This is a genomic window from bacterium, from assembly GCA_035528375.1.
Lineage (GTDB): Bacteria > RBG-13-66-14 > RBG-13-66-14 > RBG-13-66-14 > RBG-13-66-14 > RBG-13-66-14.
On record DATKYS010000137.1, the window covers coordinates 57,672 to 113,697 of the forward strand.

48 protein-coding genes and 1 tRNA gene (1 of these 49 running past the window's edge) are annotated in these 56,026 nt (G+C 64.5%); 23 read left to right on the forward strand and 26 right to left on the reverse strand.

What is annotated here, in order from left to right:
- The 5 genes from VM054_11340 to VM054_11360 all read left to right on the forward strand — a co-directional run.
- Window positions 1-490, forward strand: partial view of an NlpC/P60 family protein gene (locus tag VM054_11340; protein ID HUT99652.1) — the final stretch only. 818 nt of this gene lie to the left of the window's left edge; only the last 490 of its 1,308 coding nucleotides appear in the window; its start codon lies beyond the left edge, outside the window; the stop codon is at window positions 488-490.
- Entirely contained in the window at window positions 487-2,034 is a 1,548-nt protein-coding gene (locus VM054_11345; protein HUT99653.1) for an O-antigen ligase family protein, read from the forward strand. The genes VM054_11340 and VM054_11345 overlap by 4 nt, the downstream gene beginning before the upstream one ends.
- A gap of 211 nt (window positions 2,035-2,245) precedes the next feature.
- Window positions 2,246-5,074: an isoleucine--tRNA ligase gene (gene ileS / locus VM054_11350; GenBank protein ID HUT99654.1), complete on the forward strand. Its 2,829-nt coding sequence runs from the start codon at window positions 2,246-2,248 to the stop codon at window positions 5,072-5,074.
- Window positions 5,074-5,598 (forward strand): signal peptidase II, encoded by a 525-nt coding sequence (lspA, locus tag VM054_11355; protein HUT99655.1) that lies wholly within the window; start codon window positions 5,074-5,076, stop codon window positions 5,596-5,598. The genes ileS and lspA overlap by 1 nt, the downstream gene beginning before the upstream one ends.
- Before the next feature lie 226 nt (window positions 5,599-5,824).
- On the forward strand, window positions 5,825-6,886 hold the full coding sequence (locus VM054_11360) for a M23 family metallopeptidase (GenBank protein HUT99656.1): 1,062 nt from the start codon (window positions 5,825-5,827) through the stop codon (window positions 6,884-6,886).
- 519 nt (window positions 6,887-7,405) lie between these two features.
- On the opposite strand, the gene VM054_11365 is transcribed toward VM054_11360, so the two are convergent.
- Window positions 7,406-8,185 (reverse strand): GNAT family N-acetyltransferase, encoded by a 780-nt coding sequence (locus VM054_11365; protein ID HUT99657.1) that lies wholly within the window; start codon window positions 8,183-8,185, stop codon window positions 7,406-7,408.
- 138 nt (window positions 8,186-8,323) lie between these two features.
- The gene (gene hypB / locus VM054_11370; protein HUT99658.1) at window positions 8,324-8,989 is read right to left on the reverse strand and encodes a hydrogenase nickel incorporation protein HypB; all 666 of its coding nucleotides are present in this window, start codon (window positions 8,987-8,989) and stop codon (window positions 8,324-8,326) included.
- Between the two features lie 120 nt (window positions 8,990-9,109).
- Between hypB and VM054_11375 the strand changes: the two genes are divergently transcribed.
- A complete protein-coding gene (locus VM054_11375) occupies window positions 9,110-10,570 on the forward strand; it encodes a hypothetical protein (GenBank protein HUT99659.1) in 1,461 nt (486 codons plus the stop codon).
- 60 nt (window positions 10,571-10,630) lie between these two features.
- Here VM054_11375 and VM054_11380 read toward each other — a convergent pair whose 3' ends face one another.
- The 9 genes from VM054_11380 to VM054_11420 form a co-directional block, all read right to left on the reverse strand.
- Complete coding sequence (locus tag VM054_11380) at window positions 10,631-11,341, reverse strand: hypothetical protein (GenBank protein HUT99660.1); 711 nt, start codon at window positions 11,339-11,341, stop codon at window positions 10,631-10,633.
- 83 nt (window positions 11,342-11,424) lie between these two features.
- Window positions 11,425-12,048 carry a hypothetical protein gene (locus VM054_11385; GenBank protein HUT99661.1) on the reverse strand — a complete coding sequence of 208 codons (624 nt, stop codon included), beginning with the start codon at window positions 12,046-12,048 and terminating at the stop codon, window positions 11,425-11,427.
- Between the two features lie 95 nt (window positions 12,049-12,143).
- Window positions 12,144-13,058, reverse strand: a complete 915-nt coding sequence (locus tag VM054_11390) for a YitT family protein (GenBank protein HUT99662.1) — start codon at window positions 13,056-13,058, stop codon at window positions 12,144-12,146.
- Window positions 13,059-13,139: 81 nt separating this feature from the next.
- Window positions 13,140-13,970 (reverse strand): hypothetical protein, encoded by an 831-nt coding sequence (locus VM054_11395; protein ID HUT99663.1) that lies wholly within the window; start codon window positions 13,968-13,970, stop codon window positions 13,140-13,142.
- Complete coding sequence (locus VM054_11400) at window positions 13,967-14,560, reverse strand: Maf family protein (protein HUT99664.1); 594 nt, start codon at window positions 14,558-14,560, stop codon at window positions 13,967-13,969. Before VM054_11400 ends, VM054_11395 begins: the two co-directional genes overlap by 4 nt.
- A gap of 10 nt (window positions 14,561-14,570) precedes the next feature.
- Window positions 14,571-15,791 carry a hemolysin family protein gene (locus tag VM054_11405; GenBank protein ID HUT99665.1) on the reverse strand — a complete coding sequence of 407 codons (1,221 nt, stop codon included), beginning with the start codon at window positions 15,789-15,791 and terminating at the stop codon, window positions 14,571-14,573.
- 223 nt (window positions 15,792-16,014) lie between these two features.
- The gene (locus VM054_11410) at window positions 16,015-18,180 is read right to left on the reverse strand and encodes a DUF2723 domain-containing protein (GenBank protein HUT99666.1); all 2,166 of its coding nucleotides are present in this window, start codon (window positions 18,178-18,180) and stop codon (window positions 16,015-16,017) included.
- On the reverse strand, window positions 18,177-20,039 hold the full coding sequence (locus VM054_11415) for an ABC transporter ATP-binding protein (GenBank protein ID HUT99667.1): 1,863 nt from the start codon (window positions 20,037-20,039) through the stop codon (window positions 18,177-18,179). The genes VM054_11410 and VM054_11415 overlap by 4 nt, the downstream gene beginning before the upstream one ends.
- A gap of 144 nt (window positions 20,040-20,183) precedes the next feature.
- Window positions 20,184-20,375, reverse strand: a complete 192-nt coding sequence (locus VM054_11420; protein HUT99668.1) for a zinc ribbon domain-containing protein — start codon at window positions 20,373-20,375, stop codon at window positions 20,184-20,186.
- 215 nt (window positions 20,376-20,590) lie between these two features.
- On the opposite strand from VM054_11420, the gene VM054_11425 reads away from it, so the two are divergent.
- Window positions 20,591-21,292: a hypothetical protein gene (locus VM054_11425; protein HUT99669.1), complete on the forward strand. Its 702-nt coding sequence runs from the start codon at window positions 20,591-20,593 to the stop codon at window positions 21,290-21,292.
- 62 nt (window positions 21,293-21,354) lie between these two features.
- Here the strand turns inward: VM054_11425 and VM054_11430 are convergent, their stop codons facing one another.
- Entirely contained in the window at window positions 21,355-21,792 is a 438-nt protein-coding gene (locus VM054_11430; protein HUT99670.1) for an Hsp20/alpha crystallin family protein, read from the reverse strand.
- 276 nt (window positions 21,793-22,068) lie between these two features.
- On the opposite strand from VM054_11430, the gene efp reads away from it, so the two are divergent.
- The 6 genes from efp (at window position 22,069) to VM054_11460 (ending at window position 27,043) form a co-directional block, all read left to right on the forward strand.
- A complete protein-coding gene (gene efp, locus VM054_11435) occupies window positions 22,069-22,632 on the forward strand; it encodes an elongation factor P (GenBank protein ID HUT99671.1) in 564 nt (187 codons plus the stop codon).
- A gap of 5 nt (window positions 22,633-22,637) precedes the next feature.
- Window positions 22,638-23,309 carry a hypothetical protein gene (locus VM054_11440; GenBank protein HUT99672.1) on the forward strand — a complete coding sequence of 224 codons (672 nt, stop codon included), beginning with the start codon at window positions 22,638-22,640 and terminating at the stop codon, window positions 23,307-23,309.
- A gap of 97 nt (window positions 23,310-23,406) precedes the next feature.
- Window positions 23,407-23,871 (forward strand): acetyl-CoA carboxylase biotin carboxyl carrier protein, encoded by a 465-nt coding sequence (gene accB / locus VM054_11445; GenBank protein ID HUT99673.1) that lies wholly within the window; start codon window positions 23,407-23,409, stop codon window positions 23,869-23,871.
- An 86-nt stretch (window positions 23,872-23,957) separates the two neighbouring features.
- Window positions 23,958-25,319, forward strand: coding sequence for an MATE family efflux transporter (locus VM054_11450; protein HUT99674.1), 1,362 nt, complete (start codon window positions 23,958-23,960; stop codon window positions 25,317-25,319).
- Window positions 25,320-25,323: 4 nt separating this feature from the next.
- Window positions 25,324-26,067, forward strand: coding sequence for a hypothetical protein (locus VM054_11455; protein HUT99675.1), 744 nt, complete (start codon window positions 25,324-25,326; stop codon window positions 26,065-26,067).
- Entirely contained in the window at window positions 26,030-27,043 is a 1,014-nt protein-coding gene (locus tag VM054_11460; protein HUT99676.1) for an alpha/beta fold hydrolase, read from the forward strand. The genes VM054_11455 and VM054_11460 overlap by 38 nt, the downstream gene beginning before the upstream one ends.
- A gap of 173 nt (window positions 27,044-27,216) precedes the next feature.
- Here VM054_11460 and recN read toward each other — a convergent pair whose 3' ends face one another.
- Both recN and VM054_11470 read right to left on the reverse strand, forming a co-directional pair.
- Complete coding sequence (recN, locus tag VM054_11465) at window positions 27,217-28,884, reverse strand: DNA repair protein RecN (GenBank protein HUT99677.1); 1,668 nt, start codon at window positions 28,882-28,884, stop codon at window positions 27,217-27,219.
- A 1-nt stretch (window position 28,885) separates the two neighbouring features.
- Window positions 28,886-29,836, reverse strand: a complete 951-nt coding sequence (locus VM054_11470; GenBank protein HUT99678.1) for an NAD(+)/NADH kinase — start codon at window positions 29,834-29,836, stop codon at window positions 28,886-28,888.
- Between the two features lie 233 nt (window positions 29,837-30,069).
- Here VM054_11470 and pta point away from each other — a divergent pair, with 233 nt between their 5' ends.
- Window positions 30,070-31,065: a phosphate acetyltransferase gene (gene pta / locus VM054_11475; GenBank protein HUT99679.1), complete on the forward strand. Its 996-nt coding sequence runs from the start codon at window positions 30,070-30,072 to the stop codon at window positions 31,063-31,065.
- Window positions 31,066-31,125: 60 nt separating this feature from the next.
- On the opposite strand, the gene lepB is transcribed toward pta, so the two are convergent.
- The 3 genes from lepB to mgtE form a co-directional block, all read right to left on the reverse strand.
- The gene (lepB, locus tag VM054_11480; protein ID HUT99680.1) at window positions 31,126-31,782 is read right to left on the reverse strand and encodes a signal peptidase I; all 657 of its coding nucleotides are present in this window, start codon (window positions 31,780-31,782) and stop codon (window positions 31,126-31,128) included.
- A gap of 7 nt (window positions 31,783-31,789) precedes the next feature.
- Window positions 31,790-32,341, reverse strand: coding sequence for a hypothetical protein (locus tag VM054_11485; GenBank protein ID HUT99681.1), 552 nt, complete (start codon window positions 32,339-32,341; stop codon window positions 31,790-31,792).
- Window positions 32,342-32,404: 63 nt separating this feature from the next.
- A complete protein-coding gene (gene mgtE, locus VM054_11490) occupies window positions 32,405-33,739 on the reverse strand; it encodes a magnesium transporter (GenBank protein HUT99682.1) in 1,335 nt (444 codons plus the stop codon).
- 361 nt (window positions 33,740-34,100) lie between these two features.
- On the opposite strand from mgtE, the gene VM054_11495 reads away from it, so the two are divergent.
- The 5 genes from VM054_11495 (at window position 34,101) to VM054_11515 (ending at window position 40,486) form a co-directional block, all read left to right on the forward strand.
- Window positions 34,101-37,001: a UPF0182 family protein gene (locus VM054_11495; GenBank protein HUT99683.1), complete on the forward strand. Its 2,901-nt coding sequence runs from the start codon at window positions 34,101-34,103 to the stop codon at window positions 36,999-37,001.
- The gene (locus VM054_11500; protein ID HUT99684.1) at window positions 37,002-37,898 is read left to right on the forward strand and encodes a hypothetical protein; all 897 of its coding nucleotides are present in this window, start codon (window positions 37,002-37,004) and stop codon (window positions 37,896-37,898) included. It begins immediately after the preceding gene.
- Window positions 37,899-37,922: 24 nt separating this feature from the next.
- Entirely contained in the window at window positions 37,923-39,008 is a 1,086-nt protein-coding gene (locus VM054_11505; protein HUT99685.1) for a sugar phosphate nucleotidyltransferase, read from the forward strand.
- 66 nt (window positions 39,009-39,074) lie between these two features.
- Window positions 39,075-39,722: a carbohydrate binding domain-containing protein gene (locus VM054_11510; protein HUT99686.1), complete on the forward strand. Its 648-nt coding sequence runs from the start codon at window positions 39,075-39,077 to the stop codon at window positions 39,720-39,722.
- Between the two features lie 11 nt (window positions 39,723-39,733).
- On the forward strand, window positions 39,734-40,486 hold the full coding sequence (locus VM054_11515) for a tetratricopeptide repeat protein (protein ID HUT99687.1): 753 nt from the start codon (window positions 39,734-39,736) through the stop codon (window positions 40,484-40,486).
- A 268-nt stretch (window positions 40,487-40,754) separates the two neighbouring features.
- On the opposite strand, the gene VM054_11520 is transcribed toward VM054_11515, so the two are convergent.
- The 8 genes from VM054_11520 to VM054_11555 form a co-directional block, all read right to left on the reverse strand.
- Window positions 40,755-41,060, reverse strand: a complete 306-nt coding sequence (locus tag VM054_11520) for a hypothetical protein (GenBank protein ID HUT99688.1) — start codon at window positions 41,058-41,060, stop codon at window positions 40,755-40,757.
- A 115-nt stretch (window positions 41,061-41,175) separates the two neighbouring features.
- The gene (locus VM054_11525) at window positions 41,176-44,532 is read right to left on the reverse strand and encodes an efflux RND transporter permease subunit (GenBank protein HUT99689.1); all 3,357 of its coding nucleotides are present in this window, start codon (window positions 44,530-44,532) and stop codon (window positions 41,176-41,178) included.
- The gene (locus VM054_11530; protein ID HUT99690.1) at window positions 44,529-45,701 is read right to left on the reverse strand and encodes an efflux RND transporter periplasmic adaptor subunit; all 1,173 of its coding nucleotides are present in this window, start codon (window positions 45,699-45,701) and stop codon (window positions 44,529-44,531) included. Before VM054_11530 ends, VM054_11525 begins: the two co-directional genes overlap by 4 nt.
- An 88-nt stretch (window positions 45,702-45,789) precedes the next feature.
- On the reverse strand, window positions 45,790-47,166 hold the full coding sequence (locus VM054_11535; protein HUT99691.1) for a TolC family protein: 1,377 nt from the start codon (window positions 47,164-47,166) through the stop codon (window positions 45,790-45,792).
- A gap of 1 nt (window position 47,167) precedes the next feature.
- Window positions 47,168-47,776, reverse strand: a complete 609-nt coding sequence (locus VM054_11540; protein HUT99692.1) for a helix-turn-helix transcriptional regulator — start codon at window positions 47,774-47,776, stop codon at window positions 47,168-47,170.
- A gap of 678 nt (window positions 47,777-48,454) precedes the next feature.
- A tRNA-Pro gene (locus VM054_11545) sits at window positions 48,455-48,531 on the reverse strand.
- Between the two features lie 100 nt (window positions 48,532-48,631).
- Window positions 48,632-49,102, reverse strand: a complete 471-nt coding sequence (locus tag VM054_11550) for a small multi-drug export protein (protein ID HUT99693.1) — start codon at window positions 49,100-49,102, stop codon at window positions 48,632-48,634.
- 13 nt (window positions 49,103-49,115) lie between these two features.
- Window positions 49,116-49,829 carry a lysophospholipid acyltransferase family protein gene (locus tag VM054_11555; protein ID HUT99694.1) on the reverse strand — a complete coding sequence of 238 codons (714 nt, stop codon included), beginning with the start codon at window positions 49,827-49,829 and terminating at the stop codon, window positions 49,116-49,118.
- 121 nt (window positions 49,830-49,950) lie between these two features.
- Here VM054_11555 and VM054_11560 point away from each other — a divergent pair, with 121 nt between their 5' ends.
- Both VM054_11560 and VM054_11565 read left to right on the forward strand, forming a co-directional pair.
- Entirely contained in the window at window positions 49,951-50,457 is a 507-nt protein-coding gene (locus VM054_11560; protein ID HUT99695.1) for a cyclic nucleotide-binding domain-containing protein, read from the forward strand.
- Between the two features lie 55 nt (window positions 50,458-50,512).
- Window positions 50,513-51,367, forward strand: coding sequence for a 3-hydroxybutyryl-CoA dehydrogenase (locus tag VM054_11565; protein HUT99696.1), 855 nt, complete (start codon window positions 50,513-50,515; stop codon window positions 51,365-51,367).
- A gap of 86 nt (window positions 51,368-51,453) precedes the next feature.
- Here the strand turns inward: VM054_11565 and VM054_11570 are convergent, their stop codons facing one another.
- Window positions 51,454-51,849, reverse strand: coding sequence for a hypothetical protein (locus VM054_11570; GenBank protein ID HUT99697.1), 396 nt, complete (start codon window positions 51,847-51,849; stop codon window positions 51,454-51,456).
- Window positions 51,850-52,047: 198 nt separating this feature from the next.
- Here VM054_11570 and VM054_11575 point away from each other — a divergent pair, with 198 nt between their 5' ends.
- Together VM054_11575 and VM054_11580 are read left to right on the forward strand one after the other, a co-directional pair.
- Window positions 52,048-54,204: a T9SS type A sorting domain-containing protein gene (locus VM054_11575; GenBank protein ID HUT99698.1), complete on the forward strand. Its 2,157-nt coding sequence runs from the start codon at window positions 52,048-52,050 to the stop codon at window positions 54,202-54,204.
- A gap of 105 nt (window positions 54,205-54,309) precedes the next feature.
- Window positions 54,310-56,026 (forward strand): VCBS repeat-containing protein (locus VM054_11580; protein HUT99699.1); only part of this gene is annotated, 1,717 nt, incomplete at its 3' end.

Genomic DNA, 56,026 nt, shown 5'->3' on the forward strand with positions numbered 1-56,026 from the left:
CGACACATCTTTCCGGGCGTACCGCCGCCGGGAGGGCTGGTATTTCGTTCAGCTCGAGGACGGCCGCGCCGGGTGGGTCGCCGCGCGGTACGTCGAGCTCGAGACCGCCGGTCCCGGCGAGGCCTGGCGCCAGGCCGTCGTGGCCACCGCAGAGAGTTACCTGGGCTCGCCCTACGTCTGGGGCGGCACCTCGAGCTCGGGCTTCGACTGCTCCGGCCTCGTGTGGCGCGTCTACAAGCAGAACGGTATCGAGGTCCCCCGCACCGCCGGCCCCCAGTACCGCGAGGGGCGGCGCGTCACCCGCGACGTACTCCTGCCCGGAGACCTGGTCTTCTTCTCCACCTACAGCGCCGGACCCAGCCACGTAGGCATCTACGCCGGGGACGACCGCTTCATTCAGGCCGACTCCTCCGACGGCGTCCGCTACTCCGACCTGGACGGCGTGTACTGGAATGACCACATCTACGGCTACTCCCGCTGGACGCCGTGAGCGAGCTCGAACTAAAGGAACGTCATCCGATCTACCGCTTCGCCGGCTGGGCCGGCCTGGCCCTTTTGTGCATCCTGGTCGCCTTCACCTTCACCTACTTCGCCTACACCCGCCGGTTCATGATCGGGCTCTTGGCCACGGCGGCCCTGATAGCGCCCGCGGCGCTTTTTCTCGTCTTCGCCCACGAGAAGGCGAGGCTGTGGTGGGCGAGGATTCTGGTCGCCCTCATGCCCCTCGGCCTCCTTTTCCGGTTCGGCAGCGACGAGTTCTACTTCACGCCCGCGCTCTTCATGTTCCTCATCAACCTCTTCGTGATCGTCCTCGACAAGCTGCAGGGATACGAGGGGGAGAAGCCTAAACCCACGCCGCTCTCCAAGCCGCTGGGTATATGGCTGGTCACGATCATCTTCTCCACCCTCGTCAGCCGGTTCGCCGTCCACGGGGTGCTCGAGCTCATCCCCCTCCTCCTGGCCTCCACGGTCTACGTTTACGTCCGCCTCTACATCCGCGACGAGCGGGAGCTCGAGAGCCTGATCAAAGCCTTCACCGTGGGGGCCTGTTACTCCCTCGGCTCGGGGTACTTCGAGCTCATCAAGGGCGTGACCTACACGGCGGACCTCTCCCACGAGAGCCAGTCCATATCGATGTACGCGGACGTGTTCCGGGTTGACGGGAGCTTCTACTCACCCAACTCCTTCGTCTACTTCAGCGCGTCCTGCGCCCTTTTGTACAGCGTCATGTTCTTCTACTGGCGGAACTGGCGCTGGAAAGTATTCTCACTCGTCCTGGCCCTTTCCGGGGCGGTCCTCTCCATCTTCACCTACTCCCGCGGAGGCGTCTTCGGTCTGGCCGCCGGCATCCTGTTTCTCACCCTGGCGCTGCCGCCTCCCAAAAAGCGCCTGAAGCTCTACCTGGTGGTTGTCCCCCTCGCGCTGGCAGTGGCCCTCTGCGTCACGATACCGGTCCTGGGGTCCAGGGGGGCGGGGCTCGTTGACCCCCAGGAGCTTCAGCAGGTCGTGGTTAGCACCGAGTCGGCGGGGCAGGTGGCGGACATCACCTCATCGCTCGCCAGGCCGATAATGTGGTACCGGTCCTTCGAGTTCTGGATGAATAGTCCGGTATGGGGAATCGGCCACTCGAACTTCGAGGGGTATTTCAACCCGGTCATGCCGTATATGTTCCGCATGTTCGGGTTTTACCCCAGGCACCCGCACAACATCTTCATCTACGCTCTTCTTTCGACGGGGCTCATCGGGCTCGGGTGCCTCATCACCATCGTCGTCAAGCTGAGCAGGTACACGTTGGGCGGCATACGGCACCGCGGGACGTTCATCGGCTACCTTTCCATCGCCCTCGGCAGCATCTGGCTTCTCACCTTCATCCAGGGGATGGTGGACGCGATTTTCGTTCTTCCCCTGACCATACCCATAGCCGGTTCCTTCTTCTTATTCCTCGCTTCGAGCACCTTCGTGATGGACGCGGTGAAGGAGCGTCTCGCGCTGGAAAAAACTACTTCCCGGGAAACGCCCGCAATCGGACCGTAGTGAATGGATTCCCCGGAGGCCCCCTGGATATATGGTCCCCCCGGGACAACCGCTTGACAACCCAACCCGTCCCCTGCTAGCCTGTCCCCTACTTTTTGCCGGGGGCATAGCTCGCTCTGCTCGGTTTACGGCTTCGCCGTCGCAGTTACGCCGAGGGCGTTGCTTCGTTTCGCGTGGGGTATATTCGTTCTGCGATTAAAAGGGTGCGACGATGGGAGAGAAGACCTATAAGGACTCGCTCAACCTGCCGGTTAGCGATTTCCCCATGCGGGCCGGTCTGCCCACGAGGGAGCCGGAAAGACTGGCCCACTGGGAGGAAATCGGCATCTACGCGTTGTTGCGGGAGAAAGCAAAGGGGAAGCCCTCCTACATCCTCCACGACGGGCCGCCGTACGCCAACGGCGAGGTTCACGCCGGAACCGCGCTGAACAAAGTCCTCAAGGACGTCATCGTCAAGTACAAGTCCATGCGCGGTTTCGACACCCCCTACGTGCCTGGCTGGGACTGCCACGGCATGCCCATCGAGCACAAGGTGGCCCGGGAGCTGGGTGATAAATTCCGCGAGATGTCCATCGGCGACGTGCGCCGGGAGTGCAGAAAATTCGCGCTCGGTTTCGTGGACACCATGCGCGGCCAGTTCAAGCGCCTGGGCGTCTTCGGCCTCTGGGAGAGGCCCTACCTGACCCTGGACCGCGATTACGAGGCCACGGTGCTCGATGCCTTCCGGGGGCTGGTGGAGAAGGGTTACGTCTACAAGGGGCTCCGCCCTGTGTTCTGGTGCGCCAGTTGCGAGACGGCGCTGGCCGACGCCGAGGTGGAGTATAAAGACCACTCCAGCCACTCCATCTACGTCCGCTTCCCGGTCGTCCGCGATCCGGACGGTGTTTTCTCGGGGGGCCACGACGGCGCGTACGCCCTCATCTGGACCACCACCCCCTGGACCCTGCCGGCCAACGTGGCGGTGGCGGTTCACCCCCGGCTGCGCTACCTGGTGGTGGAGCACTCGGGGGAGCGCTACCTCATCGCCGAGGGGCTTTTTGGCCAGGTCTGTCGTGACCTGGGGTGGAGCGGGGTGAAAGAGGTTCATGCGCTCATGGGTGAGGAGCTTTTACGACTGGTGTGCCGCCACCCCTTCCTGGAGCGTGATTCCGTCTTCGTGCCCGCAGACTACGTCACCCTGGAGCAGGGTACGGGGCTGGTCCACACCGCCCCGGGGCACGGGGCCGAGGACTTCCACACCGGGCGGGAGCACGATCTGCCGGTGCTGGTGCCGGTGGACCACGCCGGGCGCTTCACCGACGAGGTTGGGCTCTGGGCCGGCATGAACGTCTTCGAGGCCAACGGGCCCATCCTCGAGCACATGCGCGGCAACGGCTCGCTCCTTTACGCCGGGGAGCTCGTCCACTCCTACCCCCACTGCTGGCGCTGCAAGGAGCCGGTGATATTCCGCGCCACCGAACAGTGGTTCCTGGACGTGGACCACGACGACCTGCGGAAGCGGTGCCTGGAGGTGGTGGATCGGGTTGACTGGGTCCCGGTCTGGGGGCGGGAGCGCATGGCCAGCATGCTCGAGCTGCGCCCGGACTGGTGCCTCTCCCGCCAGCGGAGATGGGGGGTGCCGATTCCCGGACTCTACTGCACCGTGTGCGGCGAGCTGGTGCTGGACGCGCGGGTGGCCGCCCTGGCCCGGGACCTCGCGGCCGAGAAGGGCTCGGACGCCTGGTTCACCGAGCCCATCGAGAGCCTCGTCCCACCGGGGCTGGTCTGTCCGAAGTGCGGCGCCGGGGGCTTCAGGCGCGAGACCGACATCCTCGACGTCTGGTTCGAGAGCGGTGTGAGCCACCTCGCCGTCCTCAAGCGCGCCCAGGACGGCCTCGTCTGGCCCTCGGACATGTACCTGGAGGGGAGCGACCAGTACCGCGGCTGGTTCCAGGTCTCGCTCCTGACCGGCATGGCCCTGAAGGGCGAGCCGCCCTACGGCCGGGTGCTGACGCACGGGTGGGTGCTGGACGCCCTAGGCCGGGCGATGCACAAGAGCCTCGGCAACGCCATCCTGCCCGAGACCATCATCGGTGAATACGGCGCCGACATCCTGCGCCTGTGGGCCACGTCGGCCGATTACAAGAGCGACATCAGCCTGGGGGATGAGGTACTCAGGCGGAACACCGACGCCTATCGCCGCATCCGCAACACCTGGCGCTTCCTCCTGGGCAACCTCCACGATTTCGACCCGACCGCGGATGCGGTGGCCGAGTCAGAACTTTTCGAGATAGACCGCTGGGCGCTGCACCGGCTGGCCGAGGTGGCGGACAGGGTGACGAAGGCTTACGAGAACCTGGAATTTTACCGGGTGTACCACCTCGTCTACAACTTCTGCACGGTGGACCTGTCGGCAGTGTACCTGGACGTGCTGAAGGACCGGCTGTACTGTTCGGCCGCGGATTCACCCGAGCGCCGGGCGGCCCAGACCGCGCTCTTCGTCATCGCCGACGCGCTGGCCCGGCTGACGGCGCCGATTCTCGTCTTCACCGCCGAGGAGCTCTGGGAGCAGTTGCCCGGCGAGCGTGAGGCGTCGGTCCACCTGGCCGACTGGCCGGACTTGTCCGAGTGGATAAACGAAAAGATAGCCAAGCGGTGGGAGCACCTATTACTGACGAGGGATGGAACTCCGGGATTCAACACCTGGATGGAGGAGTTCAGGTCTGCCGGGCGCAACTCTCTTGAGGCCGCGGTGGAGCTGATCCCTCAGGAGCGAGGAACCTATGAGAGGTTGAAAGAATGTGGTGAGAAAAACTTGATGGACCTGTTCATCGTCTCCTCACTGGCAATCCATGAGCCGGCCGATGAAACCGGTGAGGAGATAAACTCACCGTGGATTCAGTACACTCTCGATGGCGTGAACTACGTTATCGGTTTGAAAATAACCGAGGCCGAAGGCGACAAGTGCCCGCGCTGCTGGCACGTCGAGACGCTGGTGCCGGGCCTGCCCGGGGAGCCTGAGGTCTGCCGCCGCTGCGCCCGCGAGCTGGGGGTGGGCTGATGCCCTGGCCGGGGTGGAAATCCTTCGGGGAAACGCTGAAGGGACGGAGCCTGGCGCTCTGGCTCGCTCTGGTGGCGCTCGTCATTGATCAGGCGTCCAAGATCGCCATCACGCTGACCATTCCTCAGCGTCACGGTGTGATAGTCATTCCCGGTTTCTTCAACCTGGTGCACGGTCAGAACTCCGGCGTGGTTTGGGGATTCATGCGGGGCGTGCCGGGCATGGCCTACGTCTTCATGGCGATCCAGGCCCTGGTCTCCCTGGCTATGGTCGCCTGGCTCGGCCTGGGCCGGGATATCAGCAAGCTGCAGCTCTGGGGCTTCGGTTTCATCCTGGGCGGGGCGCTCGGCAACCTCGTGGACCGCATCCGCCTGGGCGGCGTGGTGGATTTTCTGGACTTCAAGTTCGGCAGCTTCACCTGGCCGACCTTCAACGCGGCCGACACCTGCGTGGTGGTGGGGGTCGGGCTCGTCATCCTCAGCCTCATCATCGCCGAGGTTCGCTCGCACAAAAAAAAGACGTAGGGGGGATTGCGCCGGGACGGGCTTCGGGATGCCTTTTCATCGTTCATGACTTTCGGGGGGGCTTGCCAAGGTCCCCCTTTTGGTCTATATATTAAGTGGGTGTTAATCCGGTTAAGAATTTCCTCCGGTCCTATTGTCCTTGCCACGGCGCTGTGTTAGACTTGACGGTAATCTAGGGATTGGGCACTCGGCCTGGGAGCGGGATAGATCCAACTGGGATGCGACGTTGAAGCTCCGGGGATTCACGATTCTGGTGGAGAACCACCGCGGACGGGATATCCGCCGTTCCCGGCTTTCCGCCACGCTCCTCACCTTCGTGGGGGTCCTGGTTCTGGCCGCAATAACCGGCGTCGTCATCTTCGCCTTCCTCTACTTCGTCCGCCTCTCCGAGCACGGGGAGCTCCTCCGCCTGACATACCGCGACATCCGCCAACGGCAGAGCCTCAACCGAGGCAAGGATCAGCTCCGGTACATGGTGGATGAGGCGACGGAACTGGAAGGGATCAACGACGCCGTGCGGCTGGTGCGCGGTTTTTCCCCCGGCCTGCCTGACGAGACCGGCATCGGCGGTCCCGAGCTCGGTCAGGCACTGACCGAGGGCAACCAACTGAAGGTCGAGGTTCTGCAGGCGCGGGCCATTCTCGACCGCCAGGTGAACCAGTTCGATGAACTGGTCCGGCTGACCCGTGGGCAGGAGGACATGCTGGTCCACTTCCCCTCGATCAACCCCGTACCCAACGGCCGCAACGTGTCCGGTTTCGGATACCGGCGCGATCCGATCAACTTCGGGATCGAGTTCCATAACGGCGTGGACCTGGTCGCGCCCCACGGATCGCCGATCGTGGCCGCCGCGGACGGCGTCGTCGTGGTGGCAAGGTTCGCCGGAGCCTATGGTCTCCTGGTGCGCGTGGATCACGGGTACGGTTTCCAGACCCGCTACGCCCACTGCTCCAGCGCCTTCGTCAAGCCCGGAGACGTGGTCCGCCGCGGCGAGGTCATCGCCGCCATAGGCGCAACCGGCCGCGCCACCGGCAACCACTGCCATTACGAGGTTCTGCGCGACGGGGTGAACGTGGACCCGGCGCTCTTCATCATGGGGGATCAGGACCCGATCAGACGCCGCCTCCTCCCCGTATTCCCGGCCGCCGCCGAGGTCACGGAAGATACACAGATTCCGCTGGCCCCCCACGACCTGATCGAGTGCGACCGGCTGCTCAACCCCGAGCTGGAAGACCCCATCAGCTTCGAACCGCTCCTCCCCAAGCCGGAACCGCTCTCCTCGAAGTAGCGCCGGGGGCCGGCCCTGGGGACTGGTTTTTTTAGTAGGCGGGCAGTGCTTGAAGGGTCAGGCGATGTTGCGGAGTAAAAATGGGCCGGCCCATAAGGGCCGGTTTTTCGTGGGACAGGTGGTGATGTGGACTCGCGCGACGTCGTGGAGTAATAAAAGAGCCGGCCCGTTGGGGGGGGCCGCCCTACATCGCGCGGCTGCGATGACGTAGGGGCGGGTCTCCTGACCCGCCCGCGGGCCGACCTAAACGGTGCGCCGTCGGTCGGCCCCTACGAGTTGCAATCAAACGGGCGACCGTGGACGGTCGCCCCTACGGGGTGTCGTGCGGTTCGTAATGTAGGGCGGGGATTTTATTCCCCGCCGCTTTACGCTTCCACCCTCGACCCTCACCCCTACCCTCTCCCTAGAAGGGAGAGGGGGCTATGGCGGCCCTCACCCGCGATCCCGCGGGTGAACGCTCCTCCCGCCGGGAGAGGGGGACCTTCGCGCTCCGCCAATCACCCCGCTCCCCGGGCCTCCCTATTCCAGGGATTCCAGCTTGACCCGCAGCAGCTCCAGGACCTCGTCACGGGGCAGCGGACCGAGGAAGAGCTCCTCGCCGTCGGCGAAGACGCCCAGGGATTTCCCCAGGCGCAGGGTGTCCTCGCGCCGGCTGACGTCGTGGACCAGGACCTCGATTCTTTCGGAGTCCAGCTCCCTGGCCGCGGAGACGACCCGGGCGGCGATGAGGGCGGCGTAGGGGCAGTGGTGGTCCACGAAGACCTCGACGACGAGCTTGCCCGGTTTCAAGGCAGGCCGGTAATTCCGGGGCAGCCAGCTTATCCGGGGCGGCTCGTCGGACGGCGCGCCCTCGGGGCGCAGGTACAACAGCTTGATGTTGTCCCGTTCCTCGAGCTCGGTGAAGCCGAGATGGAGGAAGAACTCGGCGGGCATGAAACCGGCGTAGTCGAAGCCGAAGACGGCCAGCGCGCTGGGGTGCGCCGCCCGGCGAACCTCCCCGATGAGCGCCCGGGCCAGCCCGCGACCCTGCCAGTCCGGTTTGACCCAGACGCAGTGGATCACCGCCGTGTCCACGCCGGCGATTTTAAAAGGCGCTATCTCCAGCGGCAGCGCCTCGGCGATGCCCACCGGGTTCCCCTCGACGTAGAGGATGCGCCCGATCAGCCCTTCCGCGAGCTGGCGCGTGACCAGATCCCGCTTCAGCCGGGCCCCCTCCTCGAGCTCCTCGCCGGGAACCCAGCAGGGCTTGACGTAATCGTCGAAGCGCTCCGGGGTGAGAGGCTCGATGCGGTAGTCCAAGGGTGTTCTCCTGCGGGCTTGCGTCGGCGCATTTTAACACGCCGCAAACTTGGGTGGCAAGGAGCGCTTCCGGTATAGAAGGGTCTCCCAGGTGCAAAAAGGGGGCGCTCCGCCCCCTCGATTATAGCCTCCAAACATTTAGCCCCGCTTGGCGGAAACCCTCGCCCGGAGCCAGTCCAGCCAGGCGCTGAGCCCTCGCCCGGTCTTCGCCGAGAGCTCGAAGACGGCGAGCTTCGGGTTGACCTGCTCGATGTTGGCGCGGAGGGCCGCCAGGTCAACGTCCAGATGCGGCGCCAGGTCCAGCTTGTTCACCACGCAGGCGCTGGACTCGCGGAACATCAGCGGGTATTTCAGCGGCTTGTCCTCCCCCTCGGTGATGGAGAAGACGACGACCTTGTCGTCCTCGCCCAGGTCGAACTCGGCGGGGCAGACGAGGTTGCCCACGTTCTCGATGATGATCAGGTCGAGCTCCTCGAGGGGCAGCTCGCCGAGGGCGGTCTTGACGAAATTGGCGCCGACGTGGCAGTCGCCGCCGAAGGGCTCCGTGTTCACCTGGACCACGGGGATGTCGTGCCGGGCGATGCGGTCGGCGTCGCGGGTGGTGGTGATGTCGCCCTCGATTACCCCGGCTCGGAGCTCACCGGCCAGGGAGGCCAGGGTGCGCTCCAGGAGGGTCGTCTTGCCGGCGCCGGGGGAGCTCATGACGTTCACGCTGTAGATGCGCCTTTTGGCGAGGTCGGCGCGGATTTCGCCGGCCAGGGCCTCGTGGGCCTCCAAGACCTTCCGGACGAGCTTTATCTCCATGGGCGGACCTCGACGGGATGGGCTTTTCGATGCCCTCTTTAGATTAGCGACGCGTTGACATTATAGTCGTCGCCCCCGTATACTGCAAGATGAAGTAGAGGCCCCAGGATCGAAATCCCGTTGGACATACCGAACCAGACGAGCGTGGTGGAGGCGGTGAAGGGGCAGTTGTCCCTTTTAGCCGACCCTCGCCGCTGGCGTATCGTTAACGACCGGCGAGCCGGCGCCGACGCCCGGCTGGCCGGCGCCGATGTAGAGACCCTCTGGCACCACCCGCCCCAGACACATTTACTGGTGAAGTTGAGTCCGGCGGCCGGCGACCGGGGGTTCACCTTCTACCTCCCCCTCCTCCTCACCCCGGAAAAGCCCCCCGCGGGCGGGGTGCCTCTGACCGTCGGCGACGGCGACTGGTTCGCCTCCGACCCCTTCCTCTCGCCACCGGAGCTGATGGCGCTCCTGAAGAGCGCCGGTGTCGGCAACGCCGGCCGGTTGCGGCTCGATTCGCCCTCCGTCGGACCATTCGCTATGGCGACCCGCAACCCCCTCTTCAAACCCGCGGGGTGCAAGATCGAACCGCTGCTGGAGCGGGAGGGGGAGCCCAGCACGAATTACCTCTACCGCCTGGACGTGCGCGGCGCTGGCGGAGAGCACGCTCTGGTGGCCAAGCGCTACCTCCCCCGGGAGGAGCCCGGGCGCGGCGACCGGGAGTGGGAGCTCGCCACGGCGCTTTCCAGCGAGCTCGTGCCGCGGCCCGTCGGCCGTCTCGCGGATACACGCTCCGGCAACACCCTGGTCGGTTTCTACGAGTTCGTCCCCGGCGTCGAGGTCGGGCTGGTGCTGTGGAAGCTCTACGGGCTCCTGGGCGTCGTGCCGACGGGGTCGGTGCTGGCGCGCGTCCGGGTGGTCTTCGCTAAGAGCCTGCGCACCCTCGCCTCCTTCCACGACCAGATCGCGCAGCGGATGAAGTACGACGCCGGGCGGGGGCCGGTCAACGAGGGGGTCTTCCACCGAGCCGAGGAGGACTTGCGCGCCCTGCGCGGGTATCGGGTCAACTCGAAGGCCTACCGCGCCATCATCGCCGGCCTGGTGTCGAGCCTGGAGGGGGGTGGTTCCGTATTCCACGGCCCCCGGCCCGTCCACGGGGACCTGATGTGGCGCCAGGTCGTCTGGCGCATGGAGCTGGAAAGGGGGAAGGAGCTCGACCTCCTGACCCTGCCCCTGGAGCCGCCCGAGGAGATGCCCGGCCGGCTGACCGTCATGGACGCCGAGAGCTGGCGGGCGGGGTATCTGGAGGAGGACCTGGCCGGCCTCGCCGCCGCGGACAACTTTATGCTCGCCCTCCAGGAGCGGGACCGATTCGCCCCGGTAATTTTCGCCGCCCTCTGGCACGCCGCCTACCAGGCCAACGACTGGGACGAGGGCGCGGCGCACCGGTCACTGCGTCCACTCCTCTCCCTCATCCGTCTGCGCCACCTCCACGACGCCGCCTACTACGCCGGGGCCAAGGGCGAGAATTCCGTAAAGACCGCCGAGTACGACCACTACGTGCGGGTGAGCCTCCACCTCGCCGGTCTGGTTTAATTGTTTCGTTTCAATAAAGAAGGGCGGGTCGACCGCCCTTTGTTTTACATTGCACAGGGTCTAGTCGAAAGCCGCTTTTATCACTCCCCAGGAGGTTTCCTTCACGTCGGAGTGGGCGGCCAGGTAGCAGGCGGCGTTGGCCATGATGAGAAACCCGTCCCCGGTCCAGCCTTGCGGATTATTACTAGTGTAATCAAGACCGACGACTGTATTGCCGGCATTTACGGCTATGCCGGGGTAGAGGGGGAAATCGGCTATCTCATGGGCCCCGGGACGGAGCTCAAGCAGGATATGGTAATACACATCGCTTAAATGGGATACCCCCTCAAATATCGGGTGCTCGGGCTCGAGGATGTTCAGATCCTGGTAATCGTAGACATAAAATTCACCGGGTATAGGTCCGTAAGGAGCGTACTCATCATCCAGCCAGCGACCGCCGATGCCCCAACCCCCGGGGTCATAAAAGAGCATCTCAGAGATACATACCACACAGCCGCCGCCGTCCACATAGTCGGCCAGGTTATCGCCGAACTCATCCGGTTCCTCTGTATATGTCCCTCCTATGAAGAGCGCATCGAAGTTGCGCATAAACTCAAGAGGCGGCGTGAAATCCATGATATTATAAAAGTAAACAACCTCGAAGCGCGGGTCGTCACGCACGTACTCAACCACTTCCGACCAGTATTGGTAAAAATCCCCCACCAAGAACACGGCGTCCAGGCCGGCGAGAGCGACCAGCGGCAGCACGAGCATCAATATGACGGTTTTCATGACTCCTCCGTTTCACTAAAGCACCCAGCGCGGGATGGTATGGATATCCTCCTCGTAAAGCTCTCCCAATGTGCCCCAGTCGTCTATGAGCATCTCCAGGAGCAGACGGCCTCGTGCAGTTCCTGCGGCCAGAGGCTGCGCTTGAGCCAGTCCCAGTGGCAGTGGTCGGTCGTGTCTCCGGGCCAGTAATCTCCGTTGACCGGCCCTTGGGGGTGGGGGAAGTTGTTGAAGACGTCGGCGTATTCAGGCGGTAAGTGGTCTTGAAATATGATTAAGCCTTGCTCGGTCCTGTCCCACCAGTCCACGGGCCGCCTTATGGCGTTGACCGTCTTAGCCCATGCGATGTGGGGAGTGGGGGGGATAGCGTAGATCGCAAGTTCTTCTTTTGTGATTATCACGTTGTAAACGTACTTGATGAGCGGGTCTTGGTTGGTCAGAAGGATTGGCTCGTGTCCTTTCTTACCCAGCCAGTCGTTCGGGTCCCACTGGTATCTTTCTGGGCGGTAGGTGGTGTGCGTCCCCGGAGGGCCTTCAACTTTACTGAGTGAATAGCGCCAAACCTGCTCGATATCCTCCGAGCCTATCAGCCTCTTGATTACGGTGCATTTGATGAAGGTGGGGGGACCCTGGGGAAAGAGGTCGTTGTTGACCCGGACCTTGGGCCGGATACGGTATTCCGCAGGTCGGAGAATCTCTTCCGGGCTCACAATCCTCCTTTAACCTCTACCTTAAGTTTATCCTTTCTTTATCAGAAAGTCAATTTGAAATCAGGGCGACGTTCCCGTTTTTTTCGTCGTGTGTCCTACGCCGAGCCGCGGCGGCGGAAGCCGTAGCCCATCACCTCGTGCACGTCGGTGATGACCACGAAGGCCTTCGAATCCGCCACCTTCACCAGCCGCTTGAGCCGCTCCACCTCCCGCTTCTCTATCACGCAGTAGATGACGCTCTTGTCCACGTCGGTGTACATGCCCCGGCCCTTCGTGAGGGTGGCCCCCCGGTTGAGCCCCGCCATTATCTGGTAGTACACGATGTCGGGGACGTCGGTGACGATGATGGCCGCCCGGGCGTAGCTGAAGCCGTCCAGCACGACGTCTATCACCTTTATCGAGACGCCCAGGGCCAGGAATCCGTAGAGGATGAGGTCCACCTCGCCGAAAATCGCGCCGGCGAAGGCGATTATGGCCGTGTCGAAGAAGAGGAAGCTGACCCCGGTGGAGAGCCCGGTGTAGCGGGAGAGGATGCGGGCGGGGATGTCGGTGCCGCCGGTGGAGCCTCCGCCCCGGAGGACCAGCCCCAGGCCGGCCCCCAGGAGCACCGCCCCGTACACGAGGGCCATGACGATGTTATCGGTGAGGACGGGGATGCGCAGAATCTCGCCGTACAGGTCGGCGAAAATGGAGTAGAGAACGATGCCGAAGATGGTGCGCAGGCCGAAGCTGCCGCCGAGGAACTTCAGACCGACGAGGAACAACGGGATGTTGAATACGAGCATCGTCACGCCCACCGGGACGTGCCAGAGGAAGTGCAGCACCGTGGCCAGTCCGCCGATGCCCCCCGGGGCGATGCGGTAGGGGACCAGGAACACCACGAGACCGAAGCTCCCCACGGCGGCGCCCACCAGGATCAAGGCGTAGTCCCGGAGCGCCGACTTCCAGTCGGGCAACAGGAGCTTGGGGAACCGCTGTTTGAGCGAGGAGAGGAAGAATCGCTTGCCCATGACGACCTCCGAACAGGGCAAAAAAATAGGGCCCACCCAGTACCTCGGCGGGGCGCAGTCTAGTAAAGGGGGTCGGAGCTGTCAACCCCCATTTTCATCCAGCAGGTCCGCCAGCTCGGCGGGCTCGAACGTCCGGGGCACCGTCAGCCGGTGGGCCGGGACGCGGCGGGACAGCTCCGCGGCGAAGGGGAGGACGAGGTCGGCGAACCAGGGCGGCGGCTCGTAGCTGGTGACCGATGCGACGAGGAGCGCCGTCCCGTCCCGGGCGGTCAGCGGCTCCAGCCCCGCGGTATCCCCCTTTTCCAGGACGCAGATTCCGGTCAACCCGGCCCGGGTCACCGCCGGCATCCGGGGCTCCAGGTCACCCCAAAAGGGTGTGAATTCGATGGTCCAGCCTCCGTCTCTCCGCCGCACGGCGGGCATCTCGTCGGAGAGCACGTGCCATCCCGGCCTCCCGATGAGATTCCCGGCGAGGGTGCTCTTCCCGCTGCCCGACCGGCCGCAGATGAGAAAACCTTTTCTCCGGGGCGTGACGACCCCCGCGGCGTGGAAGAGGAAACCCCCCGGCGGCAGGAGACACATGGCCGCCCACACCCGCAGCACGAAGTCCACATCCTGATAGCCGCTCAGGCGGTACTTGACCCTGGCCCCCGCCTCGGTGGGAATCAGCTCGAACCGGGGTTCGCGAATCAAGCGCCGCCCGCCCGCCTCGGGGTAGATTAACCGGAGACCGAGCTCGATGTTGTAGTCCACCGACGGCTGCACGTCGAAGGTGACGGTGAGCGTTATCGGTCCGTCGGTGAGGAAGGGTCGGTAGATCTCCGCGAGCCCGGTGTACAGCGTCCGCGGCAGCTCGAGGGCCAGCGGTCCGCCGATGAAGTGGATTATCAGCCGTTCGAGGGGATCTTTCATCTTCGGCGGGTGCGTTGATTCCCCGTCCGGTCGAGCGCCTCGAGGAGCTTCAAGGTTTCTTCCACCGGCAGGCCGATGACGTTGGTCACCGAACCCTCGACCCGTTCCACGAGGTTCCACCGCTCATCCTGGACGGCGTAGGCGCCGGCCTTGTCGAGGGACGAGCCGGTGGCGACGTAATCGTCAATCTCATCGGGGGTCAGCCGGCGGATCCGCACCCGGCTGTCCACCCGGACGGTGAGCGGGTTTCCATCGGGCGCCAGCATGGCCGCCACGCCGGTCGTCACGGTGTGCTCCGCGCCGGCCAGGGCGGTGAGCATGGCGCGCGCCTCCGCCTCGTCGCGGGGCTTCCCCAGCACCCTCCCCCGGAGGCGGACGATGGTGTCGGCGGCCAGGACGACCTCGCCGGTCAGACGCGACTTTGCGACCGCCCGCGCCTTGCACACCGCCAGCTCCACGGCCTGGACCGGGTCCGAGTCGGGCCAGAACTCATCCACCGCCGGCACGACGACGGTGAAGGAAACCCCGGCCTCTTCCAGGAGCTTCTTGCGCCGGGGGCTTCCGCTGGCCAGCACCAGGGGGTGGATCATCGGCCTCGCTTCAGTCTTCGTCGGATTCCTCGGTCTTCGGCCTGGGAGCCAGGAGGACGCTTTTTATCCGCCGCGGAGTCGCCTCGATCACCTCCAGCCGGTACACGCCGTTCTCCACGACCTCGCCCGGCTTGGGGATGTGACCCAACTCGGCGATGATGAAGCCGCCCAGGCTCTCGTAATCCTCGTCGGGGAGTTGACAGCCCACCGTCTCGTTGACCTCCTCGATGTCGCACCGGGCGTCCACCAGGAAGGTGCCGTCTCCGAGCTTGTGGATGAGCTCCTCGTCGTCGTCGAACTCGTCCTCTATCTCCCCCACGATTTCCTCGAGGATGTCCTCGATGGTCACGATGCCGGCGGTCCCTCCGTACTCGTCCACCACGACGGCTATCTGATTCTTCGTGGCCTGGAACTCGGCGAGGAGCCGGCCGATGAGCTTGGTTTCCGGGACGAAGATTGGCTCGTGGAGGAGCTCCACGGGGAGGGGCTCCTCGGCTTTTGTCGTGTCGAGGGTCAGGAGCTCCTTGACGAAGAGGATGCCCCGGATGTCGTCTATGGTTTCGGAGTAGACCGGGACGCGGGAATGCCCGCGTTGGGTGACCGCCTCGAGGACCTCGCGCCGCGGCGCCTCGAGGTCCAGGCAGAAGACGTCTATCCGGGGGACCATCACCTCCTTGACCGTTTTTTCCGGGAAGTCGGCGAGCTGGCGGGCCATCTCCCTCGCCTGCTCGACCACCTCGTCCCCCGCGGTCGCGGGTGAGGGGTGGGGCGTCACCCAGCCGAAGGGGTCTTCCCGGTCCGGCCTCCGACCGGACAGGCGGACGAAGGGCCACGAGATGAGGTAGATGACGAACCACACCGGCGCGACCGCCAGGGCCGGCGGCCAGAGCAGGCCGCGCAGGACCCGGTTCGGTTTCGCCCCCCGCCCCAGGGCCCGGGGGAGGAGAATGACGACGACCGAGACGAGGACGGCCGCCGCGGGCCAGGCGACCCAGACGGCCCACGTCTCGGCCGTCAGACCGCTCAGAAAGGACTGACCGGTGATGACCGCGCCCACCCCGACCAGGGTCAAGAGGACCGGGAACAGGCGGAGCGTCCACGGGGATGAGCCGCGCTCTTCATCCTCCCGGTGCGGCCGGGGGCTCAGCTGGGAGAGGGAGTAGCTGACGAGGAAGCCGACCAGGAGAAAAATCCCGCACAGGACGCCTTCCAGCCACACGACGCCGGTCATCGGCCCCCCTCCTCGACCGGAGCGGACCGATCCGTCGGATGCGTGGTGGATGGGGGGGCGGGTTGGGCGGGGTCGTCGCTGGGCTCCCGCCCGTAGGTACTGGGAGGGTACTCCGCTTCCATCGCTGGGAAGCCTCCTCGAGGGGGCGTTTGGAGGGAAACCTGGGGAAGTGAAAGCCGGCGTCCACTTCCCTCATCAACATAGCACAAGAGGCTGGACGGCGTCAATTCGCGAAACTTACGTCCGCCTCCCTTCGGGCGTCGAGCTCACGCCGGAGCGCGTTCAAGAGGGGGGCCAGCGTCTCGGAGGGCGCCCGTATTCCGTCCGCCAGCCGATGCGCCTCCCCAGAATCCCCCAGACCGAACTCGAACAGCGCCAGGAGGAAGTCCGACTCCGGCGTCGTTCCGTACCGGCGGGCCGCCCGCGCCGCCTCGATACCGACCTTGAGATACTCCTCGACGACCCCGGCCCGCGGGTCCTCGGGCAGCCTCTCCCGGAAGGCGATGGCCCCGCCGGTGGGGTTGAACCAGGGGGGGAGGATTACGGGCAGATCGGCGGCCGAAGCCCCCGTCTCCAGGGCGCAGAGCCCCCACACCGCGCCGCGGTATGCCGCCTGGGCCACCCGGGACAGGCTGACCAGGCTCGCCGGCGCCAGGTCGAGCGCCCGCCGCAGGAGCCCGGGTCCCAGGGGCGAGAGCGGGTCAGCGGCCAGCGCGCCCACGGCCCGGAAGGTGAGCCGGTCCGAGGCCAGGCCCCGCAACCGGGCGGTGAACCCCATCCCGTTCTCCAGGTACGTGTCGTCGGTTTCCAACTCAACCAGGCGGTGGAAACCGCCCAGCCGCTGGTAGCGCCACGGCTCGTCGGGGAGGACCGGACGGTTGACCGCGTCCAGCCCGGGCGCGTCGGGGTAGGCCAGCCGAAGGGTCAGCCCGAGAGGCCGCTGGGCCCCGATGCCGAACAGAGGGTGAATGGCGTTGATCGAGAGATGGGTGGCGCCGCCCCCCTCGGCCCAGCGACGGGCGAAGGCATCCCGGGCGTCCCGGCGTACCTGGCCGTAGAGGGTGGGGTAAACGGGCCCCAACGGTCCCCGGTTGAGGTTGCCCAGCTCGTCGAGGACCTGGGCGTCGGGGCGGAGACCCTCCGCGGTGAGTTCCAGGGGTCCGAAGAGGACGTCGTCGCCCTCGCCGAAGTAGAGCGCCCCGGGGGTCAGCTCCCGCAGGGTGTCCTGGGCGCCGGCCCTGGCGATGTCGCCCGAAAGCGGCCGCTCGGCGGTCGCCGCCGAGAAGGCCCACCAGCCGAGGCCCAGAGCCAGAGCGACACCGACCAGCGCCGCCCCGAGTTTCTTTTTCTCGCCGAGACGCCCCTTCAGCCACTCGGCGCCGAAGGCCACCCAGACCGCCGCGAGCATCACCAGGGGGGAGAGGTAGTCCAGGGGGTCCACGATGCGGTAGAAGAAGAGGACCGCCGCGACGAGGACGGGGGTGAGGAGACCGGCGACCGCCAGCCCCTTACTCCTCTTGAAGAGCCCGGCCAGCCCCAGGGGGACCAGCGCCCACAGGGGCCAGGGGATGGAATCGAAGAGCATTCCCCCCGCCGCGGGGAACGCCGCCGCGAATCGGCTTCCCTCCACGTAGCTGTAGGCGTAGCTCTTTCCGGTGAGGTGGGCCCAGAGGTTGGGCAGGTTGCCCGCCATGCCGTAGTCGTAAGCCTGATCGGCCCCCGCCCTCAGCGGCAGGTACAGGTAAGCCGAGAGCGGAATGATAAAGGCCGCGACGGCCAGGCCGATCCAAAGCGCTTTTCGACCGCTCTCCGCCCCACGGAAGGAGCGCCAGAGGCACCAGCCTATGACGGGGAGCAGCACCGCGGCGGAGTAATGATTCGTGAAGAGCAGCCCCGTGACGAGGCAGAGCGCCAATCCGTCCCTCGGGGAAGGTCCGCCGTCCCGTCCTCCGACCGCCCGCGCGGCGAAGAAAAAGGCCGCGCCCAGGAGCAGATGTTGGAGGGCGTGGACCTCGTAGGTGAGCGCCTGCCCGGTGACCAGGGGCCCGCAGACCCAGGCCAGGGTGCCGATGAGGGCGGGGATGCGTGAAAGGCCGAAACTCCGGAGCCCGAGCCAGAGGAGGGCCGCCCCGAGCGCCGCCGCCAGCAGGGCGAGGACGTTCCCGGCCAGGGCGGGGGGAACGCTAAAGACCCGCCCCAATCCGAGGAACAGATGGGACACCAGGGTGAAGGAGGGGTAGCCGGGCGGGTGGGCGACGCCGAGGTTCGCCGCCGCGCCCGCCAGCTCCGTCGAGTCGCCGATGTAGAAATCCCGTGCGGCGAACGACCCCCAGACGACCAGGGAAGCGAGGGCGATGGCCGCGGCCCAGCCGAGGTCCCGCCGGCTCATCGCTCGTCGGCGGATTGGAGCCGGGCCAGTTCCGCGTAGCGGCCGTTTTTCTCCATCAGCTCACCGTGGGTGCCCGCCTCGACCACGCGACCGCCTTCGAGGAAGATTATCCGATCCGCGTCTCGAACCGTGGCGAGCCGGTGCGCGACGATCAGGACGGTGCGCCCCGGGAGGACGCGCGACAGGGCCGCGTTTATCCGGTCCTCGCTCTCCGAGTCCAGGTTGGCCGTGGGCTCGTCCAGGGCCAGGATGCGCGGGTCGCGCAACAGGGCGCGGGCGATGGCCAGCCGCTGCCCCTCGCCGCCGGAAAGCTGGCAGCCCCGCTCGCCGATCTCGCTCTCCAACCCGTCGGGGAGTCGTCGGATCGCGTCGTCCACCTGGGCCAGTTCGAGCTTTTCCCACAGTTCGCCCTCGCCGGCCCCCGGTTTGGCCAGGCGCAGGTTCTCCGCCACGGTGCCCGCGGTCAGGGTAATCTCCTGGGGGACCAGCGCCTGGAGCCGGGCCAGAGCGGCCCGGTCGTAGCCGTCTCGGGGTTTCCCGTCGAGGAGGACACGCCCTTCGGTCGGTTCCAGGAGGCCGAGGGCGAAGTTCAGCAGGGTGGACTTCCCGGCGCCGCTGGGTCCCACGATGGCCGTCACCTTCCCCCGGGGCGCGGTGAAGCCGACACCGTCCAGGATGCGCTCCCCCCCGATTTCGTACGCCACATCCTCGAAGGAGAGCTCCCCCTCGATTTCGACGACCTCCGCCGGCTCGCCGGTTTCCGCCGGTTCGTCGAGGAGCCGGGGGTTCGGCAGCTCCCTGAGCTTCCCCTTCCCCAGTGTCAGCTCCTCTGGTGCGCTTCCCCCGGGCCACGCAAGGACCGCCGTCGTCCGGCCGATTTGAATCCCCGCCGGTACGAGCGCCAGCCGGGCCCGGGAGAGGTTTTTCAGCGGCTCGAAGGCGATGGCCACCAGGCCGAGGAACTCGAAGAGGGAGCCGGTGGTCATCGCCCCGCCCCGCACCAGCCCGGCGCCGTAGATGAGCATTCCCATGAGACCGGCGCCGGCCAGGAGCTGGACCAGTCCACGGAAGGCGCTGGTTATCATCTCACCCTTGAGGCGGTTCTTGAAGTAGCGGCGGGCCAGCTCGGTGAATTTCACCGATTCCCGTCCCGCGGCGCCGAAGGAGGCCACGACCTCGATGGCGGACAACCGCTCCCCGGCGTATCCCAGGATGCGGGCCGAGGTGTCGGCCACCCGTTCGGAATACCGGCGCTGGTGGCGGTTGACGAGGACGACAGCGACGGCCAGAAGCGCGAATATGCCCGCCAGGTACAGCCCGAGCTGCCAGTGGCGGAGTATGACCACCGTCCCCACGATAGCGACGGTCAAAGCGTTTTGGACCGCATCGCGCAGGGTGACCGTAGCCTCGAGGAACCCCTGGGTGTTCTCGTGGATCCGGGAGAGGAGCTCGCCGGTCCTGGAGCGGGTGAAATCTGTGTAGGGGACGGCCAGCACCTTCCTCAGGCAGGCCCGGCGGACGCAGGCCTTCAGGTCCAGCCCGATGCGGGCGGAGGCGTAGATGCCCAGGAAGGAGAAGAACCCGGCGGCGAACATCACCACGGCCATCGCCGTCGGCAGGAGCCAGAGCGCCGTGGAGTGCGGGTCGGCGAATCCCCAGGATTCCAGTGTCCCGAGCACCTCCGGGGCCTTCCCGCCCAGGGTGTCCACCAGCCAGCCCAACAGAATCGGGAAGAAGGTCTCCAGCCCGGCGGCCAGTATCGAGCCGATGACGGTGACCGCCGCCGGCAGCTTGTACCGCCGCAGGTAGCGCCCGAGGGCCCGACCCAGGGGCAGAAGAACTGGCTCGTCTTTATTCACGTTAAAAAAGCGGTGCTCCGCTCAACGTCCGGTCTTGGCGGAGGCAAGGGGTTTAAACCCCTCATCTTCCTTTTCCAGAAGGATACCATCAAACCGGGGTAAAAAAAAGGAGCCCGGCCCCGGGCTCCGTCAGCGTCAGATTCCTCAGCCGCCGCTACTTATGGAGCAGGCCCGGCTCGAGTCATGGGCGACACCGATCGTCCCCAGACCACCCGTGATCACCCTGCGCACCTCTCCGCCGCATTCGGGGCACTCCCGGAGCGGCTCGGCGGTCATCCGCTGGCGGACCTCGAACCGGTGGCCGCAGGCGTCGCATCTGTAGGCGTAGGTGATCACGGCCGCCCCCCGGCGGGTGATTATCAACAAATTCGCATGATAGCACACAAAGGGGCGGTCTTTCAAGTTCATTGATACCGCGGCTTAGTGTGACTGATTGAAAAAAGTGGGCACCTCCCGATTTTTTCCAACACCTATCTTGACAACCGATTAACTGTGTTGTACAGTTAAAGTAGTATTTACCATTTGTTACAACCTTAAAGGAGGTGCTGAAGATGCATAAGGTTCTGTTTTTCATCCTCTTGACGGCCACCCTCGCCGCGGCCACCATTGACGTAGCTTTCATGTTGAGCGAGCCTAGAGCTGATTGGGAGGAAGTCCTGGGCTTCTTTGAAGACGATGGGCGTTTCGGGGAAATAGATTACTACGACTGTTCTAGCGACACGCCGCCCGTCGGGGTTTTTGTCCTGTACGATGTGGTTGTCGTCGGGGGCGTGGCGGAATACGGGGACTACATGGTCTTCGGGGACCGTCTGGCCGATTACGTGGACCAGGGCGGCTGGGTGGTCGTTGAAGGCGGGAAGTTGGCGCACCGGTCTTACGGCGGTATCGGCGGACGCTGGTTCGACGCCGGTTACAGCCCCTACTACTCGATCCTGCGGTACCCGCTCGAAGACCCCGAGGATTTAATCATCGACCAGTCGGATCACTACATCTTCACCGGTGTGGAGAGGCTTTGGGACTGCTGCTGGCGCATAGATACGACTATGCGTGAAGGGGCGACCGAGCTGGCCCATTTCGCAGACGCCGGCGGTGTGGCGGTAAATGCTGCGGAGAGTGTCGTCGGATTGAACTTCTTAAGCTCCGATGAGTGGATCGGTGAAGGCTACCTGATCATGGCCAACGCCGCGTGCTTCCTGGCCGGCTACGCCGACGTGCAGGAAACCTCCTGGGGGCAAATTAAGGCTACATTCTGACCCAACCAGTGCGTTAAAAAAGCCGGCGCGGGCCGGCTTTTTGTTGGGCGGAAGCTCGGGGTCTATTCGACCTCGACCTTGATCTCGCGGGGCTTGGCCTCCTCGGCCTTGGGGATGGTAACGAAGAGGATGCCGTCCTTGTACCGGGCCTTGACCGCGTCGGCCTTGAGCCTGGAGGGGAGGCTGAAGCTGCGCATGAACTTGCCGTAGATGCGCTCGACGCGGTAGAAGTTCTCGCCCTCGGCGCTGTCGTCCTTCGTCTTCTCGCCCTGGATGGTCAGGGTGTTGTTGGTGAGGTCCACGCTGATGGATTCGGGGTTGACGCCGGGCAGCTCGGCCCGGACGAGGATGTCGCCGGAAGTTTCGCTGATGTCCACCCGGGGGGCCCAGATGATGTCGTTGGAGCTTGTGGACGGCCCGACGAAGTCCTCGAAGAGCCGGTTCATCTCTTCCTGGAGGGTCATCCAGTGTCGGTCGGGGGTCCAGCGGACGATGGCCATTTCCTCTCTCCTTGTCTGGTTCGGCGTGGGGGATCGCCGACTGGTTTTTTGTATTCCGCCGGTTAAAAAAGCAAGGGGCGTGCCAGGCCGCCCCAAGCGCATAAAGTATTTAATCTCAATCTGTTGGTGTTTTTCGAATCGTTCATCCGCCCCCACGCATTCGGGCCATTCTGGCACACTTTTCATTTTCTATGTCATTGCGCGGGCGTCTTGCCCCGGCGGTCGGTGTATGGTAACCTCCACACTCGGAAATCGGGTGAGCCCACAGGAGAGGCTTTGATCACCACCGCCAACTTCCGCAACGGGCTGAAGATGCTCTTCGACGGCGTACCCCACATCGTCGTCGAGTTCCAGCACGTGAAGCCCGGCAAGGGGCCGGCCTTCGTCCGGACGAAGCTGAAAAACCTCGTCTCGGGCGCCATCTTCGATCACAAGTTCCGCGGCGGCGAGAAGGTCCAGGACATCACCCTCGACGACAAGGACGTCACCTTCACCTACCGGGAAGGGGAGCTCTACGTCTTCATGGACTCCGAGACCTACGAGGAGCTCCGCCTGGGCGCCGACGCACTCGGCGACGCGACCCGGTGGCTCACCGAGGGGCTGGAGCTCTCCATACAGTTCTACGAAGGCCGGCCGCTGACGGTGGATCTCCCCTCGGCGGTGGACCTCCTGGTCGTCAAGGCCGACCCCGGTCTCAAGGGCGACACCGCCACCGGCGGCACCAAGCCCGCCACCGTGGAGACCGGCGCCATAGTTTCCGTGCCCCTCTTCATCAACGAGGGGGACAGAGTCCGCATTGACACCCGCACCGGCGAATACGTGACCCGGGTGAAGGAGTAGCGGTGATGCGTTTTTTCTTTTCCCTTCTGGCCCTCGTCGCCCTCGCCGCCCACGGTGAGGTGCTCTTCGAGGATGACTTCGATTCCTACCCCGACGGCTTCGATCTGGGTGACGACCCGGCCTGGGAGTACTTCGACGGAGACGGGATCACCGTGACCGCCGGCGAGGCGACCACCGACTCGGGGAACGAGGCGATGATAAAGGCCGTCGGCGCCTTCGAGGGCGAGGACTACTCCGTGGGCTGCGAGTTCACCGGCATCACCGAGGCGGACGGGGGCAAGGTGCAGCTCTGTCTGCGTGCCAGCGTCCACTCCCGGGCCCGCGAGCTCTACTACCTGGACGTCCACCCCAATCCCGGCGGGTACTGCATTAGCCTGATGTACGAGCTGGACGGCGCTTCCGTTGAGCTCAACGGTGCCTGCCTGCAGGCCGACGAGGACGCCTGGCACAGGCTCGACTTCTCCGCCGCCGGCTCCGGACCGGTGGACTTCGAGGTATACTTCGACGGCGACCTGATCTTCCTCCACACCGAGGACACGCACATCGCCCCGGCGGGCCTCCCCGGCTTCGGCCTCGCCTGCGGGGAAGCCGAGACGAGGGTGGACGGTTTCGTCCAGACCGACGGCGGGGCGACGGTGCTCGAAGTCTCGTTCGGTAGAATCAAGACCCTTTTCTGACACACCGCGTCGTGTGGGCGCGTCCCTAGCGCGGTTCCGACGATACGCCCCGTTTTTGTATAATCACCCGCGCGGGGGGATGCGAGAGGGAGAGCCGATGGATCTGGAAAAGCTCAGGAAAATCATCGAACTGTTCAACGAGGGCGGCCTGACCGGGCTCGTAATCAAGGGCGACGAGGACGGCTTCGAAGAGCTCGAGATCAAGAAAGAGCTCCCCATCGCGCCCGCCGCCGCCCCGGCCGCCCCGCTGTCGGCCGCCGCCCAAGAACCTGAGGCCTCCGCGCCGGTCGAGCCAACCCCCGTTCCCGAGAGCGGAGAGGAGCTCGTGTACGTCGTGGCCCCTCTTGTCGGCACCTTCTACTCCGCCCCCAGCCCGGAATCCCCGCCCTACGTCAATGTGGGCGATCGCGTCGGCAAGGGGAGCATCGTCTGCATCGTCGAGGCGATGAAGGTGATGAACGAGATCGAGAGCGATTACGCCGGCACCGTCGTCCAGGCGCTGGTGGAGAACGCCCAGCCGGTGGAGTACGGGCAGAAGATGTTCGCCATCAAGCCGGGTTAGCCTCGGCTTTTCTCGATGGGGGTCGTGGCTCCCGATCGGGGAGGCGACCCCGTTTTTCTAGGGTTCCATAAAGAGCGTCCAAACCGATGGCCAGACGACCGCTGCCGGACCTCCTCAACGGACCGTTGACCTCCACCCTGGTCCGGCTGTCATTTCCCCAGGCCGGGGCGATGCTTTTGAACTCAGGCCTCGGGGTCGTGGACCTCATCTACGTCGGGTTACTGGGTAAGCACGCCCTGGCCGCGGTGGCCCTCTGCTTCCCGCTGCACTTCCTCATCATCACCGCCGGAGCGGGGACGAACACCGCCGTGAGCGCGGTGCTCGCCCGTTACTTCGGCTCCGGTGACGCCGAGCACACCGACCGCATCGTGCTCTACTCCTTCTTCGCCTGGTTCGGTCTGACGGCGCTCATGATGCCGCTGGGGCTGCTCATCGCCCGTCCGCTCCTCGAATCCACCGGTGCGGATCCCGGCGTCGTGGAAATGGCCCACCGGTACGCCAGTACCCTCTACTGGGGGGTGGGCGCCATCCTGGGTCAGATGATTCTGGGCGGTCTCTACCGCGGTGCCGGGGACACCAGGTTCCCCTTCTGGGTCCTGACGCTGACGGTGGGGATCAACGCGGTGCTGGACCCGTTATTAATATTCGGTCTGGGTCCCTTCCCCCGTCTGGGTGTCTACGGGGCCGCGCTGGCCACGGTGCTGAGCCGGGTCGTCGGGCTCGGGGTCATTTCCTTCCACCTCTTCACGCGTCGGGGACCCGTCAAATTCAACCCAAAGTCCCTTCGGTGGGACCCGGAGGCCTACAGGCGCCTCTGGCGCCTGGCGGTGCCCGGTTTCATCCAGCGGGCCGTCGTTCCAGTCGCCATCCAGATCGTTCTATACATCATCACCCCTCTGGGGGTGGCGGTGGTGGGCGCCTACGGGGTGGCTCAGCGCCTGTTCAATCTGGTCCAACTGCCCGCCATCGGCTTCAGCACCGGAGCGATGGTGATGATCGGGCAATGTCACGCCGCCGGATTGACGGACCGGGTGCGTCGTACCTCGATGGATTCGGTGTGGATAACCACCCTCATCACCGGTGGGTTGTCCTTGCTCATCTGGGTCTTCGCCCCCTTCTTCGTCTCCCTCTTCTCCGACTCCCCGGAGGTGACCCGTGCCGGAACGGTGCTGGTGCGTTGGCTGGCCGTCGCCCAGCCCGCGGCGGGCCTGATCCTGTTGGTCAACGGTTACTTCAACGCCATGGGGCAGGGGCTGTACGCCATGCTCCCCACCATCGGGCAGCGGCTGCTGTTGGAACCGGGCGGTCTCGTTCTGGGGCTGCTTTTGGGCGGCCTGACCGGCGCCTGGGCCGGGATGATGGCCGGCGGCCTGGTGGCTGGTGGAATCAGCCTCCTGGTGCTCTTTTACCGCTGGCGGGCGCTCCGGCGCGAGGCGGTGGGGGGGTAGCGCCGTGGGCCGGTTGCCGGAGGACGCGGAACGGGTGCTCGCCGGGATCGCCTCGGACACCGCACATGGAGCGGCGGAGCTCCACGCCCGGGCCCTGGGGTTGGCCTCCGGGCTTTCCGCCGAGCTCCTCCCCGCTTTCGGTGAGGCGCTTCTCCGCGGTCGGCGGGACATGGCTCCGCTCAAGAATCTCGCCCTGGCCTTGATCCGTTCCCCGGACCCCGCCGGGGAGTTGGGCCGGCAGATAACCTCCGCCCGGCGCGCACCGGGTGTCATCGCCTCGAAGGTGAGGGCGCTCGTCGGTTCCGGGCGCAGGGTCATCACCATCTCGCGCTCGAGCACGGTCCTCGCCGTCCTGGGGGCCCTGGAGCCCGAGCGGGTCCTTTGCCTCGAATCGTCGCCCGGCGGCGAGGGGCGCCGGTTCGCCGCCCTGCTCTATGAAAGGGGCATACCCGCCGAGACGGTCCCCGATGGCGACCTGGAGGTGGCGGTGAAACGGGTCGAACTGGGCCTCTGCGGGGCAGACACGGTGACCGAACTGGTGTTCGTGAACAAAATAGGCACACGGCGCCTCGCCGAGGGGCTCCGGGCTCTGGGAAAACCGCTCTACGTCGCCGCCGACCGGACCAAGTACCTTCCCGCCGGTTACTATGAGCCTCCGGTGCCGGGCGGTCCCTTCGAGGAGATTCCCCGCTCTTTGGTCGCGGGGTTGATTGACGATTCCGATGATACCGGGCACGCTTCTGGGTAAACTACTGGACCGCTACCTCTTCCGGCGGGTTCAGCCGAGCCTTTTGGACCGGCGGACGCCCCCGGAGGAGCTCGCCGCCCAGCGGCGCCGCGACCTCACCACCGAGCTTCGGGCGGCCGTCGGCACACCGGCTCCCCGGTCGGCCGACCTCGGCGGGGAACTGAATGACCTCCGGGTGGGCCTCGCCTACCGCCCCGCGGCCCTCTCCTCGCCCGAGGTCGTCGGTCGGCTCTACGGGGAGACCGATCCCGACAACCCCGCCGTTCTCTTCGTCCACGGCTGGCTCCAGCCCAGTTACCTCTCCCTGTCGGAGACGGCGGCGCTCCTGGTGCGCCGGGGCCTGGCCGTCTTCGTCCTCGAGCTGCCCCATCACCTGAGCCGCAGGCCCCCGGGCGAGGCCCACGGCGCGCGCCTCGTCTCCGGCGACCTGAAGCTCACGCTGGACTCCTTAGTTCAGGCGACGGCGGAGGTGTCCGCCGCGGCGGCCTGGCTGCGGAATCGAGCGGGCGGTCTTTTTACCATGGGCTTCAGCCTGGGGGGCCTAATCGCCGGGCTCCACGCCTGTCTGGCGGAGGAGCCGCCGGACGAGGTCGTGTTAATTGCCCCGGCGGCCCGACCGGCGGATATTCTCATCCGCTCGCCGCTCGCCGACCGGGTGAGGCGGACCGTCTTCGCCCAGGGCGTCACGCCGCGGGAAATCCGCCGCGTGCTGTCCCCGTTGGACTTGACCCGGCTCCGGCCGCGGACCCCTCCGGAGCGCGTTTACCTCGTCGCCGGGCGGGGGGATCGGGCGGTGCCGGTGGCCGTTCTGCGGGGGCTGCGGGACCGCTGGGGCTGTCGGTACGAAGAGGTGTCGGGGGGGCACATCAGCCTCTGGCTGCCGCTGGTGGCGGGCGAGGGACTGGGGTTCGATCGCGGGCTGTCCTGGTGCCGGAGGGTGGCCGATTTCCTCGAAGGGCGGGGTGGAGGGGCCTGAGCCGATGGGTCGGTGGGATTAACGTCCAGTCCGCACCGTCCACCGGCGTATTTTTTATTATTGACTCCCGGTCACAACAAAAAACCGGCCCGGAAGCCGGTCCACCCTCGCCAACATCTCTGGATCGCGTTGAATAACCGGCCCCGAAAGCCGGTTCGCCGCGTTCGCTCCGGCTACCTTTTCAGCAACTCCCGGGCGTGCTCCACGGCGCTCTCCCCGCCCCCCAGCATGGCCGACAGCTCCCCCACCTGTTCCTCGCCCTCCAGCCGCTCGATGTCGGTGAAGGTCCGGCCCTCGGCGGAGTCCTTCTTCACGCGGTAGTGGGCGTCGGCGTCGGCGGCAATCTGGGGCAGGTGTGTGATTGCGACGACCTGCCGGGAGCGCCCCAGGTCACGGAGGAGCTCGGACACCACCCCGGCGATGTGCCCCCCGATGCCGGCGTCCACCTCGTCGAAGACCATGGTTGGTACGCCGTAGCGCTCGCCGGTGACCCCCTTGAGGGCCAGCATCACGCGGGATATTTCGCCGCCCGAGGCCACCTTGGCCAGGGGACGCGGAGGTTCGCCGGGATTGGCGGCGAGCTGGAACTCCACGGCGTCGAGACCGGTGGAGATCGCCCGCGCGCCGGACCAGCCGTCGTCGCCGGGTCGGTTGCCCATCTCGACGGCGAACGAATCCTCGGGGAAGCCGAGGCGCTTTAAAATCTGATTGACCCGCGGCGCCAGCCGGTTCACCGCCTCCCGCCGTTTCTGGGAAATTTCCCTCGCCGCCCAGAGGTACTCCTCCCGGGCCCCATCGAGGATCTCCTTGCGCTGGGCCAGAGCGGTCCCGCGGTCCTCGTGGTCGGCTAGCCTCCGCGCCGCCCACTCCCGGTACTCGAGCACCTCGGTCAGGGTAGGTCCGAACTTCCGCTTGAGGTGCTCGAGGAGCGCCAGGCGGGTCTCGATTTCCTCCAGCCGCGCCGGATCGGCCTCGAGCCTCTCGCCGTACACCCGGAGCTTCTCGACGACGTCCACCAGGCTGAAGCGGAGCTGGGTCAGCTCTTCCTCGAGGGGACCCTGCTCGGGATCCAGCTTGACCAGCTCCTTGAGGGTGCCGCGCGCGGCTTCGACGCCGTCCAGGGCCGAAGACTCCCCCTCGCCCAGGAGCTGTAGCGCGCCCTGGGTCAGCCGGGAGAGCTCGACCACGGCCCGCAGGCGCTGCCTCTCTCCGAGGAGCGACTCCTCCTCGGCCGGGTCCAGGCTGGCGTCGTCAATCTCTTTCAGCTCGTGGCGCCAGAGCTCGAGTTGCCTTGAGTCGGCCGCGGCCGATTCCTCCAGCTCGGCCAGAGCCGCCTCGGCCGCCCGCACCGCCTCGAAGCGGCGGGTGACATTTTCACGGAGCCCGTCCAGGTCGTCGAAGGCGTCGAGGAGCTCGAGCTGCGCCTGGGCCTGGAGGAGGGTCTGGTGCTCGTGCTGGCCGTGGAGGTCCACCAAGAGGTTGCCCACGGCGGTGAGTGTGGAGACGGGGACGAGGTTCCCGCCGAGCCAGCAGCGCGACCGTCCACCCGCGTCCACCCGGCGGCGGATGACGAGCTCCTCCTGCGCCGGCTCGATTCCGAGCTCCTCCGCCAGTTCCCCGGGCAGCCTCACGTCGCGGAAGATGGCCTGCACCTCGGCGGCCTGGGCTCCGCTCCGCACGGCGTCGGCCTTGGCCCGCTCCCCCAGAGCCAGCCCGATCGCCCCGACCAGGATGCTCTTTCCCGCCCCGGTGGCGCCGGTGATGGCGCAGAGACCGCGGTCCAGCTCCACCTCCAGGTTCGAGATGGTGGCCAGATCGCGGACGGCCAGGTACGAGAGCATTCTACCTGTCTCTATTCTCGTGGGTGTGGTTCGTTCCCCAGAGGAGCTTGTCGCGCAGGACGCCGAAGAAATCGGGAGGGCCTATCCGGACCAGGGAGACCGTGCGCTCGGCGCGCCGTAGGTTGACCCGGTCCTCACGCGTCACCTCGACCCCCACCTGGCCGTCGGCGATGAGGACCAGCGGGTTGGCCGAGCGGATGCAGACCTCCAGGTCGAGGTCCCGGTCCAGGACGACGGGGCGGAAGTTGAGGGTGTGGGGGCTGATCGGGGTCAATAAAAAGGCCGAGATCCAGGGGGCGAGGACCGGTCCGCCGCAGGAGAGGGAGTAGGCCGTCGAGCCTGTCGGCGTGGCGACGATGAGGCCGTCGCCCTGGGTGGTCCCCAGATACCTCCCGCCTATCTTCACGTCGAGCTCGCACACCCCGGCCACGGCGGGTCGGTGGACCGCAATCTCGTTCAGGCAGCGCAGGACGACCCGCCCGCCGTCGGCGAACGCCACCTCCGCCTCGAGCACTAGCCGGTCGTCCAGAAGATACCGGTTCGCCAGGAGCGCCTCCAGGGCACTCTCGAGGTGATCCACGGTGGTTTCAGCCAGGAAGCCCATCCCGCCCACGTTGACGCCCAGGATGGGTACGGGGGCGTAGTCGGTGAGGCGCGCCGCGGTGAGGATGGTCCCGTCGCCGCCCAACGTGACCACCAGGTCGGTATCGGCCGTCGGGGGGTCCACCCGACCCGCCCCGGGGAACTGGCGCAGCAGGCGGTCGGGCGGGGCGACCTTCACCGGAGGCGGGGGCTCCACCACGCGGATGCCCTCCGCGGCGCACCTATTTCGGATGACGTCGGCGGCGATCAGGGCCTCGGACTTGGTCGGATTGACCACGAGGCCTATTTTTTCGAGCGGCTTGCCGAAGCGTCCGGGGGGCGGCTGGCGGTACGGCTTACCGTCGTGCATGTGCGTTACCCTCTGGAGAATACAACGGCAAGATTATAGACACCGTTTCCGGGCCCTGTCAACGCCGCCCTAGTCCCCAACGCCTACGCAAATAACAGGTTACGGTTAAACGGAGTCATGCCCCGGCAAATCCGTCTCAGAGCGCCGCCCTCAAAAAGTATAGTTAAAAACGGGACACTGGTCGTATAATGAGCCCCCGAAAACGGAGTTATACATGGTGAGGAGTCGTACGCATGGACGTCATCCTGGGGATCATCGAGCGGGCCGGTAAAAAGGGTGCCCACCTCGTCCTGCCCGAGGGGGACGACGATCGGGTGCCCGCGGCGTACGCCCGCATCCTGGAGCGGGGTATCGCCAAAAGGGTCACCCTCGTGGGCGGCGAGGTGGAGGTGCTCGAGGCCGCCAAACGGGCCGGGGTCGAGGTCCTGCCGAAGGACATCGTGGACCCCGCAAAGGCCGAGAAGGTCGGTGTTTACGCTACGGGCATCCACGAGCGGCGGAAGCACAAGGGCCTGACCCTCGACGAGGCGGTGAAGCTGGCCCGGGACCGGACCGTCTTCGGCATGGCCATGGTGGGTGCCGGGGACGCCGACGCCTGCGTTTCCGGCTGCGCCACCGCCAGCGGTCACGTCATCCGGGCCGCGCTCTGGACCATCGGCATGGCCCCGGGCATCCGCGCCATTTCATCCAGCTTCCTCATGGTTCACCCGGACGGCCGCTGGGGCGCGGACGGGGTGATGATTTTCTCCGACTGCGCCGTGATTCCGAGCCCCGACGCCGAGGTGCTCGCCGATATCGCCGTGGCCGCGGCGCGGACCGCGCGCTCCCTTTTGGGCGTCGAGCCCGTAGTGGCCATGCTCAGCTATTCCACCAAGGGCTCGGGCGGCGGTCCCGACGTGGACCTGGTGCTCGAGGCCACCGCCATCGTGAAAAAGAGGGAGCCCGACCTCGTGGTGGACGGGGAGCTTCAGCTCGATACCGCCCTCGTGCCCGACGTCGCGCAAAAGAAGGCGCCCGACTCCCCCGTGGCGGGAAGGGCCAACGTGTTGGTCTTCCCCGACTTGAACTCGGGAAACATCGGCTACAAGCTTACCCAGCGGCTGGCGGGCGCCACCGCCATCGGACCCATCCTGCAGGGCGCGGCCAAGCCCATCTCCGATCTCTCCCGGGGAGCCTCCATCGAGGACATCGTCAAGACGGCGGCCATCACCATCTCCCAGATGCCGTAACCGACCGTGTAAAAAAAGAAAGCGGACCACGGTGGTCCGCTTTTTCGCGTGGGTCGAAGCTCAGTCCAGGGGCAGGTTCATCCGGTCCCAACGCACCCCCTCCCCCTCGGGAGCCAGGGAGTAGGAGAAGTAGATCAGGTCGGCCCGGCCTATAATCTCCTCCCCGGCTAAAAGCCCCCAGGAGCGGCTGTCCTTGGAGGCGGGGCGGTTGTCGCCCAGAACCAGATACTTCCCCGGCGGGATGAGCACCGGCTCGGCGAAGCGGCTCGCCGAGGGGTTTTCACCCGGGTCGGCCCCGTCGGTCACCCGGGTCCGGGAATCCGCGGAGATGTACGCCTCCTCGAGGGGTGTCCCGTTGAGGATGAGCCGGCCGCCCTCGATCTGCACCGTGTCACCCGGAATCGCCACCACCCGCTTGACGTACTCGTCCCCCGGCTCGAGGGGCGCGTTGAAGACCACGATGTCGCCGCGTTTCGGCGAGCCGCTCGGCCCATCGCCGGTGTAGCAGAGCTTGTCCACCAGGAGCCAGTCGCCCGGTTTCAGGGTGGGCTCCATCGAATCGGACAGGACGAAGGAACTCTCTACGACCAGATTGCGCAGCACGGCCAGGAGCGCGATCACCAGGATGAGATCGGTAATCAACCCGCTGGACGGGCTCTGCCTCTGACGGAAGCGGCGGTAGCGACGGCGAGCCGTTTCGATTAGCCGCCTGGGCATGGCTCGCCTACTCGGCGAAGAGCTTCTTCTCGACCAGGGTGATGCCGGTCGGGGTGAGCCTTACCGTGCCGTTGCCCGGCATGTCCACGTACTTGTACTTGCGCTTCGCCTCGGACAGGCAGACCTGGATGTTCGCCGGCGCCTTCAGGCCGAGGTGGCGGAAGCACTCCGCGATCTCGCCGTGCAGCACCGTCTTGCGCGCCGTAATCTTCTGAAGATAGTAGAGGTAAAGGGTGCAGCGCTCGTAGTTGGAGTGTACCTTGGCCCCCTTGACGTAGTCCTTGAGGGACTTTACGCCTTCGCCGCCCTTCAGTTCGAGGGGGATGAGGTTGATTTTTTTCGGTTTGGCCTTGGGCCTGCCGCGGCGCTTTTTGGGTTTGGCCGCCCGGGTCTTCGGTTTGGACACCCGTGTTTTCGGCCTCACGGCCAGCATGTCCTTGAAGCGCGCGAACTGCTCGTCTATGAACTCGCGCGTGCCCGTCGCCTTCACGGAACGGGCGGAGAGGTCTATCTCCACCGAGTAGGTCTGGTTCTGTGCGGACGGTTTATCCTCGGCCATTGTCCACCTCGTTTCTGGTCCTTTTCAGGATACGTAAACTCACTTGAACGCTACCGGTACTTTTCACGCTGGAATGAGAAATTTCAAAAGCAGCATACCCAGCCCCAGGTAAATGGTGAGTCCCGTCATGTCGTTGGCCATGGTGATGAAGGGTCCCGAAGCCACGGCTGGATCGGCGCCCAGCCTGCGGAAGACCAGGGGCATGAAGGCGCCCATCAGGGTCGCGACGATGATGGCCCCGATCATGGCCGTCCCCACTACCACCCCGAGCATGGGATTGCCCCCCCAGGCCCACGCCACGCCGCAGACGATCATCCCGCTGAAGAGGCCGAGCAGGGATCCGACCCGCAGTTCGCGCAGTGCGGTGCGCAGGATACTCCCCTTCTCGATCCGCCCCAGGGCCAGGTTGCGGATGACGACCGTGGAGCTTTGCAGGCCGGCGTTCCCACCCATGGCGGTGATGACGGGGATGAAGGAGGCCAGGGCCACCACCTGCTCCAGGGCGTAGCTGAAGAGGTGGATGATGGTCCCGGATAGGAGGGCGCCCAGGAGGCAGATTAAAAGCCACGGCAGCCTGAGCTTGACCACCGAGAGGGCCCCCCGGACCTCGAGCTCCTCGTCGGAGGTGCCGACCATCTTGAAAATGTCCTCGGTGGCCTCCTCGTGGACGATTTCGAGGACGTCGTCCACGGTGACCTCACCCAAAAAGACGCCGGTGGAGTCCACCACGGGGACGGCTAAAAGGTCGTAGCGCTTGAAGAGAGAGGCGAGCTTCTCCTGGTCCTGGGCGGGCGACACCGAGGGGTAGCCGGGTTCGATCAGGTCTTTCACGAGACGGGAATGGGGTGTCGAGGCCAGCGTCTCCATGGTCACCACCCCGACCAGGCGGGCGCCGGAATCCACCAGGTAGACTAAGGTGTGCAGCTCGTCCCCGATGCTCTGCTTGACGAGGCCCTGGGCCGTTTCCACGTCTACGTCGGGCGGTATGCTGACGAAGTCCAGGCTCATCCGCCCGCCGGCGGTGTCCTCGGGGTAGGATAAGAGTGCCCGTATGTCCTCGGTCAGGTCCCCCGGGATGTCCTCGAGAATCTTCTTGCGCAGGTCCGGATCGGCCCGGAGGAGTAAGTCGGCGGCGTCGTCGGCGGGGAGGACGGCCAGGGCGCGCGCGGCGACCCGCGGGGGGACGCTCTCAAAATAATCCGCGGCGAAGTGCTCCGCCATCTCGCCCAACAGGGGCGCCACCGCTTCGGTGGGCCACAGCTCCAGGAGCCTTTCCTGGTCCTCCACGTCGAGAATGAGGAGGGCTCCGGCGAGATCGGCGGGATGGTTTTCGAGGACCAGCTCCCTGAGACCCTGGACATCGGTCCCGTCGAGCAGCCCTTGAAGCCTTTCCGCCATTACTTTCTCTTGTGTTTCGGACGGCATGGTATAGTAAAAAAGTTATTAAACGTGTTGGTGGACCCCAAGGAAAACGATTGGAGGGTGATTGTACCGGTAAATTTATTTCCGGTCAAGAAAAAATTTTATTTAATTATATGAGTTGCAACTTTTTTATATTCATGGAGTTCGAGTCATTCCACAATAATCCTAATTAATATGGTTTTCAGTCGGCGGCACTCCTTTGGTCATCGCCCGTAAACGAGCCTTTGGTTTATTTGGCGCCGTGGTGCTTTTTTCTGGTACAATGTTCACGGTGTTTTCAACGGCCACCAGGGCCCGGCGCCCCTCAGCCCGGCCCGGTTCTTCCGGGGTCACTCGCATGAACTGGATTTCCCGCAAGACGATAATCATCGTGATAGCGGTCATCGTCGGTCTGGTCATCCTCTTGACCGCCCTCTCCGGTTTCTTCGTAGACATCTTCTGGTACACCTCCGAGGGCTACGCCGATGTTTTCTGGACCCGCATCTGGGCCGCGGTGGGCTTCGGGCTCATCATATTCGGCCTGTACGTGATTGTCGTGGGTACGAGCCTCATCCTGGCCTGGTTCTTCAGTCGCCAGAAACCCCACGTCGTCGCCGAGGAGGCGGTCATGCTCCCCTCCTTCGGGGAGAAGCTCCGCAAGTGGGGGGTTTGGCTATTCATCGCCGTGGGGGGGGCCTTCGCCATCATAAACGGCATCTCCGCCGGGGGCGAATGGCAGGTGTTCCAGCGCTTCCTCCACGCCACCAGCTTCGGACTGGTGGACCCCGTCTTCGGTAACGACGTCTCCTTCTACGTCTTCAAACTCCCCTTCTACCGGATGCTCTACGACCACCTCTACGGCGCCCTGCTCCTCTCGACGGTCCTCATCGTGGTCTGGTACGTCTTCCGGAGGATGATCTGGATCGAGAGCTGGAAGCTGCGCACGAACACCCTGGTCAAGGGCCACGTTCTGGCCATGATCGGCGGCCTGTTCGCCCTGAAGGCCTGGGGGTACTACCTGGACAAGTTCGACATCCTGTTCGCGGACCACGGTAAGTTCTACGGCGCCGGGTTCGCCGACGTAAACGCCAGCCTGCCCATGTACAACGTCCTCTTCTGGCTGACACTGGCCTTCGGCGTCGCCGTCCTCGTCCTGACCTGGCTGAAGAGCAACAACCTCAAGATGCTCCTGATCATCGTGGCCTCTTTCATCGTGCTGCCCCTCATCCTCCTCTACGCGGTCCCCTGGGCGGTGCAGACCTTCGAGGTCAACCCCAACGAGCTCCTGGCCGAGGAGTCCTATATCGGAAACAACATCGAGATGACTCAGGCCGCCTACGGACTGGACCGGATCACGCCGCGGGCCTTCGGCGAGTCGGGCGAGGTGATCGAGGTAACGCAGGGGCTCGATAAACCGGGCGATGTTCTGGCCGAGAGAGTCCAGGCGGGCTCCATCGGCGGCGCGTCTTTCACCCCCGAAGAGGTGGAGGGCGCCGGCGTCGGACCGCTCCTGACCCGCGCGGACATCGAGAACAACCGGCCCACCATTGACAACATCCGGGTTTGGGACTGGCACTACCTCAGACCGGTGTACAATCAGATTCAGAGCTTCAAGGACTACTACGAGTTCGGCGAGGACATAGACATTGACCGGTACATCCTGGACGGGCGCCAGACCACGGTCACCATCTCGCTGCGCGAGCTGAACCTGAACGGTCTGCCGCCGCAGGCCGACACCTGGCAGAATCGTCACCTCGTGTACACCCACGGCTACGGTGCCGTGTCCAACCCGGTGAACCTGAAGAGCCCCTCCGGCCAGCCGGTCTTCTACCTCCAGGACATCCCCATGGAGAACCGGATGGAGGTCGAGATAGATCGGCCCCAGATCTACTTCGGCGAGGGGAACATGGACTACTCCTTCGCCCCGGCCTCAGAGCCCATCGAGATAGACTACCCCGTAGGGAACACCAACCAGCTCACCAGCTACGACGCGAGCCTCGGCGGCGGGATACCGGTAGGCGGGTTCTGGCGTCGCCTGGCCATAGCGATTTATCTGGGCTCGCTGGACGTGTTTCTCTCCGACTACATCACGCCCGAGAGCCGGCTTCTCGTCCGCCGCAACGTTCTGGAGCGGGTGGACGAGGTTGCGCCCTACCTCTACGCCGACACCGACCCCTACCCGGTGTTGACCAACGGGGGAATCTACTGGATCGTGGACTGCTACACCGTCACCAGCCGCTTCCCCTACTCCCAGCCGATGCTGGACAACGGTGGGAACTACATCCGCAACTCGGTTAAGGTCGTGGTGGACGCCTACACCGGTCACATGGACTTCTACGTCGTGGGCGAGGACCCGCTGATCGAGACCTGGTCCAATGTCTTCCCGGGCATGTACAAGGATTTCTCCGAGATGCCCGACGACATCCGGGCCCACCTCCGCTACCCCAACGCCCTGTTCGCCATCCAGAGCCTGGTCTTCGCCACCTACCACATGAGTGATCCGCAGGACTTCTACAAGCGCTCGGACCGCTGGGAGATTCCGGGACGCAAGGAGGGCGAGCTCTTCAGTGCTTATTACATGACGATGCGCCTGCCCGGGGAGCCCAAGGAGGAGTTCATCGCGGTCACCCCATTCGTACCCGAGGGGAAGAAGATCATGGTGGGCTGGATGTGCGCCCGGTGCGATCCGGGCATGTACGGCGACCTCGTGCTCTACACCTTCCCCCGTACAGCCACCATCTACGGCCCCGAGCAGATAGACGCCCTGATCAACCAGAATCCCGAGTTTTCCAAGGAGCGCACCCTGTTGGGAAGCGAGGGGTCCCAGGTCGGGCTCGGGAGAATCGTCATCATCCCCATCGAGAACTCGCTCCTCTACGTGGAGCCGGTCTATATCCAGGCTGAGGCGGACGCCATCCCCGAGCTGAAGTACATCCTGGTGGCCTACGGGAACCAGATTGCCATGTCCGACACCCTGGACGGGGCGCTCGACAAGCTCTTCGGTCCCGCGACCCCGACCGCCGAGGAATCGGTCGTCCCGGAGGAGGGTGGGGAGGCCGTGCCGGAGACGGTGGAAACCGTGCCGGTCATCCCGACCGAGCTGGGCGAGATGCGGGACCTCGCGCGGGAATTCGACACCGCCTGGAAGGACTACAACGACGCCCGCGCCGCCCGCGATTGGGATGCCTTTGGTCGCGCCGAGAAGCGGATCGAGAACCTGCTCGACCGCCTGGACGAGTTGGCGGGGGGAAACCTGTAGATGAGAGCCGCGCCGCTTCTGTTTTTAGCCCTGGGCACTGCCGTCGCGGCCTCCAACCTGACTGTACCGGCGGACGGCCTGGTGCGGGACGGGGGTCTGGTCTCCGTCGAGGCCGGGGGTGTGTGGCTGACGGGCGGCCAGACGGGCTCCTGGGCCGAGTATGAGGTCCAGCTGCCCTCCTGGGGAAAAAGTTTCGCCGTGGACATCGAGTGGTGGTCCCCCAGACCGGGCGACGGGATAGCGGTTTACCTCTACGACTACGGCGCCAAGGGTCCCGACGAAATCCTCGGCGCCCCGGGGGGGCTGGATTTTCACTGGCGTCTCTGGAGCGTCTCCACGGACCGCTACGGCTTTTTCTCCTCCTCCCCGGAATTCCTCCTCACCCGGGGCGGCAACCCCGGCGGCCTGCGCCCGGTGGACGACGCCTGGAGGGTCAGGCTCCTGGTCTACGCCGATGGGGGGCTCCCCTTCGTCACCGACGAATCGGTCCACCTGGAGCGCGTCCGCTGGAACATCTCGGAGCGCGACGAGCTGTGGAGGCCCGATTCATCCAGCTGGGGCGCCCTCGTGGTCCCCGGTGACGCTTCGGGCTTCGATTTCGAGCGCGACCTCCTGGTCGCCTCGGCCACGGGAAGACCGCCCGTCGGCGAGGAGCTCACGGCCCGGGGACGGCTCCTGGCCATCCGCGCCGCCACGGTTCAGGCCCTCGCCCTGGCCGTGGCCTACATCGGGAACTTCATCCCCGACACGGTGAAACCCGACCAGTTGCCCGGTTACCGCATCCTCACCCGGGAGCAGCTCGGCGACGGCCGCTGGTTCGTGGAGATAGGGATCCCGCTGAACGGGCCCGGCGGACTGGCCGATTTTCTGGGCTACATCGAGATTCGGCGGAAGTGATCCGCCGCTGGGTCGCCACAAGACGTGACTACCCCCGCAAAACCCGTCCTCGCGTTGATGGCGGGGGGGAGCGGCCGGCGTTTCTGGCCCCTCTCCCGCTACCGGCGGCCGAAGCAGCTCCTCTCCCTCGGCGGGGAGGAGAGCCTCCTGCGCGGGGCGTTTCACCGGGCGCTGCTCCTGACCGACCCGGAGCGGGTTCTCGTGGTGACCCGGGAGGACCTGGGGGGGGTAATCTCCGCGGAGCTTCCCGAGCTGCCCGGGGATAATTTCCTCCTGGAGCCGCTCGGCGCCGATACCGCCCCCTGCGTCGGGTTGGCTGCCCTCGAGGCCGCCCGGCGTTACGGCGACCCGGTGCTGGTCATGCTGCCCGCCGACCACCTTATCGCGGACTCGGACCGCTTCGCCGGCGTGGTGCGGAGCGGCGTCGAAATCGCCCGACGGGAAGAGCTCCTCGTCGTGCTGGGTTTGCGGCCCACCCGCCCGGAGACACAGTACGGATACATCCAGGCGGGGGAAGCCTCCCCGGACGGGTACCGGCCCGTTCTCCGGTTCACAGAGAAGCCGGAGCCGGCGGAAGCCGAACGGTTTTTAACGAGCGGCGGCCACTACTGGAACTCGGGTGTTTTCATCTGGCGCGCGGGCGTCATCCTCGGGGCCCTCGAACGGCACGCGCCCGGGGTTTTCCGTCCGCTGGAAACGCTGGCCGGCCTTGCTGGGCCGTTGTCCGGAGAGGTTCTGCGCTCCGCGTACGCCGCGGTCGAGCGCATCTCCGTGGATTACGCGGTCCTGGAGCGGGCCGACAACGTGGTCATGCTGCCGGCGGACTTCGCCTGGGACGATCTGGGTCAGTGGACCAGCCTGCACCGCGTCCTCCCCGCGGACGGGGCGGGGAACACCGTCGTCAACGCCGCCGGGGCCCCCGAGCCGTGCCTTCTCGACTGCGAGCGCTGCCTGGTTTACAATGAATCCAGGGGGAGAATCTGTCTCGTGGGACAGAGGGACGCCGTGGTCGTGGCCACCCCGGATGCGTTCCTGGTCATCCCCGCCGGGCGCTCCCCGGAGGTCCGGGCGCTCTCGGAGAGTTTCGACCCGCCGGGAAAAGGCCCTTGATGGAAACGCTTTTCTGCGGTAACCTTACCCGGGGAATCCCGCCCGAGACGCCGGAGCGAAGTGCGGATGAAGGACTGCAACGGTAGGATTACGGCCACCCTGGCGCTAATGGTACTTCTGGGCGGAGCGGGGTGTGTGAAGGAGACGGAGCCCCCCGTGATACCCGTCACGTCGCGGCCCGTCGAACTCGCCGAGACCCCGGAGGTCACCGCCACCACGGACCGGGTGATCGCCGATTTCGAGGACATGGACGGCTGGGGTTTCACCAGCTATCCGGGCGAGGTGGACGGCTACCTCACCCAGAGTTACGACGATGAGCCCAGCCACGACGGTGACTGCGCGGCCAAGCTCGTCTACGATTTCTCGAGCACGGGCGGCGTCACGGCGGCGGCCTACGCGCAGACGGCCCACCTCCTGCCGCTGAACTGGGACAGCCTCAGCCTCTGGGTGTACGGCGACGGGTCCGGGCACTGGCTGCGGGCCGAGTTCGTGGACTCGACGGGGGAGAAGTTCGTCGGCAACCTGGCCCCCAGCATGGACTGGAAGGACTCCTGGCGCCTGTGCACGTTGAACCAATCGGACCTGGTGGGCCTACGCGACGCGGGGTCCCGCCGGCATCCGCCCCTGGCGCTGACTCGCATCTACCTGGTGGTTCTGCCCACCGGGGAGCACGACTCCGGCGAAATTTACTTTGACACCCTGATCCTGAAGTGAAAAGGGCGAAGATGAGACGCTCGACGATAGTGTTGGTTCTGATTGTTGTGCTTCTATCCCCCTTCCTGGTCGGGTTCGACCTCTTCAAGACCATCGCCGCCGAGGAGGCCATGAAGGAGGGGAAGGAGCTCTTCGAGACCGGCGAGTACGAGCTGGCGGAGGGCAAATTCAAGGAAGCGGCGCTGGATCTGCCCAAGCTGGCCGATCCCTTCTTCTGGATCGGGCGGACCTTCGAGGCCCGGGGCGATACGGTCAAGGCGGCCAAGTACTACGACGCCGCCCTGGAGCGCAACCCGTCCCACTTCGATGCCCTGAACGCCGCGGCGGGCCTGGCCACCTCCGAGGCGCGCTGGTCCGAGGCCCACGGCTACCTCCGCCGGATGGCCGACCTCAATCCCACAAACCCGGTGATCCAGGCCAACCTGGGCTACGTGCAACTGGCCCTGAAGGATTACGGTTCCGCCGAGACGAGTTTCCGGGAGGCCATCCGCCTGGGCGGCGAACTGGGGCGGGCTTACGACGGGCTCGGTCTGGCCCTCGACGCCCGCGGAAATGCCGATGAGGCGGAAGAGGCCTTCAGGAACGCCGTCGAGCAAGACCCGGCGCGCATCGAGGCTTACGTCCACCTCGGTCTTCTCTACGAGAAGCGGGGGATGGCCGACGAGGCCGCCGGTGCCTACACCCAGGCCCTGCGCGTGAAAACCACCGGTCCCTTCGCCGAGATAGCCAAGAAAAGGCTGGACGAGCTGGGCGTCATCTACTGATACCTCGGCTGCCGGTTTGAGCCCCGGTGGGCCGCCTGGTCGGCACTAATAACGCCAAGGCACGTTACGCCGAATGTAGGGCGGGGACTTCAGTCCCCGCCGCGTTTATCAAAGGTAGCCCTCACCTTTAATCCCGTGCCTTGCAGGCCTTCCACGGGGAGAGGGAGAATGAACCTCGCCCCGGCCCGAGCCTCGCGGAATCCGGGGGGATGGCGCCGACCCAAAAAAAGAAAAGGCCCGCGGGCCTTCTTTCCATGAGGCGGCAACTTCAGCTTTTACCCTTCTTGCGCGCCAGCACGACGCGGAAGCTGCAGTTGGAGCAGGTGTACTCCACGGCGTTTATCTTCTCGTTCTCGGCCTCGCGGATTTTCGGGTTCGAGGCACCGCAGACGGGGCAGGTGCGCAGGGCGAGGTCCTCGGCGGCGTGCGCGGGACGGAACTTGGCCCACTCGAACCGCGTCCCGCACCTGGCGCATTGGGTGACGACCATGCTCACCTCGTCGTTAACGGTGACCACCTCCACCGTGGCGCCGAACTTCCCGCATTTGGGGCAGTAGGTCCCCTGCTCACCCATAAGCACCCCCTATCCCACTGCGATTATACCACATCGGAGATGAGACCGACGTCGAGGAAAGGGGCGGCTCGGGGCCGCCCCGTAGGACGAGTCCTCGCTTCGGTTGAAAGAGCCCTTACTCCAGGACGCCCTCCGGGGGTACGTAGTTCTTGAAGAGCTTCCGCTTGATCTTGATCTTCACTTCCTCCAGCCAGGAGTAGAAGGTCGGCACGACCACCAGGGTGAGGACCGTGGAGATGGCCAGACCGAAGATGAAGGCCCAGCCTAGTGGTGCCCACTGCGGATCGGAGAGGGCGAGGGGGAACATGCCCCCGATGGTGGTGACGGCGGTGAGAAGAATCGGGGTCAACCGGATTTTCCCCGCCTCGACGATGGCCTCGCGCATGGGCGTGCCCTCCTTGCGCCGCTTGTTGATGAAGTCCACCAGGACGATGGCCCCGTTCACCACGACGCCCGCCAGGCCGATTATCGCCACGAAGGCCACGATGGTGAAGGTGCTCCCGGTGATGACCAGGCCGGCGATGGCGCCCACCGACGCCAAAAGAATGGTGGACATGACCGTGATCGGCTGGGCGAAGCTGTGGAACTGGAGGGTGAGGACGATGAATATCAGCAATACCGCCAAGAGGGCGGCGAAGCCCAGGTCGGAGAAGCTCTCCTGGATGAACTTGTAGGAGCCCTCGAAGTCTATACGGTACCCGGGCTTGAGGACGACCGAGTCCTTCACGTACTCCTTGAGCCGGGAGGTCACGTCCACGGGGCTGTAGCCGGGAAGGAGGTCGGCCTTGAGCGTTACCGCGCGGTCGCCGTTGTAGTGCCGGATCGAGCTGATGCCCTCGTGGTTCTCGATGCGGGCGATGTCGCCCACCATCACCTGGTTGCCCATCGCGTTGCCGACGAAGAGGTTCTCCACGTCGCCGACGGAATCCAGGCGCTCCTTGGGTATCTTTACGACGATGCCGTACTCCTCGTCCCCCTCGCGGTAAACGCCGGCCGTCGCCCCACTGATCAGATAGCGCAGGTTGAGGGCCAGGTCGGAGGAGGTGAAGCCGAGGAGGTTGGCCTCTTGGCGGCGGAGAACGGTCTGGATTTCCGGCGTTCCAGGGGAGATGTCGTCGTAGGGATCGCGCACCCCGGGTACCGTCTTCAGGAAGGCGATGAGCTGATCCATGATGTGCCGCTGCTCGTCGAGATTGTCCCCGTAGACCTTGATGTCTACGGCCGATCCGGTGGGCGGACCGCCGGTGGATTCGGCGAAGGATACGTCCACACCCCCCACCTGGGCCAGGTAAGGCCGCAGGTCCTCCTGGATTTCTCGGGCGGTGCGCTCCCGGTCGTCGCCGGGGACGAGGTCTATGATGAGCCCGCCCTCGTTGGTGTTGGTGATGCCGAAGAAGTTGCCGACGCGGACGTGCCCCCCGCCGCCGGGCTGGTCCCCGCTCATAGCCACCAGACGATCAATCTCCGGCACGTTCTGGGTGACGATCTTTTCCAGTTCCTTCACCTTGGCGTCGGTGATATCCAGGGGGGTGCCGATGGGGGTCTCCAGGTTGATGTAGATCGAGTCCGTGTCCACCGAGGGGAAGAGCTCCACCTTCAGTATCCCCAGAGCCGGCAGGGACACCACCAGAAGGAAGGATCCCAAAGTGAGGAAAAAGACCAGCTTCCTGCGCCTCAGGGCGCCGCGTACCACCCTCTCGTACCAGTTCCCCAGCCGGCGCAGGTTGAGCACCTCGCCCAGCCAGAGGCCGATGCGACCGAGCGTGCGCCTGAACCGGCCGCTCTCCTCGCTCTCCAGCTCCTCCCGCGTCTTCTTGAGCTTGATGAACTTGGCCGCGATGGGCGGGGCCAGGATCAGCCCCACGAAGAGGGAGGCGAAGAGGGCCAGGGAGACGGCGATGGGGATGTAGCCCATGAACTTGCCCATTACCCCGCGCATCATCAGCATGGGCAGAAAGGCGAAGATGGTCGTCATCGTCGAGGTGAAGACGGGGTATGCTATCTCGGCGGTGGCGGCCACGGCCGCCGTCTTCCGGTCCTTGCCCATCTCGAGGTGGCGGTAGAGGTTCTGCACGGAGACGATGGCGTTGTCCACCAGCATCCCGACCACCAGGATGAGCCCCGAGATGGTCATGGTGTTCAGGGTGCCGCCGGTGAAGTATATGACGGCGATGGCGATCATGAGCGAGAGTGGGATGGCCGTGGAGACCAAAAGCGCCGTGCGCAGGCCCATGAAGAGGAAGAGGACCAGGATGACGATTAACACGCCCTGCAAAATATTGCCGGTCATCGTGTCCAGGCTCTCGTTCACCTCGTCGGCCTGGTCCGAGGTGATGTCCAGGGTCACCCCCGGCGGAATCGGCGCCACCCGGCTCGGGTCAATCCCGGCCTCGCCCAACTGGTCGGCCACCTCACCCCGGCTCACCGGTACGAGCTCCTCCTCGTCCGTGCGGACCTGGATGGTGAACGAGTCGCTGGAGGCGAAGTAGAGGCTGCGGATCTGTGTGGGGAGAAGCTCCACCCTCTGCCCGTCGGTCAGGGTGACCCTCATGGATTCCCCGGGGATGCCCAGCCTCTGTTTTATCGCCTGAGAGGTCTCCAGTACGTTGGAGTTCGTACGGCGCTTGATGGAGATGGTCACCGAGTCGCGACCGTTGGTGCGCGAGGTGGAGGCCACCTCCGCCGGGCCGTCCACGACGTCGGCTATCTCGGAGAGCCTGACGCGGGCGCCCGTCGAGCCGGCAACGATTATCTCCCCCATCTGGGCGGGGTCGTCGAACTCGCCCATGGCGCGGACCAGGTAGCGCTGGGGGCCGACCTCGATCGTCCCCGCGGGTAATTGGAGATGTTGGGACTGTATGGCCCCGACGACCTGTTGGGGGGAAATCTGATACTCGGTGAGCTTGGCGGGCTTGAGCTGAATCTGAATCTCGCGTTCCACGCCGCCCACGACGCTTGTGTCGAGCACGCCGGGTATCTTCTTCAGCTCGTCGGCCAGGTCCTCGGCGGTTTGCCGGAGCGTGAGGGGGTCCATTTCCGCCGAGACGGACAGGACCATCACGGGGATGTCGCTCAGGCTGAACTCGACGACCTCGGGGGGCTGGCACCCGTCGGGAAGGTCGGGGGTCACCTTGTCCACCCGCTCGCGGACCTTGTTGATCGAGTCCTCGAGATTGGCGTCCGTGGTGAACACGACCTGGGTGAAGGCAAGCCCCTCAGAGATGGAGGAGTAGGTCCGGTCGAGGTCCGGCAGGTCCACCATGGCGTCCTCGATCTTCTCGGCGACCTGCGTCTCCATCTCGTCGGGTCCGGCGCCCGGGTAGAAGGTGACGATGAACGCCACCGGAATCTCGATGTCCGGGTCCCCCTCCTTGGGGATGGTCATAACGGCGAAGACGCCCGCGATGATGACCATAAGGACCACTAGGAAGAGGATGCGGGGCCGTTCGAAGGAGATCCGCGTTATCTTCACTGCAAGCCCTCCCCCGCCGCCTTTTCCGCGCCGCTTTCACGGTTCGGGATGGTGACCAGGCTCGAGTCCTCGAGGAACTGCTGCCCCTCGGTCACGATCTCCTCCCCGGTCTCGAGCCCCTCCACCACCACCACGCGGTGGTCGGTCTCCGGCCCGAGGGTCACCGCCCGTCTCTGGACCCGCAGCCGCGTCGTCGGCTCCGACGGACCGGGCTTTCCGTCCTCTCCCGTGATGGGTATGTCCTCGACCACCTCCTTCACCACGAAGACGTAATCCACCTCCTGGATTCTAACCGCCGCGTTGATGGGGATGGTCAGCACCTCGCCCAGGTCCTTTATCGGCAGGCGGACGTGGGCCACCATCCCGCTTTTCAGGCGTCCGTCGGGATTTTCCAGCCGGACCTCCACCGGGAAGGCGTGGGTGCGGGAATCGGCCTTGACCCCGATGCTGTAGACGACCCCCCTGAACACCTCGTCGGGGTAGGCGTCCACGGTGACCTCGACCTCGCTGGCGGGGAGCACGGTGCCGATGTCCTCCTCGTTGACGCCGATGGACACCTTCATGGGGTCGGTCTTGACGATTTCGAAAACCTGATAGCTGGGGCCGACCATGGAGCCGATGTCGAAGTTGCGCACGGCGACGACGCCGGCGATGGGGGCCCGGATGGTCGTCTCACTCGCCGTGTCCGCGGCGCGGTAGTAGCCGGCCTGCGAGGCGTCGTAGTTTATCTGCGCCGCCTCGTAGGCGTTGGAGATGTTCTCCCACTGGGCCGCGGAGATGGAACCGGTGTCGTGGAGCGGCTTGTAACGGTTGTAGTTGTCCTCGGCCTGTTTGAGCTGGAGCTTGGTCGCCTCGAACTGGCCCCTGGCCGCCTCCGAAGAGAGCCAGTAGCTGGTTCCCTCGATCCGGGCCAGGGCCTGGCCTTTGCGGACCTCCTCTCCCACTTCGACGTAGATGTCCTGCAGGCGCCCCGCTATCTCCGGGGCGACCAGGGCCTCCATCTCCCCGCGGATGACCCCGGCCAGGTCCCGCTCGATGGTCTCGTGGGAAGTGCCGACGACCTCGCTCGACACGGTGTAACTCTGCTCAGGGCTCACCATCCGCTCCCCGCCGCAGGCCGCGAGCAACAAAAACGGGAGCGCATAGGCGATGGGTGTTAGGTGGCGCATCCTTTTCCTTCCGGGATCTGTTGATGGGCAAGGGGTTTAAACCCCTTGTCTCAGAACGGTGACGCGGCTGGCGCGTGGTTGGAAAAGCTCAGGGTTCGATTGCGCCCATGAGCGAGGCCAGGTTCTCCCGGGCCACGAGGTAATCGTAGCGCGCGGAAACCTCGCCCAAGCGGGCCATGAGATAGGCCAGGTTGATGTCCAGGTAATCGGCCTCCACGTCGGACACCAATCCCTGGGCGGCCATCTGCTCCATGATGTCCAGGGCTCCGCCCGCGGCCTCGAGCTGCTTCGCGGAGACGCCGATCAGGGCGACCTTCTCCGTCAGCCCCAGGTAGGCGGCCTCGACGCCGGTCATAATGGCCTGCTCGGTCAGCTGGATTTCCAGGCGGGTCTTGCGCTCTTCGGCCCGGGCCTGGGCGACGTCGGCCAGCCGCCGGGTGGAGGCGAAGAGGTCCAGGCTGGCCGATACGCCTATTCTCCAGTAGTCGTCGTCCTCATAGAAAGCGAAGTCGTCACCCTGCACCCAACCGTAGGCCGCCTGGAGGTTGATCTTCGGCCAGAAGGCGCTGGACGCCAGGCCGAATTGGCCCTCGGCCAGGCGTTCGCTCTTGCGCACGGCCTTTAAACCGGGGTTGTTCTCCCCGGCATAGTCGAGGGCCTCATCCAGGGAGATGGCCGGCCCGGTCGGCTCGCCGACGTCTACGGGGGTGAGGCGGACCTCCCGGTCCAGTTCGACACCGATCACGTCGGCCAGGTTGACCCGGCTGAGCCGGACGATGTTCTGGGCGGTGATGACCTCCCCCTCCGCCGCCGCCAGCTCCGACTCCGCCCGCAAGAGGTCCACCCGGGAGGCGAGCCCCACGTCGAGGTTGACCTGTGTGATCTGGACGTGGTGGGTCAGGTTCTCCTGGTTCTTCCGCTGGACGGCGAGGAGCTCGTCGGCGCGCAGGGAATCGAGGTAGGCCTGCTTGACCGCGAGAATGGCGGCCTGACGGGCGGCGACGAGCTGGAGCTCGGCCATTTCCTCCCCGGCCGCGGCCATGACCTTGCCCCAATAAACTGCGCCGCCGTTGAAGATGGGCTGCGTCAACGTGATGGACGTCGAGAAGTTCTCGTAGTCCACGTCCCCCGGCAGACCACCCTGGCCGTCAACGCTCTCGTCAATCCCCCACCAGGGGTCGCCCGGACCGGCGGTGGAATACCCGCTGGAGCCGCTCATCCCGGTGGTCGGGTAGGCCCCCGAATATTTCAGGTAGGTAACGCCGGCGGCTACGTGGGGGAAGAAGTTGCTCATGGCCGACCAGTCGGCGGCCTCGGCGGAATTCTCGGCCTCCGCGGCGATGCGGACGTCGAGGTTGTTCTCCAAAGCCAGCCGGACGGCCTCGTCCATGTCCAGCGTGGTCAGCGGCTCGGCAGTCGCCGCCAGAGGAATTAAAAAAGAAAGGCAGAGAATCGGTACGCGCATCCTATTTTTCTCCCCGGTGGTTTTTGATGATGCCCTGTCGGGTCGCTACCTCGCCCCACCGCTGCCAGGGGTACGCCTCGAGCTCCCGGTAGAGCTTACGCAGCCAGAGGTGCATGTACTCGATGTTCTCGCCCCAGAGCTTCATCAGCGCCCGGCTGGAGGGGAAGGGGTAACGCTCGGCGATGTTCAGGACGTGCTCTTTGTAGTGCTCCTCCATCTCCACCGTCCGCTGCTGCAGCTCACGAAGGGCCTCGAGGGCCGTTTCCTTGGGGAGGACGTGGATGAAGGCGATGCCGATCATGGGTCGCAGCCTGTCGCCCCGGGACCGGAGCATGCTGAAGAGCTGTTCCTCGAGGACGGTCCGACCCGCCGGGGTGATGGAGTAGACCTTGCGCGTGGGGTACTTGCCCTCTTTTTGGTACTCGAAGGTCACGTATCCCGTTTTTTCGAGCTTGTTCAACAGGTAGTAGATGGAGGAGATGCCCAGTTTTCCCCAGTGGTTGATCCCGCGGTTTTTGATCTCGGTGTCTATCTCGTAGCCGTAGCGCGGTGATTCCGCCAGGAGGGCGAGGACGGCTATCTCGGCGTAGGGTGAGCTTTTATCGTTCATGGTCCAGGGCTTTTTAAATGGAATACCAGAAATGTTTAATTGTCAAATAGTTAAATTTAAACTGTTTCATTTTAAAATAACACAGACTAGTATAAACGGTTTATCCCGCTTTTTCAAGGAAATTCTTCCACCTGTGTTGGGTGCCGTAGAACGGCTGATGACGGGCGGTTGCGGATATGAAAATAGGTGGGTCCACCGTCTGCGCCCGGTGGTTCCGTCCCTCGCAACCTTAGACTCCCTGGGTGGGAAGCGGGTTTCGAGGTTGGTGAACCGGGGTAATAGAAAGCGCCGTTTTTTTAGCTGGGTAAAGCAAAGGGCGTGCCGTCGTTAGGGCGGGAGTCAAGAATGGATGTATCTTCTTGATAATAAACCGAATTTCAAGTTGAGCGGAAATTCGTAAGCCCCGCTCGTGACAAAAAGGGTGCAGGTTTTCCATCCCCTGGGAGAAGCACGAACGGGTCCCCCGACGGTATCCTTCAGTTAAGGCGTTTTAAATCAAGGAGTTGTCTCCTGCATGAAAACCTGAACTATTCCTGACTGAAACGGACTAGTTTAAACAAATCTGCACCGCCCCAATTCCAGCCTCCGCTTCGCAACAACGGCCCCCGCGTTTGAGGTGATGACGAGCATACGAATCAACCGCAAAAAGAGGTCCCCCATGGGAAACCTCTTTAAAGGTGGTCGGGGCGAGAGGATTTGAACCTCCGACCCCCTAGTCCCGAACCAGGTGCGCTACCAGACTGCGCTACGCCCCGACCGGAGAAAATTTTTTTAAGGCCGCGGCGGGCGGCCGGGTCGTTGAAGCGGGGGTATTGTACCGCCACACACCGCCTTTTTCAACCCCGGCTCGGGTCATTATCCGCCGAAGAAAAGGTCGGCCGTGCCGATGACGCCGTAGTACGCCAGGCTGACGATGACCCCGGCGAGTAGCACCCCGCCTATGACCGCCGGGAAGGCGTATCGGTTCTGGATGCCGAAGATGAAAGCCGCGGCGGCGCCCGTCCAGGCTCCGGTGACGGGCAGCGGGATGGCCACGAACAAGAGGAGGCCCAGGGCCTCGTACTTCTCAACGATGGTGCCCCGGCGGCGGGTGCGGCTGAAGAGCCACGAGAAGAAGCGGTCGGCCCAGCCCCATTTCCGACGCAACCACCCGCTGACCGGGTCCAGCCACAGGAGCAGGGGGATGATCGGCAGGAGGTTGCCGATGACCGCGGCGGTGTACGCCTCCCACCACGGCAGCCCGTGCGCCAGTCCCCAGGGCAGGCCGCCGCGGAGCTCCACGATGGGCGCCATGGAGATGAAAAGGGTCTGGAGCCAGGGGGACAACGCATCCTCCGCGTCAGTTGATGCTCCACCTCTCGCCGGGCGACGGGCGGTCCGGTTTTTCGTCGGTTACGAAAGTGCCGTAAGGCTCATGTGGGAGCCCCAGCTCTCGGAGGCACCAGTTTCGCATCCGGGCGATCTCGTGCATCACCCGCCCGCTCGCGGCCTCGTACCACGCCTGTTTGTCAGCACCCCTGGGCGGGGGCTCGATGGTCAAGGGCGGCGCGATGTAGGCCCTCACACGGGGCGGTTTCCCCCGAAAAACGTCCGTGAGGGCGTCGTGGCTGCCGTGGATGTACACGGGCAGGACCGGCGCGCCGCTCCAGCCGGCGATTAACCCCACGCCGGGGTGGGGCCGGCCGAGGCCGTCCCGGCGGATCCGCGTCCCCTCGGGAAAAATCAGCACCGCCCGGTTCTCGCGCAAAAGTTTCAGGGAAAGCTTGACCGCCCCCACCTCCGAATCCGTCTCCAGGGGGAAGGCGCCCAGGTTGCGGATCAGCCAGCCGAAGAAGAACGGCTCGAAGAGGAAGGCCTTGGCCATAAAAGTTACGGGTCTGGACACCACAACCGAGGCCACGGCGGGGTCGGCGAAGCTGGAGTGGGTGGCGGCGACGATGAGCGGCCCTTTTTTCGGGATGAACCCGCGCCCCAGCAAACGGAGCCGCAGGAGCGCGTGGCAGGCGATACGGGCGAGAAACAGAATGAAGGCGTATAAGAGCCTCTGCAGCATGACGGACCCCGATGGCGGTCAATGGAGGGAGATGATAGGACGCCGCCCGGCGCGAGGTCAAGGGGTGCCAAAGGGCGCTCTTTTTGTTATGATTCTGTCGCTTAAACCTGCGGGGGATTCCATGAACGCCATAGACGCCCTGAAAAAGTTCCAGTTCTTTGAATCCTTGGAGGAGCAGGAGCTCTGCTTCCTGTCGGAGCACCTCCAGCGCGAGCGGTTCACCGCCGGTCAGCGCATCGTCGAGGAGAACATGGCCGGCAAGGGGCTCTATTTAATCGTCGAGGGCGAGGTCCGGGTCATCAAGGAGCGGCCCGAGACCGACCCCCTCATCCTGGCCGTGCTGCGGCCCGGCGACTTTTTCGGCGAGATGAGCCTCTTCGACGGCGGGCCCCACTCGGCCCCCGTCGTGGCCGGCTCCGACACCGAGCTCCTGACCCTGGGGCGTGACGACTTCCTGAAGCTCATGGAGACCGACCCCATCGCGTCCTTGAAAATCACCGTGCGGGTGGTCAAGGTCATATCCTTCCGCCTGCGCACCGCCAACGAGAAGCTCCTCGCCGCCTCGCCCAAGGACGCCAAGCCGCTCTTCGGCTACTTTTCCGAGTACGACGAGTCCGCCGGTATCTGACGGGCTCGCGTCGTTCCCCTTTTCCACAAGAAACACCAACCCATTGGAGCAGCCCATGAGCATCAAGAAAATCGCCGTCATCGGCGCCGGGACGATGGGCAACGGCATCGCCCACGTCGCCGCCCAGAGCGGCTACGACGTCGTTATGGTGGACACGAGCGACGACATGGTAACCAGAGGCCTGGCCTCCATAACAAAGAACCTGGACCGCATGGTGAAGAAGGAGAAGATAACCGAGGCCGACAAGCAGGCCACCCTCGGGCACATCAAGGGTTCCACGAACCTGGGGGACTGCGCCGGCGCCGACCTGGTCATCGAGGCCATCTTCGAGGACCGGGGCGTCAAGAAGGACCTCTACGCCAAGCTGGAGGGGGTCTGCGGCCCTGATACCCTCTTCGCCAGCAACACCTCCACCATCCCCATCACCGAGCTGGCCGGCTACACCAAGCGCCCGGCAAAGTTCATCGGCATGCACTTCATGAACCCCGTACCCATGATGAAGCTGGTCGAGGTCATCCGCGGCCTGGACACCGACGACGGGACCCTGGGCGCCGTCGTCGAGCTCGCCAAAAAGCTCGGCAAGGAGCCCATCGAGGTCAACGACTTCCCCGGCTTCGTCTCCAACCGCATCCTGTTGCCGATGATCAACGAGGCGGTGTACGCCGTCATGGAGGGCGTGGCCACCCCCGAGGCGATTGACGGCGTGATGCGGCTGGGGATGAACCACCCCATGGGACCGTTGGCCCTGGCCGACCTCATCGGCCTGGACGTCTGCCTGGACATCATGGAGGTTCTCCACGAGGGGCTGGGCGATTCCAAGTACCGCCCCTGCCCGCTGCTGCGCAAGATGGTGGCCGCCGGCCGCCTGGGCCGCAAGTCCGGCAAGGGGTTCTACGATTACAGCCAGTGAGCCGGGTCAGAAGTGATTAAAAAAAGGCGGGGTTGTTCCCCGCCTAATCTTTTCTCAGGATGTGTCAGTAAATTTAGTCTGCCCCCCTAGTACAAATGAATATCCGCATGAACCGGTCCTTGCAGCGGAAAACCAAATCGTGTTTCTCCGGTTTTTAAGTCGTTTGTGCAGTCAACCTTGCCGAACCAACCAGAGGGCCAGCCGTACAACAGGGGGTCGAACTCGTAGTAGCCATACTTGTCGGTGCTTACGTTGTCGATGTCAATCCAGTCGTCCTCTTCCGACTCCCTTTTGCAAACGAACACCGGGGCCCCTTTCACTGGGATCTTTGTACCGCCCTCATAGACTATTCCGTACACCTTGTCCGCGTCGTGGGCCAGCGGTTTTACCTCGTCGCCCGTAGAGACGGCGTCGGAGCAGGCCACCAGGGAGGCTACGCCGGCGGCGATAACGGCGAGAAGCACTATGTACAGCGTTTTCATCACGTTCTCCATTTCTGGCGTGAATTGTACTTTCAGGGAAACCCTGAGTATTTATTAGCCCAAACATTCATGCCTGTCAAGACCCGGTAGCGGATAAATGTGACTTTCTTGCAAGAAATTTTCGTGCAAGCCTTGACGCTTGATTATTTCTGGGTTATATTACTTACGTCTAGGGAGAGTAAAACAGGTGGTTGTATCATGAAAGCCTTTCATCCAACGGTAATCCTCCTGGTCCTGGCGTCTGTCTCCTCGGCCGGCGAGTGGCGCATCGAGGCCGTGGACTCGTCGAGATGCACATTCATGTACACCTCCCTGATTATGGATTCCTTCGACTACCCACATATCTCATATTTTAATGATACTGAGAAGAACTTAAAATACGCACGCTGGGACGGCTCGAGCTGGCGCATCGAGACGGTGGACTCGACGGATAACGTGGGTAAATTCACCTCCCTAGCACTGGACTCCTCCGACCACCCCCGCATCTCCTACTACGACGACACCAACGACGACCTGAAGTACGCCTCCTGGGACGGGGCGCAGTGGAACCTGGAGACGGTGGACTCGACTGATGACGTGGGTAAATACACCTCCCTGGAGTTGGACTCCTCCGATTACCCCCACATTTCGTATTACGATGAATTCAACGGTGAACTGAAATACGCTCGGTGGGACGGCGCCGCTTGGCAGATAGAGACGGTAGACTCGGAGGGTGACGTAGGCAGCTTCTCCTCCTCGACGCTGGACTCCTCCGACTACCCACATATCTCGTATTGCGACACGGATAACGATTACTTGAAGTACGCCCGCTGGGACGGCTCGAGCTGGCAAATTGAGACCGTGGACACAGAGGGTATTAGTTACTACATCTCCCTGGCACTGGACGACTCCGACTACCCCCACATATCTTATTGTGATTACACAAACGGTAATCTCAAATACGCCCACTGGAATGGTGCTGCCTGGCAGATAGAGACCCTGGACTCGGGGGAGTGTTGCTTCTCCTCCCTGGCGCTGGACGACTCCGGTTACCCCCACATCTCTTATAGTGATTTCGATAGCCGGAATCTCAAATACGCACGCTGGGATGGCGCCGAATGGCAGATCGAGACCGTGGACTCGGAGGGGGACGTGGGCCGGTACCCCTCCCTTGCGCTGGACTCTTCCGACTACCCAAGCATCGCGTATTTCGATTTAACAAACCATACTCTTAAATTCGCATGGTACTCCCTTTACAACTTTCACTTGCAGAAACCTGAATTTGCTGAGGACGTCGAGACGGCGACGCCGCTGTTGGACTGGGAGGACTCCCCCGACCCCGACCTCGAGAGTTACACCCTGAGGTGGGGGACCGATTACTACTTCGAAACCTACAACGAGGTGACCGGCATCCCCGAATCCGAGTATACGATACTGGGCGGAATCGAGGACGGGGACCGCATATACTGGCGGGTTAAATCGGTTGACGAGGGGGGCGGCGAGAACTGGGCCGTCGAGATGGACTGGTACTTCTACGCGGAGCTCTTCCACCTCCTGAGCCCCGAAAAAGGCGATGTCGTGTACGCCTTTCCCCTGACCTTCGACTGGCAGGACCAAGAGATACCCGGCCTGGAATCGTACACCCTCTGGTGGGGGACAGACCCGGACTTTTTAACTTACAACGAGGTCACGGATATTGGCGAATCGGAGTATACGATAACGGGGGGCATCGAGGACGGGGCACGCGTCTGGTGGCGGGTGAAATCACTGGACTCGGAGGGCGGGGAGTACTGGGCCGAGGAGTTGGACTGGTACTTCGATGTTGACCTGGGCGGTGGGATTGATCTTGCCGATTTCGGCGCGGGCTCGACCGACGAGGGCGTTTTGGTCAACTGGCGCCTCTCGGGCGGGGAACCGGCCGGGGTGCGCGTCCTGCGGGGCATCGGTGAGCCGGAGATGATTTCCGGCAATCTGCCCGGCGATTCGTCGAGATACCTGGACCGGGACGTGGAGGCCGGCGGGAGTTACACCTACTGGCTGGAGGTCATTGACGCGGAAGGCGTGGTCAGCCGCTTCGGGCCGACAGAGGCGGTCTCGGTCCCCGAGGAAACGTTTACTCTCGTTCTCTACGCCGCCTATCCCAGCCCGTCGCGGGACACCGTCAACTTAGTCTACTCCCTGCCCGCCGACGGCCGCGTCGTGCTATCGGTTTACGATTTATCGGGCCGGAGGATTGCGACGCCGGTTGACTCGGAGCTGACCGCCGGCCGTCACGAGGTTTCCTGGTCCTGCGGCGACATGCCCTCCGGCGTCTACCTCTACCGCCTGGAAACGAGCGCGGGCTCGCTGACCGAACGACTCGTAATCAGCCGTTAGGCTCGATTTATCTGGAGAAAAGAAAAGGTGTGCCAAGCATCTTTTCTTTTAGTAATTTTCGTGCTATGTTGTTTTGCGTGTAAAGGTATTATCAGAGGAGGAACCATGAGACGTGTTGGCTTAACTTTGTTTATCCTTGTGGGGCTGATTTTCTCCACATCCGCGCTCGAGACCTCGCAGACCGACTGGTCCGGCGGAGACGGCGTGCTCGGTCCGGTGACCGACTGGGGCAATACGTTCAGCGCCTCCTGGACGATGAACTGGAGTAGGCCGGGTTACCTCAGCCCAACCTGCAACCCCAGTAAGTTCCTGGTGTCCGATGCCGCCAATGGCGTCGTTTTCGTCCTTTTCGTCGATATTGACGAAGACGAAGATTTAGACATCCTTTCCGCGTCCGAGTTCGCGGGTGTCGTGCTCTGGTGGGAGAACGTGGACGGAGCGGGTACGTCGTGGACGGAGAACACCATTCTAAGCGACTATTCAGGAGTTCAGCACCTGGACGTGGCTGATGTGGATGACGACGGCGACTTGGACGTATTCTGCGCCATTACCCTCCAGTTCAGCGGGTCGGTGAAATGGATAGAAAACGCGGACGGCGCGGGGACCACTTGGACTAATCACTCGATCGGGGGATTGGGGGCCGGTACGTCGGTTTCCGCGGCGGATGTGGACGGCGACGATGACGTGGACGTCTTCGTCACCGACGGCAAGAATAACACCGTCTACTGGTTCTCCAACGACAACGGCGACGGCTCGGCCTGGACCTCAAACACAATCGACGCCGATTTCACCGGGGCCGAGCACGTCTATGCCGCCGACGTGGACGGGGACAACGATTTAGACGTCGTGGCCGCGGCCAAGACCCTCAACGAGGTGGCCTGGTACTCCAACGACGACGGCGCGGGCACCGCCTGGACGAAGCACACCCTGACCGCCGATTTCGAGGGCGCCAGCGCGGTATACGCGGCCGACATGGACGGGGATTCCGATATGGATATCCTTGCCACGGCGCTCGTCGGAGACAAGCTCGCCTGGTGGTCCAACGACAGTGGCGACGGCTCCGCGTGGACGGAACATGCCGTTTCCGACGACTTCAACGGAGCCAACGCGATCCTGGCCGTTGACATGGATAGCGATTCGGATAACGATATCGTCGCCTGCGGCATCGGCGGCAACACGGTCGTCTGGTGGGAGAACACCGACGGTAGCGGTTTGAGTCTGGTTGAGTACGTTCAGACCGATGACTTCCGGGGGGCCTGGTACGTCAGCGCCGGTGACGTCAGCGGTGACGGGTTGTGTGACATCGTCAGCGGCGCCGGTTTCGATAACGAGATCGCCTGGTGGAATCCCTTCGTTTACAACGAATCGGGCAGACTGAACTCCTCGATCCTGGACGTGACGGACGAGACCGAGATGGGCTGGCTTCTCTGGAGCGCGGCCACGCCGAGCGATACGAGCGTCGTGATGTCAATTCGGCTCTCGGACGACTCTGGCAGCATGGGCTCGTGGATGGACGTTGACTGGGGCGCCGACCTGGGCGATGTGTACCCGATGATGCGGGGCTACCTGCAGTACCGGGTGGATCTAATCACTACCAACCCCAATGTTGCCCCCACCCTGGCGTCTATTGATGTCTGCCCGTACTTCCACCTTGTGAGCCCGGCTGGCGGTTCGGTGGTTGACACGCTGACGCCGACGCTCGACTGGGACGACACGGTGGTTCCGGACTTCGACACCTTCACTTTGTGGTGGGGCACGGACTCGACCTTCGGCACTTACGCCGAGGTGGCGAACCTCGCGGACTCCACCTATCGGATAACCG

Bases quoted from the DNA above. Each gene is read 5' to 3' on its own strand.
- VM054_11380 (HUT99660.1), bottom strand. From the start codon at position 11,341: ATGAAAACCGTCATATTGATGCTCGTGCTGCCGCTGGTCGCTCTCGCC.
- VM054_11540 (HUT99692.1), bottom strand. From the start codon at position 47,776: ATGAACGATAAAAGCTCACCCTACGCCGAGATAGCCGTCCTCGCCCTC.
- VM054_11530 (HUT99690.1), bottom strand. From the start codon at position 45,701: ATGCGCCACCTAACACCCATCGCCTATGCGCTCCCGTTTTTGTTGCTC.
- VM054_11535 (HUT99691.1), bottom strand. From the start codon at position 47,166: ATGCGCGTACCGATTCTCTGCCTTTCTTTTTTAATTCCTCTGGCGGCG.
- VM054_11410 (HUT99666.1), bottom strand. From the start codon at position 18,180: ATGAGCCGGCGGGACCTCGGCTGGGCCGCGGCCATCGCCCTCGCTTCC.
- VM054_11500 (HUT99684.1), top strand. From the start codon at position 37,002: ATGAGAGCCGCGCCGCTTCTGTTTTTAGCCCTGGGCACTGCCGTCGCG.
- VM054_11430 (HUT99670.1), bottom strand. From the start codon at position 21,792: ATGGCCATCGTCCGCTGGACCCCCGACCGACACTGGATGACCCTCCAG.
- hypB (HUT99658.1), bottom strand. From the start codon at position 8,989: ATGGAGATAAAGCTCGTCCGGAAGGTCTTGGAGGCCCACGAGGCCCTG.
- lepB (HUT99680.1), bottom strand. From the start codon at position 31,782: ATGCCCAGGCGGCTAATCGAAACGGCTCGCCGTCGCTACCGCCGCTTC.
- pta (HUT99679.1), top strand. From the start codon at position 30,070: ATGGACGTCATCCTGGGGATCATCGAGCGGGCCGGTAAAAAGGGTGCC.
- VM054_11560 (HUT99695.1), top strand. From the start codon at position 49,951: ATGAACGCCATAGACGCCCTGAAAAAGTTCCAGTTCTTTGAATCCTTG.
- VM054_11450 (HUT99674.1), top strand. From the start codon at position 23,958: ATGGCCAGACGACCGCTGCCGGACCTCCTCAACGGACCGTTGACCTCC.
- VM054_11510 (HUT99686.1), top strand. From the start codon at position 39,075: ATGAAGGACTGCAACGGTAGGATTACGGCCACCCTGGCGCTAATGGTA.
- VM054_11515 (HUT99687.1), top strand. From the start codon at position 39,734: ATGAGACGCTCGACGATAGTGTTGGTTCTGATTGTTGTGCTTCTATCC.
- ileS (HUT99654.1), top strand. From the start codon at position 2,246: ATGGGAGAGAAGACCTATAAGGACTCGCTCAACCTGCCGGTTAGCGAT.
- VM054_11440 (HUT99672.1), top strand. From the start codon at position 22,638: ATGCGTTTTTTCTTTTCCCTTCTGGCCCTCGTCGCCCTCGCCGCCCAC.
- VM054_11425 (HUT99669.1), top strand. From the start codon at position 20,591: ATGCATAAGGTTCTGTTTTTCATCCTCTTGACGGCCACCCTCGCCGCG.
- VM054_11390 (HUT99662.1), bottom strand. From the start codon at position 13,058: ATGGGCAAGCGATTCTTCCTCTCCTCGCTCAAACAGCGGTTCCCCAAG.
- VM054_11520 (HUT99688.1), bottom strand. From the start codon at position 41,060: ATGGGTGAGCAGGGGACCTACTGCCCCAAATGCGGGAAGTTCGGCGCC.
- VM054_11395 (HUT99663.1), bottom strand. From the start codon at position 13,970: ATGAAAGATCCCCTCGAACGGCTGATAATCCACTTCATCGGCGGACCG.
- lspA (HUT99655.1), top strand. From the start codon at position 5,074: ATGCCCTGGCCGGGGTGGAAATCCTTCGGGGAAACGCTGAAGGGACGG.
- VM054_11565 (HUT99696.1), top strand. From the start codon at position 50,513: ATGAGCATCAAGAAAATCGCCGTCATCGGCGCCGGGACGATGGGCAAC.
- VM054_11470 (HUT99678.1), bottom strand. From the start codon at position 29,836: ATGCACGACGGTAAGCCGTACCGCCAGCCGCCCCCCGGACGCTTCGGC.
- VM054_11555 (HUT99694.1), bottom strand. From the start codon at position 49,829: ATGCTGCAGAGGCTCTTATACGCCTTCATTCTGTTTCTCGCCCGTATC.
- VM054_11575 (HUT99698.1), top strand. From the start codon at position 52,048: ATGAAAGCCTTTCATCCAACGGTAATCCTCCTGGTCCTGGCGTCTGTC.
- VM054_11495 (HUT99683.1), top strand. From the start codon at position 34,101: ATGAACTGGATTTCCCGCAAGACGATAATCATCGTGATAGCGGTCATC.
- recN (HUT99677.1), bottom strand. From the start codon at position 28,884: ATGCTCTCGTACCTGGCCGTCCGCGATCTGGCCACCATCTCGAACCTG.
- accB (HUT99673.1), top strand. From the start codon at position 23,407: ATGGATCTGGAAAAGCTCAGGAAAATCATCGAACTGTTCAACGAGGGC.
- mgtE (HUT99682.1), bottom strand. From the start codon at position 33,739: ATGGCGGAAAGGCTTCAAGGGCTGCTCGACGGGACCGATGTCCAGGGT.
- VM054_11570 (HUT99697.1), bottom strand. From the start codon at position 51,849: ATGAAAACGCTGTACATAGTGCTTCTCGCCGTTATCGCCGCCGGCGTA.
- VM054_11400 (HUT99664.1), bottom strand. From the start codon at position 14,560: ATGATCCACCCCCTGGTGCTGGCCAGCGGAAGCCCCCGGCGCAAGAAG.
- VM054_11405 (HUT99665.1), bottom strand. From the start codon at position 15,791: ATGACCGGCGTCGTGTGGCTGGAAGGCGTCCTGTGCGGGATTTTTCTC.
- VM054_11485 (HUT99681.1), bottom strand. From the start codon at position 32,341: ATGGCCGAGGATAAACCGTCCGCACAGAACCAGACCTACTCGGTGGAG.